54 protein-coding genes and 1 tRNA gene (1 of these 55 cut by a window edge) are annotated in these 57,671 nt (G+C 58.4%); 25 read left to right on the plus strand and 30 right to left on the minus strand.

Going from position 1 to position 57,671, the window contains the following annotated elements:
- Positions 1–135: 135 nt before the first annotated feature.
- A complete protein-coding gene (gene rluD, locus G5221_RS11405) occupies positions 136–1,116 on the minus strand; it encodes a 23S rRNA pseudouridine(1911/1915/1917) synthase RluD (RefSeq protein ID WP_227341786.1) in 981 nt (326 codons plus the stop codon).
- A gap of 117 nt (positions 1,117–1,233) precedes the next feature.
- Here rluD and G5221_RS11410 point away from each other — a divergent pair, with 117 nt between their 5' ends.
- Positions 1,234–1,989, plus strand: coding sequence for an outer membrane protein assembly factor BamD (locus G5221_RS11410; RefSeq protein WP_005339769.1), 756 nt, complete (start codon positions 1,234–1,236; stop codon positions 1,987–1,989).
- A 290-nt stretch (positions 1,990–2,279) separates the two neighbouring features.
- Here G5221_RS11410 and G5221_RS11415 read toward each other — a convergent pair whose 3' ends face one another.
- The gene (locus G5221_RS11415) at positions 2,280–3,962 is read right to left on the minus strand and encodes an ArnT family glycosyltransferase (protein WP_421263260.1); all 1,683 of its coding nucleotides are present in this window, start codon (positions 3,960–3,962) and stop codon (positions 2,280–2,282) included.
- Positions 3,949–5,316: a UDP-glucose dehydrogenase family protein gene (locus G5221_RS11420; protein ID WP_216952253.1), complete on the minus strand. Its 1,368-nt coding sequence runs from the start codon at positions 5,314–5,316 to the stop codon at positions 3,949–3,951. Before G5221_RS11420 ends, G5221_RS11415 begins: the two co-directional genes overlap by 14 nt.
- Before the next feature lie 401 nt (positions 5,317–5,717).
- Here G5221_RS11420 and arnB point away from each other — a divergent pair, with 401 nt between their 5' ends.
- From arnB to arnF, 7 genes are read left to right on the plus strand one after another with little or no spacing between them, the layout of a single operon-like run.
- Positions 5,718–6,854 (plus strand): UDP-4-amino-4-deoxy-L-arabinose aminotransferase, encoded by a 1,137-nt coding sequence (gene arnB, locus G5221_RS11425; protein WP_216952254.1) that lies wholly within the window; start codon positions 5,718–5,720, stop codon positions 6,852–6,854.
- Positions 6,855–6,860: 6 nt separating this feature from the next.
- The gene (arnC, locus tag G5221_RS11430) at positions 6,861–7,841 is read left to right on the plus strand and encodes an undecaprenyl-phosphate 4-deoxy-4-formamido-L-arabinose transferase (protein ID WP_421263261.1); all 981 of its coding nucleotides are present in this window, start codon (positions 6,861–6,863) and stop codon (positions 7,839–7,841) included.
- The gene (arnA, locus tag G5221_RS11435) at positions 7,838–9,829 is read left to right on the plus strand and encodes a bifunctional UDP-4-amino-4-deoxy-L-arabinose formyltransferase/UDP-glucuronic acid oxidase ArnA (RefSeq protein ID WP_421263262.1); all 1,992 of its coding nucleotides are present in this window, start codon (positions 7,838–7,840) and stop codon (positions 9,827–9,829) included. The genes arnC and arnA overlap by 4 nt, the downstream gene beginning before the upstream one ends.
- Positions 9,822–10,721 (plus strand): 4-deoxy-4-formamido-L-arabinose-phosphoundecaprenol deformylase, encoded by a 900-nt coding sequence (arnD, locus tag G5221_RS11440; RefSeq protein ID WP_421263263.1) that lies wholly within the window; start codon positions 9,822–9,824, stop codon positions 10,719–10,721. Before arnA ends, arnD begins: the two co-directional genes overlap by 8 nt.
- 31 nt (positions 10,722–10,752) lie before the next feature.
- Positions 10,753–12,396, plus strand: coding sequence for a lipid IV(A) 4-amino-4-deoxy-L-arabinosyltransferase (gene arnT / locus G5221_RS11445; RefSeq protein WP_421263264.1), 1,644 nt, complete (start codon positions 10,753–10,755; stop codon positions 12,394–12,396).
- Positions 12,396–12,740 carry an EamA family transporter gene (locus G5221_RS11450; RefSeq protein WP_421212405.1) on the plus strand — a complete coding sequence of 115 codons (345 nt, stop codon included), beginning with the start codon at positions 12,396–12,398 and terminating at the stop codon, positions 12,738–12,740. Before arnT ends, G5221_RS11450 begins: the two co-directional genes overlap by 1 nt.
- Entirely contained in the window at positions 12,737–13,144 is a 408-nt protein-coding gene (arnF, locus tag G5221_RS11455) for a 4-amino-4-deoxy-L-arabinose-phosphoundecaprenol flippase subunit ArnF (protein WP_421250904.1), read from the plus strand. Before G5221_RS11450 ends, arnF begins: the two co-directional genes overlap by 4 nt.
- Positions 13,145–13,222: 78 nt before the next feature.
- On the opposite strand, the gene G5221_RS11460 is transcribed toward arnF, so the two are convergent.
- The 7 genes from G5221_RS11460 to yqhD form a co-directional block, all read right to left on the minus strand.
- Positions 13,223–14,551: a CoA-disulfide reductase gene (locus G5221_RS11460; RefSeq protein ID WP_421263265.1), complete on the minus strand. Its 1,329-nt coding sequence runs from the start codon at positions 14,549–14,551 to the stop codon at positions 13,223–13,225.
- A gap of 98 nt (positions 14,552–14,649) precedes the next feature.
- A complete protein-coding gene (locus G5221_RS11465) occupies positions 14,650–16,050 on the minus strand; it encodes an L-cystine transporter (RefSeq protein WP_005341918.1) in 1,401 nt (466 codons plus the stop codon).
- Positions 16,051–16,183: 133 nt separating this feature from the next.
- A complete protein-coding gene (locus G5221_RS11470) occupies positions 16,184–17,470 on the minus strand; it encodes a serine dehydratase subunit alpha family protein (RefSeq protein WP_421263266.1) in 1,287 nt (428 codons plus the stop codon).
- Positions 17,471–17,749: 279 nt separating this feature from the next.
- Complete coding sequence (locus tag G5221_RS11475; RefSeq protein WP_421263267.1) at positions 17,750–18,526, minus strand: substrate-binding periplasmic protein; 777 nt, start codon at positions 18,524–18,526, stop codon at positions 17,750–17,752.
- A gap of 98 nt (positions 18,527–18,624) precedes the next feature.
- A complete protein-coding gene (gene pntB / locus G5221_RS11480; protein ID WP_005339759.1) occupies positions 18,625–20,109 on the minus strand; it encodes a Re/Si-specific NAD(P)(+) transhydrogenase subunit beta in 1,485 nt (494 codons plus the stop codon).
- Between the two features lie 11 nt (positions 20,110–20,120).
- Positions 20,121–21,647 carry a Re/Si-specific NAD(P)(+) transhydrogenase subunit alpha gene (gene pntA, locus G5221_RS11485; RefSeq protein WP_005357557.1) on the minus strand — a complete coding sequence of 509 codons (1,527 nt, stop codon included), beginning with the start codon at positions 21,645–21,647 and terminating at the stop codon, positions 20,121–20,123.
- 507 nt (positions 21,648–22,154) lie between these two features.
- On the minus strand, positions 22,155–23,318 hold the full coding sequence (gene yqhD, locus G5221_RS11490; RefSeq protein ID WP_040070066.1) for an alcohol dehydrogenase: 1,164 nt from the start codon (positions 23,316–23,318) through the stop codon (positions 22,155–22,157).
- A gap of 157 nt (positions 23,319–23,475) precedes the next feature.
- Here yqhD and G5221_RS11495 point away from each other — a divergent pair, with 157 nt between their 5' ends.
- Both G5221_RS11495 and G5221_RS11500 read left to right on the plus strand, forming a co-directional pair.
- Entirely contained in the window at positions 23,476–24,378 is a 903-nt protein-coding gene (locus G5221_RS11495) for an AraC family transcriptional regulator (RefSeq protein ID WP_421263268.1), read from the plus strand.
- Positions 24,379–24,395: 17 nt separating this feature from the next.
- A complete protein-coding gene (locus tag G5221_RS11500) occupies positions 24,396–24,908 on the plus strand; it encodes a lipocalin family protein (protein ID WP_005356301.1) in 513 nt (170 codons plus the stop codon).
- Positions 24,909–24,973: 65 nt separating this feature from the next.
- Here the strand turns inward: G5221_RS11500 and G5221_RS11505 are convergent, their stop codons facing one another.
- Together G5221_RS11505 and G5221_RS11510 are read right to left on the minus strand one after the other, a co-directional pair.
- Positions 24,974–26,866 carry a methyl-accepting chemotaxis protein gene (locus G5221_RS11505; RefSeq protein WP_421249602.1) on the minus strand — a complete coding sequence of 631 codons (1,893 nt, stop codon included), beginning with the start codon at positions 26,864–26,866 and terminating at the stop codon, positions 24,974–24,976.
- Positions 26,867–27,073: 207 nt separating this feature from the next.
- Complete coding sequence (locus G5221_RS11510; protein ID WP_005339743.1) at positions 27,074–27,571, minus strand: lactoylglutathione lyase family protein; 498 nt, start codon at positions 27,569–27,571, stop codon at positions 27,074–27,076.
- A gap of 100 nt (positions 27,572–27,671) precedes the next feature.
- On the opposite strand from G5221_RS11510, the gene G5221_RS11515 reads away from it, so the two are divergent.
- Positions 27,672–28,544 carry a LysR family transcriptional regulator gene (locus G5221_RS11515; protein ID WP_421249603.1) on the plus strand — a complete coding sequence of 291 codons (873 nt, stop codon included), beginning with the start codon at positions 27,672–27,674 and terminating at the stop codon, positions 28,542–28,544.
- Between the two features lie 144 nt (positions 28,545–28,688).
- Here the strand turns inward: G5221_RS11515 and G5221_RS11520 are convergent.
- Positions 28,689–28,765, minus strand: a tRNA-Trp gene (locus G5221_RS11520).
- Positions 28,766–28,966: 201 nt separating this feature from the next.
- Between G5221_RS11520 and G5221_RS11525 the strand changes: the two genes are divergently transcribed.
- From G5221_RS11525 to G5221_RS11545, 5 genes are all read left to right on the plus strand, one after another.
- Positions 28,967–29,509, plus strand: coding sequence for a hypothetical protein (locus G5221_RS11525; protein WP_421172629.1), 543 nt, complete (start codon positions 28,967–28,969; stop codon positions 29,507–29,509).
- A 99-nt stretch (positions 29,510–29,608) separates the two neighbouring features.
- Positions 29,609–29,803 (plus strand): hypothetical protein, encoded by a 195-nt coding sequence (locus G5221_RS11530; RefSeq protein ID WP_013724188.1) that lies wholly within the window; start codon positions 29,609–29,611, stop codon positions 29,801–29,803.
- Complete coding sequence (gene pyrB / locus G5221_RS11535; RefSeq protein WP_005339735.1) at positions 29,784–30,704, plus strand: aspartate carbamoyltransferase; 921 nt, start codon at positions 29,784–29,786, stop codon at positions 30,702–30,704. Before G5221_RS11530 ends, pyrB begins: the two co-directional genes overlap by 20 nt.
- Before the next feature lie 15 nt (positions 30,705–30,719).
- Positions 30,720–31,184 (plus strand): aspartate carbamoyltransferase regulatory subunit, encoded by a 465-nt coding sequence (pyrI, locus tag G5221_RS11540; RefSeq protein ID WP_005339730.1) that lies wholly within the window; start codon positions 30,720–30,722, stop codon positions 31,182–31,184.
- A 200-nt stretch (positions 31,185–31,384) separates the two neighbouring features.
- Positions 31,385–31,876, plus strand: a complete 492-nt coding sequence (locus tag G5221_RS11545; protein WP_005339728.1) for an arginine repressor — start codon at positions 31,385–31,387, stop codon at positions 31,874–31,876.
- A gap of 131 nt (positions 31,877–32,007) precedes the next feature.
- Here G5221_RS11545 and G5221_RS11550 read toward each other — a convergent pair whose 3' ends face one another.
- The 4 genes from G5221_RS11550 to arcA all read right to left on the minus strand — a co-directional run bounded on the left by G5221_RS11550 (position 32,008) and on the right by arcA (position 36,831).
- Positions 32,008–33,414, minus strand: a complete 1,407-nt coding sequence (locus G5221_RS11550) for a YfcC family protein (protein ID WP_005339725.1) — start codon at positions 33,412–33,414, stop codon at positions 32,008–32,010.
- Between the two features lie 123 nt (positions 33,415–33,537).
- Complete coding sequence (gene argF / locus G5221_RS11555) at positions 33,538–34,542, minus strand: ornithine carbamoyltransferase (protein ID WP_005339721.1); 1,005 nt, start codon at positions 34,540–34,542, stop codon at positions 33,538–33,540.
- 79 nt (positions 34,543–34,621) lie between these two features.
- Entirely contained in the window at positions 34,622–35,548 is a 927-nt protein-coding gene (gene arcC, locus G5221_RS11560; RefSeq protein WP_005339719.1) for a carbamate kinase, read from the minus strand.
- Positions 35,549–35,610: 62 nt separating this feature from the next.
- Positions 35,611–36,831, minus strand: a complete 1,221-nt coding sequence (gene arcA, locus G5221_RS11565; RefSeq protein WP_005339718.1) for an arginine deiminase — start codon at positions 36,829–36,831, stop codon at positions 35,611–35,613.
- A 747-nt stretch (positions 36,832–37,578) separates the two neighbouring features.
- On the opposite strand from arcA, the gene G5221_RS11570 reads away from it, so the two are divergent.
- From G5221_RS11570 to G5221_RS11580, 3 genes are all read left to right on the plus strand, one after another.
- Positions 37,579–37,755, plus strand: a complete 177-nt coding sequence (locus G5221_RS11570; protein ID WP_421172631.1) for a hypothetical protein — start codon at positions 37,579–37,581, stop codon at positions 37,753–37,755.
- Between the two features lie 97 nt (positions 37,756–37,852).
- Positions 37,853–38,500: an AAA family ATPase gene (locus G5221_RS11575; protein WP_216952274.1), complete on the plus strand. Its 648-nt coding sequence runs from the start codon at positions 37,853–37,855 to the stop codon at positions 38,498–38,500.
- Between the two features lies 1 nt (position 38,501).
- Positions 38,502–38,870, plus strand: coding sequence for a CopG family transcriptional regulator (locus G5221_RS11580; RefSeq protein ID WP_216952276.1), 369 nt, complete (start codon positions 38,502–38,504; stop codon positions 38,868–38,870).
- Positions 38,871–39,605: 735 nt separating this feature from the next.
- Here the strand turns inward: G5221_RS11580 and hemN are convergent.
- The 4 genes from hemN to G5221_RS11600 form a co-directional block, all read right to left on the minus strand.
- The gene (gene hemN, locus G5221_RS11585; RefSeq protein WP_266135228.1) at positions 39,606–40,979 is read right to left on the minus strand and encodes an oxygen-independent coproporphyrinogen III oxidase; all 1,374 of its coding nucleotides are present in this window, start codon (positions 40,977–40,979) and stop codon (positions 39,606–39,608) included.
- 31 nt (positions 40,980–41,010) lie between these two features.
- Entirely contained in the window at positions 41,011–41,451 is a 441-nt protein-coding gene (locus G5221_RS11590; RefSeq protein ID WP_164537978.1) for a DUF2489 domain-containing protein, read from the minus strand.
- A gap of 11 nt (positions 41,452–41,462) precedes the next feature.
- On the minus strand, positions 41,463–42,050 hold the full coding sequence (gene yihI, locus G5221_RS11595; RefSeq protein WP_421263269.1) for a Der GTPase-activating protein YihI: 588 nt from the start codon (positions 42,048–42,050) through the stop codon (positions 41,463–41,465).
- A gap of 837 nt (positions 42,051–42,887) precedes the next feature.
- Entirely contained in the window at positions 42,888–43,505 is a 618-nt protein-coding gene (locus tag G5221_RS11600; RefSeq protein WP_005339710.1) for a c-type cytochrome, read from the minus strand.
- Between the two features lie 142 nt (positions 43,506–43,647).
- On the opposite strand from G5221_RS11600, the gene yihA reads away from it, so the two are divergent.
- The gene (yihA, locus tag G5221_RS11605) at positions 43,648–44,304 is read left to right on the plus strand and encodes a ribosome biogenesis GTP-binding protein YihA/YsxC (RefSeq protein WP_005339709.1); all 657 of its coding nucleotides are present in this window, start codon (positions 43,648–43,650) and stop codon (positions 44,302–44,304) included.
- 777 nt (positions 44,305–45,081) lie between these two features.
- Here the strand turns inward: yihA and G5221_RS11610 are convergent.
- The 9 genes from G5221_RS11610 to G5221_RS11650 form a co-directional block, all read right to left on the minus strand.
- A complete protein-coding gene (locus G5221_RS11610; protein ID WP_019445781.1) occupies positions 45,082–45,342 on the minus strand; it encodes a DUF1488 domain-containing protein in 261 nt (86 codons plus the stop codon).
- Entirely contained in the window at positions 45,339–46,160 is an 822-nt protein-coding gene (gene aroE / locus G5221_RS11615) for a shikimate dehydrogenase (protein ID WP_407959364.1), read from the minus strand. The genes G5221_RS11610 and aroE overlap by 4 nt, the downstream gene beginning before the upstream one ends.
- Before the next feature lie 103 nt (positions 46,161–46,263).
- Positions 46,264–47,172: an oxygen-dependent coproporphyrinogen oxidase gene (hemF, locus tag G5221_RS11620; protein WP_236368063.1), complete on the minus strand. Its 909-nt coding sequence runs from the start codon at positions 47,170–47,172 to the stop codon at positions 46,264–46,266.
- Positions 47,173–47,284: 112 nt separating this feature from the next.
- Entirely contained in the window at positions 47,285–47,845 is a 561-nt protein-coding gene (locus tag G5221_RS11625; RefSeq protein WP_421263270.1) for a Sua5/YciO/YrdC/YwlC family protein, read from the minus strand.
- Positions 47,846–47,980: 135 nt separating this feature from the next.
- Positions 47,981–48,484 (minus strand): 5-(carboxyamino)imidazole ribonucleotide mutase, encoded by a 504-nt coding sequence (purE, locus tag G5221_RS11630; RefSeq protein WP_005339704.1) that lies wholly within the window; start codon positions 48,482–48,484, stop codon positions 47,981–47,983.
- A gap of 74 nt (positions 48,485–48,558) precedes the next feature.
- On the minus strand, positions 48,559–49,116 hold the full coding sequence (locus G5221_RS11635; RefSeq protein ID WP_005339702.1) for a type I DNA topoisomerase: 558 nt from the start codon (positions 49,114–49,116) through the stop codon (positions 48,559–48,561).
- Between the two features lie 55 nt (positions 49,117–49,171).
- Positions 49,172–49,645 carry a DUF494 family protein gene (locus G5221_RS11640; RefSeq protein ID WP_005339699.1) on the minus strand — a complete coding sequence of 158 codons (474 nt, stop codon included), beginning with the start codon at positions 49,643–49,645 and terminating at the stop codon, positions 49,172–49,174.
- Positions 49,638–50,753 carry a DNA-processing protein DprA gene (gene dprA / locus G5221_RS11645; protein ID WP_421255738.1) on the minus strand — a complete coding sequence of 372 codons (1,116 nt, stop codon included), beginning with the start codon at positions 50,751–50,753 and terminating at the stop codon, positions 49,638–49,640. The genes G5221_RS11640 and dprA overlap by 8 nt, the downstream gene beginning before the upstream one ends.
- Position 50,754: 1 nt before the next feature.
- Positions 50,755–51,849: a LysM peptidoglycan-binding domain-containing protein gene (locus tag G5221_RS11650; RefSeq protein WP_421263271.1), complete on the minus strand. Its 1,095-nt coding sequence runs from the start codon at positions 51,847–51,849 to the stop codon at positions 50,755–50,757.
- A 108-nt stretch (positions 51,850–51,957) separates the two neighbouring features.
- Here G5221_RS11650 and def point away from each other — a divergent pair, with 108 nt between their 5' ends.
- The 5 genes from def to G5221_RS11675 all read left to right on the plus strand — a co-directional run.
- Positions 51,958–52,470, plus strand: coding sequence for a peptide deformylase (gene def, locus G5221_RS11655; protein WP_216952294.1), 513 nt, complete (start codon positions 51,958–51,960; stop codon positions 52,468–52,470).
- Positions 52,471–52,482: 12 nt separating this feature from the next.
- Positions 52,483–53,427 (plus strand): methionyl-tRNA formyltransferase, encoded by a 945-nt coding sequence (gene fmt / locus G5221_RS11660; protein WP_368227063.1) that lies wholly within the window; start codon positions 52,483–52,485, stop codon positions 53,425–53,427.
- 60 nt (positions 53,428–53,487) lie between these two features.
- Positions 53,488–54,780, plus strand: a complete 1,293-nt coding sequence (gene rsmB, locus G5221_RS11665) for a 16S rRNA (cytosine(967)-C(5))-methyltransferase RsmB (protein WP_005341964.1) — start codon at positions 53,488–53,490, stop codon at positions 54,778–54,780.
- Between the two features lie 87 nt (positions 54,781–54,867).
- Entirely contained in the window at positions 54,868–56,244 is a 1,377-nt protein-coding gene (trkA, locus tag G5221_RS11670; RefSeq protein ID WP_005339689.1) for a Trk system potassium transporter TrkA, read from the plus strand.
- Positions 56,245–56,340: 96 nt separating this feature from the next.
- Positions 56,341–57,671, plus strand: partial view of a TrkH family potassium uptake protein gene (locus G5221_RS11675; RefSeq protein WP_216952300.1) — the 5' portion only. Its footprint extends 112 nt past the window's final position; 1,331 of the gene's 1,443 nt are visible here — the first part of the coding sequence; its start codon is at positions 56,341–56,343; its stop codon lies off the right edge, out of view.

Here is a 57,671-nt window from a genome sequence, read left to right on the forward strand (position 1 = left end):
GTTCTGTGTGCTACGCGCTGTATCGGCGGGTTACGGCAGAAGTTGTCGCAATACCGCCAGATTCATCACCCTTTCCAGACCAGCTCGTCCAGGTTGGCGAGGGCTATTCAGGAGTGCAGTGCCTCAATCAAGCCACTATTTCCAGACCAATTCATCCGGATTGGCGAGGGTGTCGGCACGCAGCACCTCCATCAGCGCCACCATGTCTTGCGGCGTGGGGGAGTGCCACTGCATCACTTCACCCGTGATGGGATGAGCCAGCTGCAGCATGGTGGCGTGCAGCGCCTGACGATGGAAGTTGCGCAGCGCCTCGGTCAGCTCGGGGGTCGCGTTGCGCAGCGGGCGCAGACGGCCACCGTAGGCGGGATCCCCCACCAGCGGGTGTTTGATGTGCGCCATGTGGACACGGATCTGGTGGGTACGGCCGGTTTCCAGACGCAGACGCAGACGGGTGTGGCCACGGAACTTCTCGTGCACCCGGTAGTGGGTCACAGAGGGGCGGCCATTGGGCACCACGGCCATATGGGTACGCTGGGTCGGGTGACGGCCTATGGGCGCATCAACCGTACCACCTGCGGTCATGTGACCGATGGCGATCGCTTCGTACTCACGGGTGATCTGGCGCGCCTGCAACGCTTCCACCAGATGGGTCTGGGCGGGTACGGTTTTGGCAACCACCATCAAACCTGTGGTGTCTTTATCCAGACGATGCACGATACCGGCGCGGGGTACCTCGGCAATGCCGGGGTAGCGGTGCAGCAGGGCGTTGAGGATGGTGCCATCCGGCGTGCCTGCGCCCGGGTGAACCACCAGACCGGCTGGTTTGTCGATCACCAGAATGTGTTCATCTTCATAAACGATGTTGAGCTCGATATCCTGGGCATCCCAGCGAGTATCATCTTCCAGCTCGACATTCACATGCACCTGCTGCCCGGCCAAAATCTTCTCGCGCGGGGTGTTGGCAACCTGACCGTCCAGGGTCACTCTGTCCTGTAAAATCCACTCCTTGATGCGGGTGCGGGAGTAGTCTGGAAACAATTCGGCCAGGGCCTGGTCGAGTCGCTGCCCGAATTGGTGATCCTGGAATTCGCCTGTCAGTTCAATATGCTGGCTCATGTATGGTCTCTTGAGCGGGGGGTATCAATTCGAAATAATCCGGGTATTCTAGCTTTTCTTTTAGCCAAGCATAACGGATACTTTGCCAATTTCGTGGAAATGGACCGGATGTTGTTGATGGGAAAGAAGTCTCACCTGCTGATGTCGCTCGCCTTGGTCGCTACCTTGATCACAGGCTGTTCCAGCACCAAACCCAAGGTACCCGACGAACCGCCGGAGACCCTGTACCAGAAAGCACGCCTCAAACTGGACGTTGGCAATTACGTGCAAGCCACTGAATTACTTGAGGCTTTGGACTCTCGCTACCCGTTCGGCGCCTACTCTAACCAGGTACAGCTTGACCTCATCTATGCCTACTACAAGCAGGATGATACCGCTCAGGCGATCGCCAATATCGACCGTTTTATCCGCCTCAATCCGGCGCATAAAAATATCGATTACGTATTCTATATGCGCGGCCTGACCAACATGGCGGCGGATTACAACTTCTTCCAGAGCCTGTTCGGTATCGGTCGTGACGATAAAGACCCGGCTTATGCCCGTCAGGCATTCCAGGATTTCAAGACCCTGCTGCAAAACTACCCCAACAGCGTCTATGCCGCCGATGCCCGCGCTCGCATGATTGGCCTGAAGAATCGTCTGGCCCGATATGACCTGAGCGTGGCCGAGTATTACGTGAAGCGTGATGCACTGGTCGCGGCCGCCAACCGGGCCAAGCTGATTGTCGAGACCTACCCCGACACAGCCGAAACCGAGAAGGCACTGGAGATCATGGTCGAGTCTTACGACGCCCTGAAGATGCCGCAGCTGGCCAAGCATGCCCGCGAAGTGCTGGCCAAGAACTACCCGGAGAACCGCCTCGGCCGTGGCTGAGTGATACGGATAAACCGGTAATAAAAAAACCGATGCCAAGGCATCGGTTTTTTTATCTTTGCAATCCACCAATCCGGCTGGGTGAAGTTCCTGCAACCCATAGCGGTCGCGGCCCCTCACACCCCATCTATCCCATTCATTAGCCACCTGCGAGATGGCCGCATCGTGAAGTTCGCTTATCACCAAGGGTTGCAAACCCGCTGTCAGCCCGACGCTAGGCCGGGAAGAGCGGAACCGTCACCACACGGCCATATTGCCTCATACAGTGCCCCTGAATGGGAATAGATGGCTTAATGGCACCGTAATCCTGTCACCAGAGTCAGTAGTTGCCCCTTGTCCGAGCGCAGAGCGGTCTGGGCCAGCAACTGATAGGGAATCCCCTCCAGCAGCTTGACCCTCTCCCCGGCCGTACCATTGACCAACACGGCATCAAACCGGGCATCACGACAGGCAACCACATCCCTCACTTTCTCCCTGTCCAGATTCATTACCTGCATCTGCTCATAGGCAGAGAGCAGACCAAGCTCCGTCTCCCCCAATTGCCAGCCGGCGATGCGATCCCGCTTCTCGAGCGGTATTCCCTCAAGCAACCGGGCCATCTTTCCCGATACTCCCTTGGCGGCATCGATCAAGGGGTAAACCAGTGTAAAGGTGAGCAGAAACATGATGGCCACCGAGCTGGCAACATGAGTAGCGCCATGCACCTCCTTGCGCCGCAACAACAGCGCCAGCGCAATCACGAAGAGCATACTGGCGGGGATATAACGCCACCCCAGCTTGCTGGCGACCTGTAGCACGTCTGCCGGAACATGACTGGCCACCGGTAGTGAAGGGCCCAGCAGAGGTAGCCCTATGACCACGACACAGAACAGCAGCATGAAACAGAGCCATCCCCGACCATAGCGAGCCGTCCATCCCGGCCAGTTCAGGCTGACCTGACCCAGCATGATGGCAAATACCGGCAACAACGGAAAAAGATAGAGGGTGCGCTTGGTGGATGAGAGGGTTAACAGCAAAAGGGTGCCCACTGCCCAGCACAACAGAAATAACCTCTCACGACTCCAGCGTCGCTGTTTGATGGTTTGCCAACCCCAATAGAAAATGAATGGCAACCAGGGGATGGTATATTCAGCCATCCCCCATAAATAATAAAGATATGCCCCTTTCTTGATGTGGCCGAGTTCGGTCGAGGTGCCTGTCAGGCGGCCTACCTGATTCTGCCAGAACCACTCATTCCATAAAGCATCGCCATCGACATGATTAATTAATTCACGAATCCACGCTGCCACTGGCAATATAAAACAGAGCAGCATCAGCAGATGCTGCCAGATAAATCCTGGCAGTTTTTTGTCGATGGCGGCACATCTTGCAGCGAAGAAGAATAGCGGGGACCAGCCAAAAAAAACTGTCAGTGGCCCAATAGGACCTTTTGCCATAAAACAGCCCGCCAACCCTATTCCGGCCAGTATCGCCATCCACCGACGGCTTACAAGGTAATATTCTGAAAATGCCCAAAGGGTAAATATGACAAAGAAGGCAAGCGCACTGTCCGTTCTAATCCAGTGCGTGTTGATGATAAATCCTTCCATGGTGCCCAGTGCGATCACCGACCAGATCGCGGCCGATCTATTGCCAAGCAGGCGATAGGCCAGCAGGCCGGTAAAGAGCAGCATACCCGCCGCCCAGACCACGCCCGCCAACCGCAGGCTATTGGTCCCCCCCAGCCAGGATTCAAACCCATCAAGAAACGGCAGAGCGGCCATATAGAAGAGCGGCGGCTTCTCGATAAAGCTGTGCCCGCCAAGGGTCGGTACCACCCAATCGCCATTGCGGTACATCTCGAGTGCAATGGCTGCCTCACGCGGCTCGTCAGGGGTCCAGAGCTGATGGTCAAACTGGCCAGACAGCAGCACCAGCGTAACCAGCAGCAACATCCAGCAGAGCGTGCGCTCCGAAATATCAGCACTCTGCATGGCTCATACCTTCTGTAATGGTCTCCCCACGCCCGATGGCATAGTAGGAAAAGCCCAGCCCCTTCATCTTGAGCGGATCGTAGAGATTGCGACCATCGACGATGAGGGGGTGCGCCAGCATCTTCCTGATCTGGGCAAAATCGGGCGCCTTGAACTCGTTCCACTCGGTACAGATGACCAACGCATCCGCCCCCGCCAGCGCTGCCTCCCTGGTCCCCATCAGCGACAGCTCGGGCTGGCAACCATAGATACGCTGTGCCTCCTTCATCGCCACCGGATCGAAGGCCTGCACCCGGGCCCCCTCCTGCCAGAGCGCCTCCATCAACACCCGGCTCGGCGCTTCGCGCATGTCATCCGTATTGGGCTTGAAGGCGAGTCCCCAGATGGCGATGGTCTTGCCCGCCAGCGACTCGCCTCGCTCGTGAAAGTGGCAGGCCAGGGTGTCGAAGAGCTTGAACTTCTGCCGCTCGTTGACCCGCTCCACCGCACGAATAAGCGGCGTGTCGTAGTCGAGGGCCGCTGCAGTCGCCAGAAATGCCCTCACATCCTTGGGGAAACAGGATCCGCCATAACCACAACCGGGATAGATAAACTGGTAGCCGATGCGCTGGTCGGCACCAATCCCCTGCCGCACCAGCTCGATATCGGCACCGACCCGCTCGGCCAGCCCGGCCATCTCGTTGATAAAGCTGATCTTGGTGGCCAGCATGCAGTTGGCGGCGTACTTGGTCAGCTCGGCACTGCGAACATCCATAAACAGAATGCGGTCGTGATTGCGATTAAATGGCTCATACAACTCGCGCATCACGGCTCTGGAACGCTCCTTGCCGGTGCCGATAACAATGCGATCCGGGCGCTGGCAATCCCTGACGGCCGCCCCCTCTTTCAGAAATTCCGGATTGGAGACCACATCGAATTCAAACTGCTTGCCAAGTTCGGCCTGCTGCTCCCTGACCCAGTAAAACACCTTGTCTGCCGTACCAACCGGCACGGTGGATTTGTTGACGATGATCACCTCATCTGCGCGATGCTGGGCAATCGATCTCGCCACCGCCCTGACGGCGCTCAGATCGGCCGAACCATCCTCATCAGGGGGCGTACCGACGGCGATAAATTGCACGTCACCATGGGTAACCGCCATGGGAATATCCGTGGTGAATGTCAGCGAGCCATTTTGCAATGTCTGGTGTAATAACACATCCAGTCCCGGCTCATATATTGGTAATTCGCCATGGGATAATCTATTTATTTTATCTGCATCGAGATCGATACAAACAACCTGGTGCCCTACATCTGCCAATACAATTGCCTGTACCAGTCCGACATAGCCACTGCCAAACACTGTGATATTCATAACGATTTTTCCATAATGCGTAATGATGGAAACTTTACATCCTTTACTCAATTGCACTACGGGCAATTTGTAACAAGCAATGTCAATTCTGAATGACACCCAACCTGTTGAGCAATAGCAGATGATTTAGGTGGCGACAGTCAAAAAAGTGGCTAAACACCAACCTAAAATAAAGCCAAGCGATTTTTTGTTACGAGATATTTCCGTATTAAGCCACGCCATCAAAACGGCAGCAATTGTTACCAAGTGTTGCTGTGCGCTTGAATAAAAACTCGTTATTCAGCTACTTTCAAAATATATCGAGCAATCTCGACACTTTCCCCAAGCATATTTCCAGTGAAAATCAGCAATGCAGATTTTCATCGTCATTTTATTTTTTGCGACATTAAGACCGGAGTCGTATGAAAGACTTTCTGCCATTCTCAAAGCCTGCCATGGGCGAGGCCGAGATCCGTGCCGTCAGCGAGGTGTTGCAATCGGGATGGATCACCACGGGCCCGAAAAATCATGAGCTGGAGCAGCGTTTCTGCGAGACCTTTGGCTGCCAGCATGCTGTTGCGCTCTGCTCCGCGACCGCGGGCATGCATGTCACCCTGATGGCGCTGGGGATTGGCCCGGGTGACGAGGTGATTACCCCCTCCCAGACCTGGGTCTCCACCATCAACATCATCACCCTGCTGGGGGCCACCCCGGTCTTTGTCGATGTGGACAGGGATACTCTGATGGTCAGCGCCGACCAGATAGCGCCGCTCATCACCCCCAACACCCGGGCCATCATCCCGGTCCACTACGCAGGGGCACCGGTCGACCTCGACCCCATCCTCGCCCTGGGTCGCCAGCACGATATTCCAGTCATCGAAGATGCCGCCCATGCAGTCGGCACCCGCTATCGCGCGCGCTGGGTCGGGGAAACCGGCACCGCCATCTTCTCTTTCCACGCCATCAAAAATCTTACCTGTGCCGAGGGAGGAATGCTGGTGACCGATGACCAGGCGCTGGCCGACAAGGCTCGCATGCTGAAATTTCACGGCCTGGGAGTCGATGCCTTCGACCGCATGACGCAGGGACGCAAGCCGCAGGCGGAGGTGATCATGCCGGGCTTCAAATACAACCTGGCCGACATCAACGCCGCCATCGCCCTGGTGCAGCTGGCCCGCCTGCCCGAGCTCAATGCCAAGCGGGTCGAACTGGTGTCTCGCTACCATGAACGTCTGGCCAACCTGCCGCTGGCACCGCTGGCCATCCCCACCTACCCCCATCTGCATGCCTGGCACCTCTTCATGGTGCGGGTCGACCCCGAGCAGTGCGGCCTCGATCGCGATCAGCTGATGCAGGCGCTGCAGGAGCGAGGCATCGGCAGTGGCCTGCATTTTCGCGCCGCCCACACCCAGAAGTACTACCGGGAGCGCTATCCGGATCTTTCGCTACCCAACACAGAGTGGAACTCGTCACGGCTCTGCACCCTGCCCCTCTTCCCCGACATGACGCTCTCCGACGTGGATCGGGTTGTGGCAGCCCTGACCGACATACTGGAGTAACAATACGTGAACCATAACGACATCAAACGGGTCTCAGTCATCATCCCCGTCTACAACGAGGAGGCGAGCCTGCCGGAACTGCTGCAACGGGTGACCGACACCTGCGGGCTGCTGAGCCAGGATTACGAAGTGATCCTGATCGACGACGGCAGCAACGACCGATCCGCCACCATCATCAGCGAAGCCGCCAATCGCGAAGGGAGCAAGCTGGTCGCCGTGCTGCTCAACCGCAACTATGGCCAGCATGCCGCCATCATGGCCGGCTTCGAGACGGCAACAGGGGATCTGGTGATCACCCTGGATGCCGATCTGCAGAACCCGCCGGAAGAGATCCCGCGGCTGGTCGCCACCGCTATGGAAGGGTATGACGTGGTCGGCACCATCCGCCGCAACCGGCAGGATTCATGGTTTCGCAAGACAGCCTCGCGCTTTATCAACAAGTCGGTACAAAAGGCGACCGGCGTCCAGATGAGCGACTACGGCTGCATGCTGCGCGCCTATCGCCGCCACATCATCGACGCCATGCTCTGCTGTCAGGAGCGCAGCACCTTCATCCCCATCCTAGCCAACAGCTTTGCCCGCCGTACCACAGAGCTGGAGGTGGGCCACGCCGAGCGGGCCCACGGCGAATCCAAATACGGCCTGATGCACCTTATCAACCTGATGTACGACCTGGTCACCTGCATGACCACGGCCCCGCTACGCCTGCTCAGCATCGTCGGCAGCGTGGTGGCGGGGATCGGCTTCATCTTCTCGATCCTGCTGCTGCTGCTGCGCCTGTTACTGGGTGCCGACTGGGCAGCAGATGGCGTCTTCACCCTGTTTGCCATTCTCTTCACCTTTGTCGGCGTACAGCTGATCGGGATGGGACTGCTGGGTGAGTACATAGGCCGAATGTATACCGATGTGCGCGCCCGTCCCCGCTACTTCATTCACCAAATCGTTCGCTCCACCCCGGATGCTTCGCAACAGGAAACTCAATCATGAACGTTGTCGTCTTTGCCTATCACGATATCGGCTGCACCGGTATCGAGTCCCTGCTTCAGGCCGGCTACCAGATCCAGGCGGTCTTTACCCATGCCGACGATCCGGGCGAGAACCGCTTCTTCGACTCGGTCGCCCAACTCTGTGCCGATCACGACCTGCCGGTCTTCTCTCCCGAAGATGTGAACCATCCGCTCTGGATTGAGCGCATTCGCGAGCTGGCACCGGAGGCCATCTTCTCCTTCTACTACCGCAACATGCTCAAGCAGGAGATCCTCGATATCCCAACCGTCGGGGCCTTCAACCTGCACGGCTCCCTGCTGCCAGCCTATCGCGGCCGCGCCCCCATCAACTGGTGTCTGGTCAACGGCGAGACCGAGACCGGCATGACCCTGCACCGGATGACGGCCCGTGCCGATGCCGGCGATATCCTTGCCCGGCAGGCAGTAACCATTGCCCACGATGACACCGCACTCACCCTGCATGGCAAGATGCGCCAGGCTGCCCGCGCCCTGCTCGAAGGGGAGCTGGTCAAACTCAAGCGCGGGGACGCCACCTTCACCCCGCAGGACGAGAGCAAGGCGAGCTACTATGGTCGCCGTACCCCGGCCGATGGCGAGCTGCGCTGGGATAAGCCCGCCAGCGATCTCTACAACCTGGTACGCGCCGTCACCCAGCCCTACCCGGGCGCCTTCAGCTTTGCCGGCGATCGCAAGCTGACGGTCTGGAAGGCGCGGCCGCTGGCGCTCCAGAGTAACCAGCAGCCGGGCACCATTCTCTCCCACGACCCGCTGCGCGTGGCCTGTGGTGAAGGAGTGCTGGAGATCCTGGCCGGTCAGGCCGAAGGGGGGCTCTATGTACGCGGTGCCCAACTTGCCCGCGAACTGGGGCTGGTCGAAGGAATGAAGATCGGCGCCAAGGCGAGCAATGCCCTGCGCAAGGCGCGCCTGACCCGGGTGCTGATCCTCGGCGTCAACGGCTTTATCGGCAACCACCTCACCGAGCGTCTGCTCAAGGATGGCGGCTACGAAGTGTATGGCCTCGACATCGGCTCCAGCGCCGTGGATCGCTTCATCGGCCACCCCAACTTCCACTTCGTGGAGGGGGACATCAGCATTCATACCGAGTGGATCGAGTATCACATCAAGAAGTGCGACGTGATCTTGCCGCTGGTGGCCATCGCCACCCCCATCGAGTACACCCGCAACCCGCTGCGGGTGTTCGAGCTCGATTTCGAGGAGAACCTCAAGATCGTCCGCTACTGCGTCAAGTACAACAAGCGCATCATCTTCCCCTCCACCTCCGAGGTATACGGGATGTGTGACGATCACAGCTTCGACGAGGATGAATCCCGCCTCATCGTCGGCCCCATCAACAAGCAGCGCTGGATCTACTCCGTCTCCAAGCAGCTGCTGGATCGGGTCATCTGGGCCTACGGCAAGAAAGAGGGGCTCAACTTCACCCTGTTCCGCCCCTTCAACTGGATGGGGCCGCGCCTCGACAGTCTGGACTCCGCCCGCATCGGCAGCTCTCGCGCCATTACCCAGCTCATTCTCAATCTGGTGGACGGTACCCCGATCCAGCTGGTGGATGGCGGCGCCCAGAAGCGCTGCTTTACCGATATCGAGGATGGCATCGAAGCCCTGTTCCGCATCGTCGAGAACAAGGGCGATCGCTGCAACGGCCAGATCATCAACATCGGCAACCCGGATAACGAGGCGAGCATTCGCGAGATGGCGGAGGTACTGCTCGCCAAGTTCGATGCTCACCCGCTGCGCGACCACTTCCCGCCATTTGCCGGCTTCAATCTGGTGGAGAGCAAGTCCTTCTACGGCGACGGCTATCAGGATGTCTCCCACCGTCGTCCGAGCATCCGCAATGCCCGCAAGCTGATCAATTGGGAACCGACCATCGAGATGGAGGAGACCATCGGCAAGACGCTGGACTTCTTTCTGCAAGGGGCTGTCACAACGGGAGTCGAACATGATTGAGGTGGGTCTGCGGATCGACGTCGATACCTTCAGGGGGACCCGTGACGGGGTGCCCCGCCTGCTGCAGCTGCTCGACCGGCATCAGGTGAAGGGAAGTTTCTTCTTCTCGGTCGGTCCCGACAACATGGGGCGCCACCTGTGGCGCCTGCTAAAACCCCGCTTCCTGCTCAAGATGCTGCGTTCCAACGCCGCATCCCTCTATGGGCTCGATATCCTGCTGGCTGGCACCGCCTGGCCCGGCAAGTCCATCGGCAGAGAGCTGGGTTCCCTGATGCGCGACACCGATAAGGCGCACCATGAGGTGGGGCTGCATGCCTGGGATCACCACGGCTGGCAGGCCAATACCGGTCGCTGGGACGAAGCCGAACTGATCCGCCAGACCCGGCTCGGAGTCGATGCCCTGAGCGAGATCCTGGGGCGCGCGGTGGATTGCTCCGCCGCCGCCGGCTGGCGGGCCGATCCGCTCACCACCCAAGCCAAGGAGCAGTTCGGCTTTCGCTACAACAGCGACTGCCGCGGCTGCGGCCTGTTCCGCCCCATTCTGGAGGATGGACGGCCCGGCACCCCGCAGATCCCGGTCAACCTGCCCACCTTCGACGAGGTGGTGGGGCATCAGGTGACGGTCGACGGTTTCAACCATTTCCTGCTGGAGCAGCTGAGCGCGACACCGCAACCGGGACCCCATGTCTACACCATCCACGCCGAAGTGGAGGGGATCGTCATGGCGGATCAGTTCGATGCCCTGCTCGGCGAGGCCAAAGCGCGCGGCATCCGTTTCGTCCCCCTTGGCGAGCTGCTCCCGTCCGACCCGACTCAACTGCCGACCGGTCATCTGCTGCGCGGCACCCTGCCGGGACGCGAAGGGTGGCTCGGCTGCAAAGCAGCCCCATGAACCCGCTCACCAGATTGCAACCGAGGATCTCATGAAGATGACCCGATGGGCCCTGCCCCTTTTCTTTCTGCTCTTTTACCTGCTGCCGCTCAACCAGCGGATGCTGTGGAGCCCGGACGAAAACCGTTACGCCGAAATCAGCCGGGAGATGGTCACCACGGGTGACTGGGTGGTGCCCCACTTCCTCGGCCTGCGCTACTTCGAGAAACCCATCGCCGGTTACTGGTTCAACAGCCTCAGCCAGCTGATGTTCGGCGAGAGCAACTTTGCCGTCCGCTTCGCCTCGGCCGCCTCGACTGGGCTGAGCGCGTTGCTGGTCTTCTGGTTTACCCTCCAGCTCTGGCAGTGCCGGCGCAAGGCGTGGTTCGCCAGCCTGATCTATCTCTCGACCCTGATTGTCTACGGCATCGGCACCTACAGTGTGCTGGATGCCATGGTGACCCTCTGGCTCAACGCCGCCATGGTGAGCTTCTACCTCATCCGGCAGGAGGGGCCACCCGGTCGCAGGATGGCGGGCTATCTGCTATTTGGTCTCGCCTGCGGCATGGGCTTTCTCACGAAGGGGTTCATCGCGCTGGCGGTACCGGTGATCGTGCTGGTCCCATATATGCTGACCCGGGGACGCCTGCTCGAGCTGGTGCGCTTCGGGCCGCTGGCCATCCTGAGCGCCGCCCTGCTGGCCGCCCCCTGGACCATCGCCATTCATCAGCGGGAGCCGGACTACTGGCACTACTTCTTCTGGATTGAGCACATCCAGCGTTTCGCCTCGGAAGATGCCCAACACAAATCCCCCTTCTGGTACTACCTGCCGATGGGACTGCTCGGCACCCTGCCCTGGCTGGGACTACTGCCGGGAGCATTGCGACAAGGGTGGCAGGAGCGCAAGGTAGGTCCGCAGACTCTCTATTTGCTGGCCTGGCTGGTACTGCCCTTCATCTTCTTCAGCATCGCCAAGGGCAAGCTGCTCACCTATATTCTGCCCTGCTTCGCCCCGCTGGCCATCCTGCTCGCCAACAGCGCGGTCAATGCCCTGAAGGAGGGACGGGATCAGCCATTTCGCCTCAACGCCTGGATCAACGGCCTGTTTGGCCTGATCTGCGTGGGAGTGCTGGCGGTACTGGCCTTCTCGCCGCAACATGCGGTCTACGGCCGCCACGAGATGGGCAAGCTGGCCATCGCCATGGTCATCTTCGTCGGCTGGTCGCTGCTTGGCTTTATCCAGCTGGTAGCCCCCGCCCGTAGCTGGCAGCTGAGTGCATTCTGTCCCATGGTGCTGGCCATCGCCCTGCCGCTGGCGCTGCCGTTATCGCTGGTGGACTCCAAACTGCCGGAGCACTTCATCAAGGCCAACCGGGAGATCCTGATGGAGTCCCACACCCTGCTGGCCAACGAGGTGGGTACCGCCTCCTCCATCGCCTGGGAGACCAAACGCAGCGAGGTCAACCTGCTCGATAGCATGGGTGAGCTGAGATATGGCCTTGACTATCCCGATGGCAAGGGGCGCTACATCACGCAAGAGGAGTTCCCGAACTGGCTGGCACAGGCACGCAAGAAGGGGCAGGTAGCCCTGTTGCTGCGCACCAATGATGACGAGGAGATCGCTGCGCTGCCTCCGGCAGACCAGACTATCCGCAGTCACCGCTTCACTCTGCTCGTCTACCACGGGAGTCGCTGATGGATATCCTGCTCCTCCTGCTGGTCAGCCTCCTCACCAGTGCGGGACAGATGCTGCAAAAGCAGGCGGTCATCAGCTGGCAACGCACACCGCACGACCACTGGCAGAAGCTCGCTTCCCCCTGGTTGCTGGGGAGCGTTGCAGCCCTTGGCAGCGGTATGCTGCTCTGGATCTACCTGCTACAGCGGCTGCCACTGAGCATGGCCTACCCCATGCTCAGCCTCAATCTGGTGCTGGTGATGCTCGGCTCGCGCCTCTTTTTCCGCGAGCCGGTGAGCAACCGCAACTGGCTGGGGGCTGCCGCCATCATCGTCGGCGCCCTGTTGTTGGGAGGTCTGCTATGAAGGGTTATCTCTACGTACTGGGCAGCATAGTGCTGGTGACGGTGGCGCAACTCTGCATGAAGTGGGGGGCAATCAGCCTCCCTGAGTGGCAGGCCGATCCCGCCGTGATGCTGGCTCACCCCCTGCCGCTCCTCACCATCGCCATCGGCATCCTCTGCTACGGGCTGTCGCTGCTCTGCTGGCTGGCGGCGCTGCACTCAACGCCGCTCAATATCGCCTACCCGCTGCTCAGCACCAGTTACGGGCTGGTCTATCTGCTGGCGGTGAGCATGCCGGCCTTTGCCGAACCGCTGGTGGCAAGCAAGGCGGTAGGCGTTGCGCTTATCTTCTTCGGCGCAGTGCTGGTCGGCAGCAAACCTGCGGCAGGAAAGCCGGAGCGGCAGATGCCCCCTGCCGGTTCCTGACAAAGGGCAAGGTTAAGCGAAAAATGAGGCGGCACCCTGTGCCGCCTCTTGCCACTGTCAGGTTGGCCTGCCCCCCCTTTATTTGGCGACGTTACCCGCCACGTTCAGGGCATCCCAGGTGCGGGAGAAGGGGGGCGCGTAGGCAAAGTCCAGCATGCCGAGCTGCTCGGTGGTCACCCCCATGGTGATGGCCACTGCCAGCGCGTCGATGCGGTGGACCGCCCCCTTGCGACCGAGGATCTGGCCGCCCAGCAGCCGCTTGCTGCCCGCCTCATAGACCAGTTTGACGTGAATGTCGGACTGACCCGGGCAGTAGTTGGTGTGGCACTTGTCCTTGATCACCACAGTGCGATAGTCGATGCCCATCGCCTTGGCTTCCTGCTCGGAAAGACCGGTACGGCCCGCCTCCAGCCCCAACACCTTGAGCGCGGCAGAGCCGAGGGTGCCCGGGAACGTCTGCTCGGCCCCGGCCAGGTTTTCACCCACCATACGACCCAGCTTGTTGGCAATGGTGGCGAGCGGTACATAGACCTGCTGCTGCTTCACGCTGTGCCAGACGCTGGCACAGTCACCGGCCGACCAGACGTTGGCCAGCGAGCTGCGCCCCTGACGATCCACCTTGATGGCGCCGTTGCCGAGTCGCTCGATGCCGGTATCGGCCAGAAACTCGGTGTTGGGCTTGACCCCGGTGCAGACCACCACGATATCGGCCTCGTACTCGCCCTGGCTGGTTCGCACGCCGGTCACCCGGCCATCCCCCAGCAGCGCTTCAACCCGCTCGCCAAGATGGAGGGAGACTCCCTGCTCGCGCAGTTCTGTTTCGATATGCTGGGTGATCTCGCCATCAAACGCATCGGGGATGACCCGATCCGCCAGCTCGATGAGACGCACCTCTTTGCCCTGATGCACCAGCGCCTCGACCACCTCCAGCCCGATAAAGCCTGAGCCGATCACCACGGCGCGGCGATTGTTCTTATCTTGTACCGCCGCCTTCAGCGCCACTCCGTCGGCCATCCGGCGCAGACCGAATACCCCTTGCTGCTGCAAGCCGGGGATGGGTGGCATCACTTCGCGGGCGCCGGTGGCGATCATCAGGCGATCGTAGCGATCGGTGAAGGTGTCGCCGTTGTGCTCCACCACCAGAGTCTGGGCCGCCGCATCGACGCTTAGCACCCGATGGCCAATCTTGACCTCGATACCCTTGGCAGCGAACTGCTCCGGGGTGAACTCGGCCATGTAGCCGGGCTCCTGAAACTCGTCACCGACGAAGTAAGGCAGGCCGCAGGCACCGAAAGAGATCACCTCGGAGGCCTCATACACCACGATGTCGGCATCTTTGGCCAGACGGCGCGCCTTGGCCGCCGCACTCATACCGGCGGCTTCACCACCGATGATCAGAATTCTCATAGTTTTTCCTCTCAATGGCGCAGGGAGGGCATGCCCTCCCTGCGGTCTATGACGGGAAAGAGTCGCCCCTTTCCACGGGCAGATCAACCGACAGCAAATCAGACGGTGGACTCTTCGCCGTCCAGACTCACTTCGTGATCGCTGTTGAACACATGCATGTCGGTCTCGCCCATCAGGCGGCTGGTGACCGTCCCTGCGGTGATGGAGCCGGAAACGTTGAGCGCGGTACGGCCCATGTCGATCAGCGGCTCGATGGAGATAAGCAGACCGGCCAGCGCCACCGGGAAGTCCAGCGCGGAGAGCACGATCAGCGCGGCAAAAGTGGCGCCGCCGCCAATCCCGGCCACCCCGAAGGAGCTGACGGTGATGATGGCGATCAGGGTCATGATAAAGCCGGGATCCATCGGGTTAACCCCAACGGTCGGGGCAATCATCACGGCCAGCATGGCCGGATAGATACCAGCACAGCCGTTCTGGCCGATGGTGGAACCGAAGGAGGCGGCGAAGTTGGCGATCCCCTCAGGAATACCCAGCGACTTGGTCTGGGTCTGCACGTTCATCGGGATGGAGCCCGCACTGGTGCGCGAGGTGAAGGCAAACGCCAGCACCGGCGTGATCTTCTTGAGGAAGCGCAGCGGGTTGATGCCGACCATGCTCACCAGCAGCAGGTGCACGACAAACATGATGGCGATGGCGCCGTAAGAGGCCATCACAAAGCTGAGCAGGTTGAGAATATCCGCGTAGTTGGAACCGGAGACCACCTTGGTCATCAGCGCCAGTACGCCGAACGGGGTCAGGCGCAGCACCAGAGTCACCATCCGCATCACAATGGCGTGGGCCACGGCCACGAAGTGGCTGAAGCTGGCGAAAATCTCCGGCTTCTTGCGGGCGATGCCGGTGGCAGAGAGGCCGATGAAGATGGAGAAGATCACCACGGCGATGGTGGAGGTCTTGCGCGCGCCAGTCATGTCGAGGAAGGGGTTGGCCGGAATAAACTCAAGCATCATCTTGGCGAAAGACATGCTCTCGACGCTGCCGAGGGTGGTCTGCAGCGCGGCGCCCCTGGCGCTCTCGGCGGCACCGGAGGTGAGCCCTTCAGCGGTCAGGCCAAACAGGTTGGACATCAGGATGCCCGCCCCGGCGGCGATAGCGGTGGTGAAGATCAGCACGCCTATGGTCATGGCACTGATCTTGCCCAGCGCAGTGCCGCCATTGAGCTTCAAGATAGCGCTGATGATGGAGACCATGATGAGCGGGATGATGATCATCTGCAGCAGCTTCACATAGCCGCTACCCACAATATCCAGATAGTCGATGGTCTGAACAATGACGGGCGAACCTGCACCGTAAAGCAGTTGCAACGCGGCGCCGAACAGAATACCGAGCCCCAGACCGGCAAATACCCGGCGGGTGAAGCTCACATGTTTTTCCTGTAACCGGTAGAGAAAGAACAGCAAGATGGCGGCGATGGCCAGATTGCCGATAACGCTAAATGTCATGGTATGACTCCCCAAAAAGCGGGCTTGCGCCCGAGAAACAAGAGCAAGCGCCATGCTTGCCCTGGCAACCGTGTCAGACGGTCTGCGCCGTCGTGACAAGAACAAGGGGGTCTATCGCCCCCTTGTCACAGATTCACTGATTCTGCTGTTTCGCTCGCATGATGTTGATGATTTCGATGTCGGTATCCAGCATCCCCTCTTTGGAGAGGCGGCCCAGATTGGCGATGGTCTGGTCCACATCATCGGAAACGATCCCCTCGCTCTGGGGGACATGCAGGTTGTTGATGGCCATCAGCGAAGACTTTACCGCCACCGAGGTGGAGGTGGAGACCTTCATGGAGCAGGCGCTGCCCGCGCCGTCGCAGATGATGCCGGAGACATCGCCAATCATGTTGTTGATGCAGTGGCTGATCTGCTGATACTGGCCGCCCAGCAGCCAAGTAATGGCGGCACCGGCACCCATGGCGGCGGTACTGGCGGCGCAGAGGGCCGACAGCTTGTTCTGATAGGTCTTGATGTAGATGGCCACCAGATGGCTCATCACCAGTGCCCGGGTCAGCTGCTCGTCGCTCGCCTTGAGGAAGCGGGCGGCCGCGACCACCGGCATGGTGGCGGCAATGCCCTGATTTCCGGAACCGGAGTTGGACATGGCGGGCAGCATGGCACCATCCATCCGCGCATCGGAGGCGGCGGAGGAGAGGCGCATAGCCAGGGTCATCAGGTCATCGGAGAGCAGCTTGCGCTCCACCTGTTCGGTGAGGATCTTGCCAATCTTCAGGCCGTAACCCTGCAACCCTTCATCTGCCAGCGCCTGATTCATGGTGGCGGCATCGCGGATAAAGTCGATCTCCGCCAGCGGCACTTCCAATGCAAAATCGACGATCTCCCGCAGGGTCATGGCCGGTTTGGCGGATTTGGCCGGCTGGATCTGCACGCCGGGAGCGCTGGCCTGCGCCATCAGCACCTCGCCATCCTTCTCCATCAGGATGATACGGGTGTGGTCGGTGCAGATCACCACCCGGGCACTATGGCCCTCCACTTCGGCCAGAACCTCGGCGTAGAGCACATCCGGTACATCCTTCACATCCACCTTGATCACCGGCAGCAGCGCCTTGGCCGCTTCCACCTGTTCTGGTGTGAGGGTCTTGAGCACCTCCAGCCCGGCATCGGGATTGCCCCCTGTGATGCCGACCGCAGCGGCCACCGGCAGACCGATCATGCCGGTGCCTGGTACTCCGACCCCCATGCCGTTCTTGAACAGATTGCCACTGACCCAGACGCTGATGCGGGTCGGGGTCTCCCCAAGCAGCTTGCGGCAGTTGGCCGCCGCAAGCGCCACCGACATCGGCTCGGTACAGCCCAGGGCCGGCACCACTTCACGCTTGAGCAGGGTAATAAAGTCGGTCCATTGTGGTTTCATCTGTGCATTCTCATCTTGGTGGCGCAATGCCTGTCATCGCCACAGGCAACAGCATGGCAAAAAAGGGTGACACGGGATCAACATCAAGCAGGAGCGCGTCGCCAAGGCGTCGCGAGAGAGGTGGCCGTCTGATGACTGCCCCATGCAAATCAACTTAATTTGATTCTAATATCAATAAAATCAAATTAAGTTGCGCAACATCGCTTTTTTAGCGCCATTATGCCCGTCTTTTAACAAAGCGCGACAATTTGTGATGCAACGCACAGACGATGGAGTCACCTAGAGATGATAGCGGGCCAGCAGCTGCTGGTAGGCCGGGGTCTGCTTGAACTGTTTCAAGGCGGCCGAGAAGCGCCTCGCCAACTGGTCATGGCCGGGCTTGTGGGTAAACGCGAGGAAGTTGCGGTTGTCGTCGGTCAGCAGGCGCGAGCCGTGGTTCACCTGATCCTGCAGCCCCTGGGTATGCAGCAAGTAGCGACCGACCCGCTCGTTGAGCACCACCCCGTCCAGCCGACCGGCCATCATCAAATGCAGCTGTTTGATGGCATTCCCCTCCCCCGTCATCGGCATCCGGATCACCCCGGGATCGGTCAGAAAATCGGGGCTGTAGGCATAATCTTCCTGAATACCTATCCTCAGACCCTTGAGGTCGGAGAGCTGCCTGAAATCCACCGGACGAACCGTCGGATAGAAGAGCACTTCACCGCTGTAAGAGAGCGGCTCTTCGGGGTAGTGGAGCCACTGCTGGCGGGAAGGTTCAAAGAAGACATCGAGCACCGCATCCCCCTGCCTGAGACGAGCCTGCTGCAGAACCCGCTTCCAGGGCAGCACCCTGATTTCGGTGCGATAACCCATCTGGCGCAACACGGTACAGGCCAGATCGAGATCTGCGCCCACCAGCTCCCCCTTGTCGCTGTGCATCACATAGGGGGGCCACAGTTCTGTCAATATGGTCAGGGTCGGCTTGTCATGAGCCATAGCCATACCACCGACGAGAAGAGATGCCAGCAGCCAGCCGTACAACCCGATCCTTCGCCAACCCTGACACCACATCATGGAGATCCCTCATGGTCCGTATGGATTGAGGATATACAAGGGATGAGCAATAAAAAAGGAGGCCGAAGCCTCCTTGATATTCACTCTCTGAATGGCACTTACAGTGCTTTCAGGATTGCCTCGACACTGGCCTTGGCATCGCCAAACAGCATCTGGGTATTTTCCTTGAAGAACAGCGGGTTCTGGACACCGGCGTAGCCAGTGTTCATGGAACGCTTGAAGCCGATGACGTTCTGCGCTTTCCACACTTCCAGCACCGGCATACCGGCAATCGGGCTGCCCGGATCTTCCATCGCGGCCGGGTTGACGGTGTCGTTGGCACCGATCACCAGCACGGTGTCGGTGTCGGCGAAGTCGTCGTTGATCTCGTCCATTTCCAGAACGATGTCATACGGTACTTTCGCTTCCGCCAGCAGCACGTTCATGTGGCCAGGCAGACGACCGGCAACCGGGTGGATACCGAAGCGCACCTTGACGCCGCGATCACGCAGCTTCTGGGTGATTTCAGCCACCGGATACTGGGCCTGCGCCACCGCCATACCGTAGCCCGGGGTGATGATGACGGAGCTGGAGTTCTTCAGCAGGTCAGCCACTTCCTCGGCGCTGGTTTCGCGGTATTCGCCCATCTCCTGATCAGCCGTGGAGGCTACGCCGTCGGAGCCGAAGCCACCGGCGATCACGGAGATGAAGGAGCGGTTCATCGCCTTGCACATGATGTAAGAGAGGATCGCACCGGAGGAACCCACCAGGGCACCGGTGACGATCAGCAGGTCGTTGGAGAGCATGAAGCCCGCCGCCGCTGCTGCCCAACCGGAGTAGGAGTTCAGCATGGAGACCACCACCGGCATGTCGGCGCCACCGATGGAGGCAACCAGATGCCAGCCGAAGGCGAAGGCGATCAGGGTCATCACCAGCAGGGCGAAGGTAGAGCCGCCCGCGTTGACGAAGTAGACCATCAGCGCCAGCGAGGCGACCACGGCCAGCAGGTTCAGCTTGTGGCGGTGCGGCAGCATCAGCGGCTTGGAGGAGATGAGACCGCGCAGTTTGCCGAAGGCAACCACGGAACCGGTGAAGGTTACGGCACCGATGAAGACGCCCAGGAAGATCTCGACCAGATGGATGTTCAGCATGGCGCCGGTCAGGTGCTCGACCTGGGCAACGCTGTTGGCCTGCTCGAACGCCGCACGGGCGGCTGCCAGGGTGGCATCCAGATTGGAACCGACGGAGACGACGACCTCAGCAGGTGCAGAGGGGTGCAGATCGATGAAGCTGTTGAAGCCCACCAGCACTGCCGCCATACCCACGAAGCTGTGCAGCACGGCCACCAGCTCGGGCATCTCGGTCATTTCGACCTTGAGCGCCAGACGCACGCCGATGGCACCGCCGATCACCATGGCCAGAATGATCCAGTGAACGCCACTGGTCTCCGGGTTGAATACGGTGGCGAGCAGGGCGATAGCCATACCCGCGATACCGAACAGGTTGCCATGCTTGGCCGTTTCTTGCTTCGACAGTCCCGCGAGACTGAGGATGAAGAGCACGGCGGCAACGATATAGGATGCTGTTACCAGTCCTTGAGACACGTTAAACCCCCTTAATCCTTACGGAACATCTTCAGCATGCGCTGAGTGACGGTGAAGCCGCCGAAGATGTTGATACTGGCAATCAGCACGGCGACGAACGCCAGCGCGGTGACCAAGGTCGACCCTTGCCCGATCTGCAGCAGGGCACCGACCACGATAATGCCGGAGATGGCATTGGTGACCGACATCAGCGGCGTATGCAGGGCGTGAGAGACGTTCCACACCACGTAGTAACCGACCACACAGGCCAGGATGAATACGGTGAAGTGGGAGAGGAAGGCTGCCGGGGCAACAGAGGCGATCCAGCCGAAGGCGGCGATGCCGAGGGCACCGAACACGAACTTCTTGTTGGAGGGCTTGGCCTCTTCCTTCTTGGCTGCCGGTTTGGCGGCGGCCGGTTTCTGTGGGGCGGCAGAGACGGAGATAGCGGGCGGCGGGAAGGTCACTTCACCGGCCTGGATCACCGTCATGTTGCGCTGAACCACATCTTCGAAGTCGATGGCAACGTTGCCGTCCTTCTCCTTGCACATCAGCTTCATCAGGTTGACCAGGTTGGTACCGTAGAGCTGGGAGGATTGGGCAGGCAGACGACCCGGCAGATCGGTGTAACCAATCACCTTGACGCCGTTGTCGGTGACATGCAGTTCACCCGGCACTGTGTATTCACAGTTGCCGCCAGCCTGAGCGGCCATGTCCACGATGACGGAGCCCGGCTTCATGCTGTCGACCATCTCTTTGGTGATCAGCTTGGGAGCCGGCTTGCCCGGGATCAGGGCGGTGGTGATGATGATGTCCACCTCTTTGGCCTGCTGGGCGAACAGCTCCATCTCGGCCTTGATGAACTCATCGGACATGACTTTGGCGTAACCATCGCTGGATGCACCGTCTTCGCCACCGAAGTCCAGCTTGAGGAATTCCCCACCCATGGATTCGATCTGCTCGGCCACTTCCAGACGGGTATCGAACGCACGCACGATGGCACCGAGGGAACCGGCAGTACCGATGGCAGCCAGACCGGCCACACCGGCACCGATCACCAGTACCTTGGCGGGCGGCACTTTACCGGCTGCGGTGATTTGACCGGTGAAGAAGCGACCGAACTGGTGCGCAGCTTCAACCACGGCGCGATAGCCACCGATGTTGGCCATGGAGGAGAGGGCATCTAGGGACTGGGCACGGGAGATCCGCGGCACCATATCCATCGCCATCACATTGATGTTGCGCTCGGACAGCTTCTTGACCAGCTCAGGGTTCTGGGCAGGCCAGATGAAGCTCACCAGAGTGGCGCCATCTTTAATTTGTGCGATCTCGGCATCGGTCGGCGCATTGACCTTGAAGATAAGGTCGGCTTGCCAGACATTCGGCACCACGCTGGCACCGGCAGCCTCGAAGGCGGCATCATCGAAGCTGGCCGACAGGCCTGCGCCGGTCTCGATGGCGACCTCGAAGCCGAGCTTTTTCAGCTGCTCGACGGTAGCCGGGGTCGCTGCGACCCGGGTCTCACCGGCGAGACTCTCTCTCGGTATTCCAATCTGCATGACTATTCCCTGATGGTTAATAAACAATCGCTGCCCAGTGTCTCACTTCTGACGAAACAAGACATGACCAAAGTGCAGGTCCAGGGCTCTTTGTTATGAAAATCAGTAGGCTTTACCTCAACCTCCTGTCATGGTCAGGCCCCCGCTTTTCAGGCGCGAAGGTGATTAGTATCAAATTTTGGAGTTTTATTACAACCGCAGTCCCGACGGCACTCGTACAGAATTCAGCCCATCCCTGGCTACGATTAAAAAAAACAAACCAAATTAGAGGCTTATACCAGTAAAAACGGCTGAAAAAAGTGATCCAACCAGTCAAAAAAAATGTTTTACCGGCCCTCTATCTTAGCGTTTTTTGTTCTTACGAAATCCGCTTTCGTCTCACTTCTCGCAGCGAAACGCCGAAAAGTAACATTTTCCCAACAAAAGCGGGGCCACTCAGCCGCCAGATGGCGGGAGAGGGCCCCGGCAATTCAATCGTTTCGCCCGTTTGACACCGATTGGCGGCCCTTACCAGGCCGCTTCATAAATATGCTGGCTCTGCACCAGATCGATATCGCCGTGCTCGCCCAGACGGGTCATACCGTGCTCACCCAGCTTGCCGATCAGGGTGTCGATACCCAGATCTTTCAGACCGTAGTCGCGCAGTCGGGTCTTGACCCCCATCCGCTCGAAGAAGTCGCGGGTCGCGGCGATGGCATCATCGATGCGTTCCGCTTCGCTACCACTATTCAGACCCCACACCCGCTCTGCGTATTGCAGCAGCTTGGCATGCTTCTGTTTGCGCTTGGCCTGCAACAGGGCGGGCAGCACCACCGCCAGAGTCTGGGCGTGGTCGAGGCCGTGCAGGGCAGTCAGCTCGTGACCCAGCATGTGGGTGGCCCAGTCCTGTGGTACACCGGCACCGATCAGGCCGTTCAACGCCATGGTGGCGCTCCACATGATGTTGGCGCGAACCTCGTAGTTGTGGGGTTCAGCCAGCGCCTTGGGGCCCTCTTCGATCAAGGTCAGCAGCAAGCCTTCAGCGAAGCGATCCTGCACCTTGGCATTGACCGGATAGGTGAGGTACTGCTCCACGATGTGGACGAAAGCATCCACCACCCCGTTCGCCACCTGACGCTCGGGCAGGGTGTAGGTGAGCACCGGATCCAGCACGGCGAAACGCGGCATCACGAACGGCGAGAAGAAGTGCACCTTGTCGCCACTGCTGCGACGGGTGATGACGGCGCCCATGTTCATTTCGGAACCGGTCGCCGGCAGGGTCAGCACTGAGCCGAGCGGGATGGCGGAGCGCACTTCGCTGCCGACGGTCTCGAGAATGTGCCAGGGATCCTTGGCCAGATCGTAGTGCGCGGCAGCGGCGATAAACTTGGTGCCATCGAGCACGGAGCCACCGCCAACGGCGAGCAGGAAGTCGACACGCTCGGCACGGGCTAGCTCCACGGCGCCCATCAGGGTCTCATAGGCCGGATTCGGTTCGATGCCGCCAAATTCAAACAGGGTCATGCCAGCCAGCTCGTTACGGATCTGCTCCAGCAGGCCGCTGCGTACCACGCTGCCGCCGCCATAGGTGATCATGACGCGGGCATCGCTCGGGAGCTGCTCGCGCAGCTGGGCGATCTGCCCTTGGCCGAACAGGATTTTGGTCGGGGTATGGAGAGTAAAGTTGTTCATCGACATTGCCTTCTTCTGATAGTCAGGGCGGCCTGGCCGCGAAATCGTGATTGCATTTTTCTCCAGAACCACACTACCATCAAGACAACATCCTGCTTGATTCTTGCCTATTTCTACAAAGCAGCAAAAACCGGAACTGTCGAATCAAAGAGCGCACATGCAAAACCGTTACAGCGAGCTCGCCGCCAGATTGACCCGCCACGTCACCGCCCCCGGCATCACCCCATCACCGGTGAAACAGGTCAACCTCATCTATACCACCGAGCACCATGGCCGCACCCCGGTGCTCTACCAACCGCGGATGATCGTTATCCTGCAGGGACACAAGGTGGGTTATCTGGCGGATCAGGTGTTTCGCTACGACCCCAACCACTATCTGCTGATGACCCTGCCGCTGCCCTGCGAGTGCGAGTGCTTCGCCTCCCCCGAGCAGCCGCTTATCGGTTTTACCATCGAGATCGACCTGGTCACCCTGCAAGAGCTGCTGCTGGAGCTGGGCGATGCCCTGCCCGCCCCCGCGCCGCAAAAGAGCGGCGTCCACTCGGTTCCCCTGTCGGAAACCATGTTCTGCGCCGCCGAGCGACTGATCGAGCTGATGGACAACCCGTTGCACGCCAAGGTACTGGGGCCGCAGACGGTGCGGGAGATGCTGTTCCACGCTCTCACCGAGGGGGGCGGCCCGGCGCTGCAGGCGCTCGCCAATCGCCACAATCATGTGGGCCAGATTGCCCGGGTGCTGCGTATGATAGAGTCCCGTTATGCCGACAACCTCACCATGGAGGAGCTGGCGCGGGAGGTGAACATGAGCGTCTCCGCCTTTCACCACCACTTCAAGGCGGTCACTGCCACCTCGCCGCTGCAGTACATCAAGTCGTTTCGCCTGCACAAGGCGCGGATGATGATGCTGCACGATGGCATCAAGGCGGGCACCGCGGCGGCCAGAGTCGGTTACGAGAGCAACTCCCAGTTCAGTCGGGAGTACAAGCGCTTCTTCGGCAGCACGCCGACGGATCAGGCCTCCCGCTTCCGGGATGGCCAGCTGCGCATCATCGAGGGATAACAAGAGAGGGATTACTTATGCGTTCACTGCTTTGCCTGTTCACCGCTTTGCTACTGACGGCCTGTACCGGGATTGCCGACGGCATTCGCCCCGTTACCGGCTTCCAGCTCGACCGTTATCTTGGCACCTGGTACGAAATCGCCCGCCTCGACCACAGCTTCGAGCGGGGGCTGGAGCAGGTAAGCGCCACCTACAGCCTGCGGGACGATGGAGGCGTCAAGGTGCTCAACCGCGGCAAGCAGAGCGATGGCAGCTGGCGCGAAGCCGAGGGCAAGGCCTACTTCGTCGGCAACCCGGACGAGGCGCGGCTCAAGGTGAGCTTCTTCGGCCCCTTCTACGGCGGCTACAACGTCATCGACCTCGACCCCGATTATCAGCTCTCGCTGGTGACCAGCTACAACCACGACTACCTCTGGATCCTCTCCCGCTCACCCAACCCGCCCAAGGCGAAGGTGGATGCGCTGGTCGCCAAGGCGAAGTCGCTGGGCTTTGCCACCGACCAGCTGATTTGGGTCAAGCAGACCCCTTAAGCCAGTCGTGAAATAACAAAGGGCAGCCCGCGGGCTGCCCTTTCTGTTGCTGGTATGGCGGGATGTCAGAGCCGGAAGCGACCGATCTCCTGCTCCAGCCGCTCGGTCAGCGCCTTCAGCTCTGCCGCCTGCGCCGCCTCCTGATTGGCCTGCTCGGCCAGCTCCTGCGAGACGTGGCGGATATTCTCGGTATTGCGGCTGATCTCGCTGGTCACCGAGGTCTGCTCTTCGGCCGCCGCCGCGATCTGGGTCGCCATGTCGCTGATGGAGCCGATCGCCTCGTTGATCCGCGCCAGACTCTGGTTGGCGGACTCCGCATCCTCGACGCTGGTGCCCGCCAGCTGGCGGCTGGTCTCCATACCACCCACGGCGCGGCGGGTGGTCTGCTGCAGGGTCTCGATCATCTGCTGGATCTCGTCGGTGGAGTCATGGGTGCGGCGCGACAGCACCCGCACCTCGTCCGCCACCACCGCGAAGCCACGGCCCTGCTCACCGGCCCGCGCCGCCTCGATGGCGGCGTTGAGCGCCAGCAGGTTGGTCTGCTCGGCAATGCCGCTGATGGTGGCCAGAATGCCGCTGATCTTCTGGGCATGGGCATCCAGCTCGTTGATGATCTGGCTGGCATCAGCCACCTCATCCGCGAGCCCGGTAATGCTGCGCTGGCTCTGACCGACCTGCGACTGACCCGCGACCGCCAGCTTGACCGCCTCGCCGGAGGTGGTAGCGGCAAACTCGGCGTTGCCGGCGATCTCCTGGGTAGCGGAGGCCATCTCGGTCACCGCGGTCGCCACCATCACGATCTCGTCCTGCTGCTGACGCACCCGCTGGCTGCGGGAGTGGGCGCCGGCCGCCTGAGCACGGGACTGGGCCGCCAGCTCGACGGTGACATCGCGCAACCGGCTGACAATCCCGTGCAACCGGGCCACGAACTGGTTGAAGTTGCGTGCCAGCTGACCCACCTCATCCTGACTGCGGGTGTCGATATGGACGGTGAGATCCCCCTCGCCGTGAGCGATGTCGTGCAGCGCACCGGCCACCCGGCCCAGATCGGCAAACAGATACTTGAACATGGCGGTGAGCAGGGCGCTGAACACCAGCATCAGCAGCAGCGTCAGCCCCACCAGCTGCCACAGCAGGGAGGCGAGCGGCGCCTCCAGCACGTCGCGGTACATCACCATGGCCAGCAGCCAGTCGGTGCCCGGCACCGGCTGTACCGCCAGCAGCACGTCGCGCCCGTCGAGGGTAGCTGCGTGCAGTTCGTTGTTCTCGCGGCCCCACTGCTGGAAGGTGGCCGCCGACAGATCGGGGGAGAGCTCACCAATCTGCTTGAGCGCCAGCTCCTTGTTGGGGTGACCGACGATGAGGCCGCTGCTGTCGAGCAGCATGGCGTAGCCCTCACCCTGCACCTTCATCGCCAGTACTTCATCGATCAGCTTGTCGAGCGCCAGGTTGGCCCCCACGGCGCCGACCAGCTCGCCCTGATGGCGCACCGGCTCGGAGAGAGTAACCACCAGCTTCTGCATGGTGACGCTGACATAGGGGGCAGTGACGATCAGCTGCCCCGCCTTCACCGCATCCTGATACCAGGGGCGCTCGCGCGGGTCATAGTTGCCGGTGTTGAGGGAGGGATCCTGCCGGGTCATCACCCCCTGCGCGGAGCCAAAATAGGTGAGGCCGAAGCCGCCGGAGGTGTAGGCCTGCTTCAGGTGCGGCACCAGCTCGGCTTGGGGGTTATCGCTGATCAGGTTGACCAGCGCATGGACGGTGTTCTTGCGATCCGTCATCCATTCGCCGATGGCGACCGAGTAGGCGTGGCCATAGTTGACCGCCTCGCTCTGGATGGCGCTCATGGTGCGGGATTTTAGGGTGTGAAAGGCAACGATGCCGAGCAGTGATGCCATCAGCAGCACTACGCCAAGACTGGTGGCCAGCAGCTTGCCGCGCAGAGAGAGGGTCATGACGACGAATCCTTGTTGTTGTGTCAGGCAGGGAAAACCCTGATGTATCAAAGGCTATCGGCCGCAATATGAACAGACTTTAGTGAATCTGTATATTTTCCCATCTATCAACAACAGAACGCGCTATTCGTGTGAACCAGATCGCTATTCCATGCTACTGACTCTTGTAACAACAAAGCAGCAGGCCGCCCTAAGGCGGCCTGTTACTTACCCCTGATATGCACCGGCGGAGTAGGTCAGCTCATAGCTGTGGCTGTAGATCTCGACGATATTGCCGAAGGGATCTTCCATGTAGACCATGCGGTAGGGCTTCTCGCCCGGGTAGTACTCGCGCACCGGCATCCGCTGCTTGCCGCCCGCCGCGACGATGCGCGCCGCCAGCCCCTCGACATCCGGATCCTGCACGCTGAAGTGGAACACTCCGGTCTTCCAGAATTCGAAGTTGTTCTCACGGCGCTCGCTGTTGGGAAACTCGAACAGCTCGATGCCGATCTTGTCGCCGGTGGAGAGGTGGGCGATGCGGAAGGAGCCCCAACCCGGGCCAAACACGTCGTTGCACATCACGCCGATGGCGGAGTCATCCTCGGTGATGGTGGTCGCCGGCATGATGAGATACCAGCCCATCACCTTGGTATAAAACTCGACCGCTTTGTCGAGGTCAGTCACCGTGATGCCGATGTGGGAGAAGTTGCGTGGGTAAGTCATAAGTCACCTTGAAATTGTGTGTGGGAAACAGGTGACATGATAGGAAGGAGAGCCATAATGAAAAATAAGGTCAAACTAATGGAAGGCATAAATTAAATTTATGGTTAATCCACTCTGGCTCCACACCCTGGTGGTGGTGCATGAAACCGGCAGTTTTACCCGTGCCGCCGATCGGCTGGATCTCACTCAGGCCGCCGTCAGTCAGCATATCTCGCGCCTCGAGGCCGAATTTGGCCCCCTGCTGCTGCGCAAGCCCCGTCAGCTGGAGCTCACCCCGCGCGGGCTGGTGCTGCTCGACTTCGCCCGCCAGCAGGAGCAGGCCGCCGAACAGCTGCGGGCACGCCTCTCGGACGACGACCCTCACCACGGCGCCATCACCCTGTCCACCCCGGGTAGCATTGGTCTGCTGCTCTATCCCCTGCTGCTCGACCAGCAACAAGAGCACCCCGGACTCACCATCCAGCACCGCTTTGCCCCCACCCCCGACATAGTGCAGGCGGTACTGGCGGGGCGCAGCGATCTGGGACTGGTGGATCAGCCGCCTGAACACCTCAGCATCGCCGCCGAGCCCTTCGCCCGCGAACCCCTCTGTCTGGTGGTGCCCAACGATGGCAAGGAGCCGAGCTGGCAGTACCTCTGTCAGCTCGGCTTTATCGACCACCCGGATGGCCGCAGCATGGCACAACGCCTGTTGGGACGACGCTACCCCGGCCAGCGCGTTGACGAGATCCCGCAGCGCGGCTTTACCAACCAGATCGGCCTGATCCTGGAGCCGGTCGCCCGCGGCCTCGGCTTTACCGTGCTGCCCCGCTTCGCCGTCACCGCCTTTGCCCAACAGGAGAAAATCCGGGTGATCCAGAGCAGTATTGAGGTGATCGACACCCTCTGGCTGATCTACCGCGCCGAGTGGCCGCTCCCCGCCCGCCACCAGCGGCTGGTCACCGTCCTGAAACAGCGGGTTGCTGCACATTGAACGCTCTTGCGGCAGACATAGAGATCAATGTGGCCACAGTCACCGAGAGCTAGCGGCAAGAAGGAGAAGAGAAAGGAGAGAGGGATAAATTGGCGAACGCCGGAAATGCGAAAGACCAGCTCAATGAGCTGGCCTTTCTGAAAATGGCAGGGGCGGCAGGACTCGAACCCGCAACCATCGGTTTTGGAGACCGCTGTTCTACCAATTGGAACTACGCCCCTGCAACAAACGAGGCGTAGTATACAAAGCGGGTTTCAAAGGTAAAGGCTTTTTTCACACTTTTAATGCGATTGCACAAATCCCGAACAAGTCGCGCCGATTTGTGCAGCAACGAGGGGTAACTTGCTGTATTTCCAGACTCAGCGGGGTAGGAATGGGGCATAAATGGGGGTAGGGTGAAATCAGGTACCGGGAGGCCACTTATGCTCAATTACCGACTGCTCCAACAACTGGCGCCCCTCAACTTCAGGGATGAACGCAAAACAGAGTCCCTGCCCGCCTATCTTGAACGGGTCGCACCACTGGTGCCCTTTATTCCTGAAAATGTGCTCTCCCAGTGGATTTACCGCCATTGGCGCGGTTTTGAGTCCAACTGGAGCTTTATCGATCTCGCCAGCCATCAGTTCACCTGTGAAAGCTGGCCCACCGCCCAACTGGTGGATCAGGTGGACTCCCGCCATATGGAGGTGATCGAGCGCTGGGGCGAGATGCTGCGCAGCAACCGCTATGTGCGTCGCTCCTGGCTCGGCGAGAAGATGCTGAGCGAAGGCACCTGGCCGGAACCTGTCATCGTGCTGGCGCCGGAGGAGGGAGCCAGCTACCCGAACGGTCATCCCCTACCCCGCCCCTACTGCCTGCTGGAAGGACACCACAGACTCGGTTATTTGCGCGCCATGGCCCGCGATGGGGAATCGCTGCAAGAGACGCACAAGGTGTGGATTTGTCGTCATGTTTCCGTCACTTAAACGTTTTTCATGCTGAAATTGGCATCGTAAATAAAATTTTGACAATTAAAAAAGCGGCCCTATAATCTGTCCGGTTTTGAAAAAGGTCGGGACGAAACGATGCAGTTTTTGATTCAGAAAACAGCCTTGCAGACGGGTGGTGCGCACCAGAGCGGCCCCGTTGTTTCCGGTTCCCACCCCAACGATCCCCAGTTATTTTTAAAAAAAGCCCCTGTTTCAGGGGCTTTTTTTTGTGCCCGAAAAACCTCCAATGATGTCAAAGGGAATGCAGACGATGACCAATCCACTCTATAAGAAACATGTCATCTCCATTTCGGACCTGACCCGGTCAGAAATGGAACTGGTAGTCTCAACCGCACAACGGTTGAAGGCTGAACCTGACACCAGCCTGTTGAAAGACAAGCTGGTTGCCAGCTGCTTCTTCGAAGCCTCCACCCGCACCCGCCTCTCGTTCGAGACCGCGGTACAGCGCCTTGGCGGCAACATCATCGGCTTCGCCGACGGTGGCAACACCAGCGCCAAGAAGGGCGAGACGCTGGCTGACTCCATCAAGATCATCGGCTCCTACTCGGATGCGGTGGTGATGCGCCACCCGAAAGAGGGCGCGGCCCGTCTGGCCTCCGAATTCTCCCGCGTGCCGGTCATCAACGGCGGCGACGGCTCCAACCAGCATCCGAGCCAGACCCTGCTCGACCTGTTCACCATCCATGAGACCCAGGGCCGTCTGGACAACCTCAACGTCGCTTTCGTCGGTGACCTGAAATATGGCCGCACCGTACACTCGCTGGCCCAGGCCCTCAGCCTGTTCAACTGCCGCTTCTTCTTCATCTCCCCGGAAGCGCTCGCGATGCCGGATTACATCTGCGAAGAGCTGGAAGAGAAGGGCATCCAGTTCAGCGTCCACCAGACCATGGAAGAGGTGATGCCGGAACTGGACATTCTCTACATGACCCGCGTCCAGAAAGAGCGCTTCGACGAGACCGAATACAAGCACATGGCCGCCAAGTTCATTCTGGAGCTGGCGACCCTGGAAGGGGCCAAGCCCACCATGAAGATCCTGCATCCCCTGCCCCGCGTCGACGAGATCGATGTGGCGGTCGACAAGACCCCCCACGCTTGCTACTTCCAGCAGGCGGAGAACGGGGTCTATGCACGCCAGGCGCTGCTGGCACTGGTACTGAACGAAACTGTCTGAGCTTAGGGGAATATCATGTCTGACAAGAACCAACTGCAAGTCGAAGCCATCCGTCACGGCTCCGTCATCGATCACATCCCCGCTGGCCAGGGCATCAAGATCCTCAAGCTGTTCCAGCTGGTCGAAACCCAGGAGCGGATCACCGTCGGCTTCAACCTGAAATCCGGCGCGCTGGGCAAGAAGGATCTCATCAAGATTGAGAACACCCGTCTGACCGAGCAACAAGCCAACCAGTTGGCGCTGTTCGCCCCGAAAGCGACCGTCAACATCATTGAAGACTTCAATGTGGTGAAGAAGCACCAGCTGGAGTTGCCGGAGTTCATTGCCGGGGTGTTCCACTGTCCCAACTCCAACTGCATCTCCCACAACGAGCCGGTGGACAGCTACTTCCGGGTGCGCGAAGTGAAAGGCGTGGTGCGGATGAAGTGCAAATATTGCGAGAAGTCCTTCACTCAGGACATCGTCAGCGAGCGTTACTGATATCTGATTGGGCCCCACGGGGCCCATTTTTGAACCCTGTCACATCACCGAATTTCCAGTCAGCTATAATTTGCCATCGCAAGATGGTAATGCCCGCTCATTCCCTCCATATAGGTTGATTATCAGTGTTTTTACCTGATAACTGACTGCTATGGCAGATATCGCGCGTTTACCTCCGGTCATCATCAAAGGAATTCGCCGTGGTCAAAACCCTCAGTCGTCCCGTTGCCCAAGAGCCCGATCTGGCCCAGCTGGATGCCTGTCGCCAGATCATCGGTCAGCACTGTTACAGCACACAGGAAGAGATCCGCCGCGAGCTGTCGGAGCGCGGCTTTGCCGACATCAGCCAGTCCACCATCTCCCGTCTGTTGCGCCGCCTCGGCGTGGCCAAGGCGCAGAATGCCAACGGCAAGAAGGTCTACACCCTGGTCGATGAGCAGCTGGAACCCGCCGGCAGTACCCGCTCGATCCACGACATGGTACGCGAAGTGGTACACAACCAGCAGATGGTGCTGATCCACACCACTCCGGGGGCCGCCACCGTGGTGGCTCGCCTGCTGGATCGCAACGCCAATCCCGAGATCATGGGCGCCGTCGCGGGCAATGACGTGGTGCTGGTCGCGCCGCGCCATATCAGCCGCACCCGTCAGGCCCATGCCGCCGTGGTGCGCACCCTGGCGCAGGCCCGCTAAGCTCTCTCCCCAAATACATCGAGGCGACCTGCGGGTCGCCTTTTTGTTGCCTGCTACTTTGTGCCCATCACTTCTTGCGCCCATAAAAAACGGGAGCCCGCAGGCTCCCGTTTCATCTTGCTTGTTATCCCTCAGGAGAGCACGGCGCCCAGGCTCAGGCAGACCACGATCAGCACGGTCAGGATACCGAGCAGCGGAGCCACCCACTTCAGCCAGCGCACATAAGGCACCTTGGCGATGGCCAGACCGCCCATGACCACGGCGGAGGTCGGGGTCACCAGGTTCACCAGACCGGAGGCAGACTGGTAAGCAGTCACCACCAGATCGCGGCCCACGTTGGCGAAGTCGGCCAGCGGCGCCATGATCGGCATGGTCAGTACGGCCAGACCGGAGGAGGACGGCACCAGGAAGGAGAGCACCACTTCCAGCACGAACATCACGTTGATAAAGACGATGGTGGAGAGGCCGGTCACGATCCCTTCTGCACTGTGCAAAATGGTGTGAGTGATCATGCCGTTATCCATCACTACCACGATACCACGGGCGATACCGATGATCAGCGCCACACCCAGCAGGTCGCGGGCACCGTCGATAAAGTTGGAGGTCAGCTCCTCCTCGCTCATGCGGGATATAAGACCAACGATGATGGCGGCAGCCAAGAACACGCCGGAGATCTGCGCCATCCACCAGCCCAGCACGGCCACACCGTAGATCATCACGGCAAAGGCGGCGACGAAGATACCCAGCACGATTTTACGGGTCAGGGTGAACTCCAGCATCTGGTCGCTCTTGTTGCCAAGGAAGTGGGCACGGTTCTCTTCCCACTTGTCAGCCACCAGAGATTTGCTCGGATCGCTGCGCACCATCTTGGCGTAACGCATGACGTAGGCAACGCAGAGCAACCAACCGGCGACCAGCATGGCGACGCGCAGCCAGATACCGTCGGTGAAGGAGATACCGGCGGCGTTGGCGGCGATAACAGTCGCAAACGGGTTGATGGTGGAGCCGAGAGTACCGATACCGGCACCCAGCAATACGGTTGCAGCCGCCACCACAGGGTCGAAGCGTGCGGCCATCATCACCGGTACCAGCAGGGTGTAGAAAGGCAGCGACTCTTCGGCCATCCCGTAGATGGTGCCGCCTGCGGCGAACAGCGCCATCAGGATCGGGATCATCCACTCTTCACGGCCACGCAGACGGTCGGTCACACGTTCAATACCGGCATCGATGGCACCTGTCTTGGTCACAATGCCAAGAAAACCACCGATGATCAGGATAAAGAGGGAGACGTCGATGGCGCCTGCCTCATAGGTGTCGTGGTTGTAGAGGCCATCGATAGGTGCCAGCAGCACGTCGACGATCCCCTGGGGATTCCCCTCCACCAGTTTGTAGGTACCCGCCACCGGCACTTCTTTGCCGAGGGCTTCGTTCATGGTCATCTCATATTTGCCGGCCGGCACTATCCAGCTCAGGGCGGCCACCAGGGCGATCAGCACAAACAGTATCGTGTAGGCTGACGGGAACTTGAATTTGGTCATGGTCCAGCTTCCTTCTGTGGGTGTGGTATCCATGCAGGCTGCGGGTTGTAGGGTTAGAGGTATTATGCCGCTGTCACATGGTCGAAAAGCCGGGGGTCGCCCCCCGGCACCACTACTGCGACCTTAGTCGCCCAGCGTAGCAACCATCACTGCCTTGATGGTGTGCATCCGGTTTTCGGCCTCGTCGAACACGATGCTGTGCTCGGATTCGAACACATCCTCGGTCACTTCCAGGCCTTTCATGCCATATTTGTCAGCCACTTCCTTGCCCATGGTGGTCTCGTCGTTGTGGAATGCGGGCAGGCAGTGCATGAACTTCACATCCGGGTTCTTGGTGGCGTTGATGACATCCATGTTGACCTGATACGGGGTCATCAGTTTGACGCGCTGATCCCAAGCTTCTTTTGCTTCACCCATGGATACCCAGACGTCGGTGTAGAGGAAGTCCGCACCCAGCACGCCCTCTTTCACATCTTCGGTCAGGGTGATGCGTGCGCCGGTCTCTTCGGCGATCAGGCGGCACTTGGCAACCAGCTCCTCTTCCGGCCAGAAGGCTTTCGGCGCGACCAGACGGATGTCCATGCCCATTTTGGCGGCGCCGACCATCAGGGAGTTACCCATGTTGTTGCGAGCATCACCCAGATAGGCGAACTTGATTTGATCCAGACGTTTGCCCTTGCCGTGCTCCAGCATGGTCATGAAGTCGGCCAGGATCTGGGTCGGGTGGAATTCGTTGGTCAGGCCGTTCCAGACCGGGACTCCGGCGTAGGCGCCCAGCTCTTCCACGATCTCCTGACCGTAGCCACGGTATTCGATACCGTCATACATGCGACCCAGTACACGGGCGGTGTCCTTCATGGACTCCTTGTGACCGATTTGGGAACCGCTCGGGCCAAGGTAGGAGACTTGCGCGCCCTGGTCGAAGGCCGCCACTTCAAACGCACAGCGGGTACGGGTGGAGGTCTTCTCGAAAATCAGGGCGATGTTCTTGCCGACCAGATGCTTGCGCTCGTAGCCACCGTATTTGGCTTTTTTCAGGTCGATGGCCAGGTCGATCATGTATTGGATTTCGCGCGGGGTGAAGTCCAGCAGTTTCAGGAAGTTACGGTTACGCAGATTAAAAGCCATGATGAGTTCTCTCTATATATGTTTCAGACCAGTTCGGGCAGTAGTGTTGACTACGCATTCTCAGTACAGATATCGGTAATTACGCATGTACGGTGCGGGTGGCGACGATATTGGTGCCGGCTTCACCCTTGAGGATGGCGAGGCCATCTTCCAGCGAGCCGATGCCAACCATGCCGCCGGTCGCTTTGACAAATTCACAGGAGGCTTCGACTTTCGGCCCCATGGAACCTGCGTCGAACTTGACCCCGGCCAGCTCGTCCGGGCTGGTGACTCGCAGCGGACGCTGGGTCGGCTTGCCCCAATCCAGATAGACGGCATCGGCATCGGTCAGGATCAGCAGGGCGTCGGCCTTGATCTGCTTGGCCAGGTAGGCGGCAGACATGTCTTTGTCGATGACGGCTTCGATACCGGTCAGGCTCTGGCCATCCCAAGTCACCGGGATACCGCCACCACCGGTACAGATGATGAGATGGCCCTGGGCAATCAGAGTCTCGATAGCGTCGCCTTCGACGATGCGCTGGGGCAGCGGGGATGGCACTACGCGGCGGAAGAACTTGCCGTCAGCCTTGACCACCCAGTGCTTCTCTTCTGCCAGGGTGCGGGCTTCAGCCTCTTCGTAGACGGGGCCGATAAATTTGGTCGGATTGGCAAACGCCGGATCCTTGGGATCGACCTGCACCTGAGTCAGCAGCGCGGTGACGTTGCGGCTCGGCATCAGGTTTTTCAGTTCCTGGATCAGCATGTAGCCGATCATGCCCTGGGACTCGGCACCCAGCACATCCAGCGGATAGGGGGATACCTTGGTGTAGGCGCTGTTTTGCAGGGCCAGCAGGCCGACTTGCGGGCCGTTGCCATGCACCAGCACCACGTTGTACTCCTGAGCGATCAGGGCGATGGTCTTGGCGGCAGTTGCGATGTTCTTGCGCTGGATATCCGCTTCCAGTGGCTCACCACGACGGAGCAGTGCATTGCCACCCAGAGCGACGACGACAGTTGGTTTTTTCATAGTGGTTAATCTCGAGTTTGGTTCTGTGTGGCGCCAGCTTCTGCCGGCGCCACGCCGTCTCATCAGATGCTGTCGCGTTCCATCGGGCAGCTCATGCAGCGGGCGCCGCCGCGGCCACGGCCCAGTTCATCACCCGGAATGGAGAGAACTGTGATACCGGCCTTGTCATATTTCTCATTGGTGTAGGTATTGCGCTCGTAACCCACCACCACGCCGGGACGTACGGTCAGTACGTTGTTGGCGTCGTTCCACTGCTCGCGTTCGGCTTCGAAGCTGTCACCGCCAGTGGTGATGATCTTCAGCTGATCGACGCCCAGTGCTTTCTCGATAGCGGTGACGAAGTAGCCCTCTTCCTTGATGTTCATGCCGGTAGCGCCGCCCGGAGTCAGGCTCCAGCACTGCACGTCCTTGCGGATCACTTCCGGATAGACGGAGAAGGTGTCGATATCCATGTGGGTCATGACGGTATCCAGGTGCATGCAGCTGCGGTGTTTCGGCAGCTCCATAGCGATGACCTGCTTGGCCTGACCATGTTTGAACAGGCTGCGGGCCAAGTGCTCGACACCTTGCGGGGTGGTGCGCTCGGACATGCCGATCAGCACGGCGCCGCGGCCGATAACCAGTACGTCGCCACCCTCGATGGTGGAGTTGTCGTAGTCACGCTCCTCGTCACCGAAGTACTTGATGAAGTCCTGACCGGCAAACATCGGGTGCCAGCGGTAGATGGCCTTCACATGGTTGGTCTCGCGGCGACGAGCCGGCTTGGCCATCGGGTTGATGGAGACGCCACCGTAAACCCAGCAGGAGGTGTCACGGGTAAAGAGGTGGTTGGGCAGCGGCTCGATGATGAAATCGGTCGGAGCGTGCATGCCCACTACCATGTTGACGCCGCTGTAGGGCATCTCGGAGTAAGTCAGGCCGCCGGAGAGAATGCGGGCCAGTTCGCGGTGCGGCATGTCAGCCAGGAAGCAGCGCACGTCGTTGGCAAAAGAAGAGCCGAGGCGATAGTCGGAGACCTGATGTTGCAGCAGCCAGGTTTTGGCTTCCGGCACATCCAGGGTTTCCGCCAGCAGATTGGTCAGCAGGAAAACTTCGACATTCTGATCGCGCAGTACCTGAGCGAATTTGTCGTGCTCCTGACCGGCACGTTCAACAGACAGGACGTCATCGAACAGCAGATCCTGGCAGTTGGAAGGAGTCAGACGCTTCAGACTGAGGTTGGGGCGGTGCAACATGACACGGCGCAATTGGCCAACTTCAGAACCTACATAAAATTTGCTCATGATTATATTCCGTCTAGCAGTGGTCCCTGCGAGTGATTGAATAGATTCCTTCTATTCATGCTCGTGGCTAAGGCGGGATATTCTTTATGTAGGGTAATCGGCTTATGTTCTATCCTGCCCTTGCCTTTCGAAGCCGAGGTTAGACCTGCCAATAGCAATAAACTTAGACATTGATCACATTCACTTTGAACTGAATATATTCACCTTTCAATCTATGACTCCAGTAGCAATTTACGCATTTTCCTCCCAGCAAACCCTGAATCTTCATGCAAAACCACCCCGATATATTTCAGGTTGATTCAACTTTTATTCATGCCAACTCACTGGAAAGATTAAAAGAAAAAACAAAAACCCATTAAAAAACAATGAAATGGGTGGCAACTAAAATAATATCTGAATATTACTACCTGTGTATTGAATACATCGCCGTAACGAGAGGAACGCGGGAGAAATAAATACTCACATCGACCACATTCACTGCATAAATCTTTTCTTGTTCCAGATCATGGCATTGACGCCAACCCCATCAGGCCCAGCCTCATAAGTCACCGCCTCTTTTTGCGGTTCAACTTAATATGCACAAAGTCCGCATCAAGGTGGGCAGCCATCCTCGTCGGTCACCACAACGCCTTTTGATACTTTTTTCATTAATTGAATTTATTCACCTCACCTTGCGCTGGCGCCAACCTCGACTTAACTCAGAAAGTGATCCGGATCACACAGGAATGACACTACCAAGGAGTTGTTATGAAGATGAAACCCATGCTGTTGCTCGCGACTTTGCTGCTCTCTGCGCTCCCCACCCTCAGTCAGGCTGAAGGAGCCCCTGCCATACCCATGGTGGTCTGCCATGTCGACAAGGCTCCCCAGATGCTGGTGCCCGACTATGTCTGCCGCTGGCATGGCGGCAGTGTTCACTATTAACCTGCAGAACGAGAGGAGCATCACTCCTCTCGCCTTGTGATGAGCCAACCCCCTCCTATACTGAAATCAGCGGTTTTCTCATGGATAGGGGAACGTCATGATCTTGTTGGTCGGTGGGGAGAAGGGTGGCAGTGGCAAGAGCTGCCTGGCGCAAAATCTGGCGGTCTACCTCAGATCCCAATTTCAGGGAGAGGTGTTACTGGTCGACTGCGACCCGCAACGCACTACCTCGGACTGGATTCAGGAACGCAATGACAACCCGGATCTGCCACAAATCAACTGCGTTCAGCTCTATGGCAATATTCGCAACGATCTGCTTAGCCTGAAAAATCGCTATGACTACGTCATCGTCGATTGCGGCGGGCAAGACAACCGGGCACTGCGCTCCACCATGGCTGTCGCCACCCACGCCCTGATCCCCTTGCGCCCGAAACGCCGCGACCTCAAGACCCTGCCCCATATGGAAGATCTGATCACCACCTGCAAGATGGTCAATCCGACCCTCAATGCAGCCGTTGTGTTGACCCAATGTCCATCTTTGCCCAATCAGGTAAAGCGGATTCTCGAGGCCAAAGAGGTATGTGCCTCGTTCGGAGTCGATGTACTGAATTCCATCACCTATGGCCGCAACGTCTACGACGATAGTGAGGAAAAGGGATTATCGGTGATGGAGATAGAACCGGATGGCAAATCTGCCGAAGAGATCCGGGCCATCGCCAAAGAGTTCCTGAAAGTGGGGGTATGAGATGGGCTTGGCGGATCTGAAGAAAAAGCATCAGCTGCATCACCAGAAGAAGTTCACTGTCGATGAATTTATCGAAGATGCTGAGTTCTACGCCAAGGGTAAACCCAAGGTTGTCAGCCTTGAGTTGAGTCTGCATAGGGATGAAGCCTTGTCGGCACTGGCCTTTATCGAGAGTGGTGAGCATCTGAAGCCCAGTTTTAAAAAAGCGACCTTCTCCATGAGTACAGTGGCCATCGATGAGCTGGGTAATCTGACCCAACAAGACGGCATGAACAAGTCCCTGCTACTGCGCCTCTTTACCCACTACTTCTCTTCGCTCACCCCTGAAGAGCGCCAAACCATCTATGAGCGCCTCAACCAGCACCTATAAATACCCCATTCACTGCTCTTTTCCTGCCGTCACACCCACATTGGGTGATCACCATCAGAGCACAGAATCTGTTTCCAAAGTAACCAAAATCCCGTGTAAGAGATCTGCCATTCCACATGTAAGTAAACAGCCTAAAAGATCCTCGAGATAATCGGAAGATAGGATCTTAAAACGTGAAGGCGATTAACTTAAGTATCTGTTTATAAATGAATAAATCGAAACACACCACTTTCGAAACAGCTAATAGAAAAAACGTTTTCCATTCTGACGTTGTAGCCGGTTAGAAAATCCTTATAGTTACTCATGCACGGACGCAATGAAGTCGGTCAGGAAGACTGGCTGCCAGGGTTGGGCAAATGGACTCACCACAGGATGTGGTAAAGGACACCTCCCGGGACGGAGAAAGTGCGACGGGACAGGATGACTCGTCAGGCCAAGATGGCTAAAGGACACCCCAAAGGATTGGGAAGGGGAAACCTAAAGGAAGAGGTAAACAGTCAGGGATTGCAGGGAGCAACTTCGTTCAAGGATCTGAGCGATACGACTACCGGGGGCGACGCAAGTCGCCCCCATCTTTTTATCTGCATTTCACCGTCCCCTTGCTTGGCTCTCAATTGCTTGCCTCAGCGCAGAGACTTCTTACCAGAACCTTTCCGACCCGCTGCTTAAGCAAAAATACATATGAAAAGGGCGCCACGATGGCGCCCTTTTCTGTTTTCTAATCGGCAAACAAGCTTATATCACGCGAGAGAACTGTTGCTGGCGCGCCTTGTTGCGCAAGTACACGTCGAAACACATGCAGATATTGCGGATCAGCAGCTGCCCCGTGGAGGAGACCTCCAGACCATCCTCCGTCATACGCACCAATCCATCGTTGATGAAGGTCTGCAGCAGCTTGAGATCGTCGGCAAAATACTCTCTGAAATTGAGACCGTGCGCCTGCTCGACAGACGCAAAGTTCAGACGGAAATCACAGATAAGCCGCTTGATCACCTCACGGCGGATCAGGTCATCCTGATTGAGCGAGCAGCCTTTCCACTGGGCATGACCCAGCTCTGCAACCTGTGCGTAATAAGCCTTGAGCTCTTTCTGGTTCTGGGAATAGGCATCACCGATCATGCTGATGGAGGAGACCCCCAGCCCCAGCAGATCACAATCTCCCTGGGTGGTATAGCCCTGGAAGTTGCGGTGCAGCTTGCCCTCGCGCTGCGCCACTGCCAGCTCGTCATCGGGTTTGGCAAAATGGTCCATACCGATGAACTGGTAACCCTGACCGGTCAGGAAGGCGATGGTGTCCTGCAGCATGGCCAGTTTCTCCTGCGGCGCAGGCATATCCACCTCTTTCAACTTGCGCTGGGCGGCAAAGCGGCTCGGCAGATGGGCATAGTTGAAGATGGAGAGGCGCGCCGGATCCGTCTTGAGCACCTCTTCCAGCGTATGGTGGAAGCTGGCACGATCCTGATGCGGCAGGCCATAGATAAGGTCGAGGTTGGTCGAGCGGAAGCCAAGTTCACGGGCCCGTTCCAGCATCGCTTTAATAAAGTCGTTGTCCTGCTCGCGGTTGACTGCGACCTGCACATCCTTGTTAAAGTCCTGCACCCCGAGGCTGATGCGGTTGAAGCCGACATCTCGCAGCACATCCAGCATGGTAATGGCAATCTCGCGCGGATCGACCTCGATGCTGAACTCCCCCTCTTCGGCGAAATGGAAGTGCTCACGCAGCATGGCCATCAGACGGCGCGTTTGCGCTTCATCCAGATAGGTGGGTGTACCGCCACCCCAGTGCAGTTGGGTGACCAGACGATGCTTGAAGAGCGGGGCTTGCGCCTTGATCTCCTGCTCCAGGTAGTCGAGGTACTCGTCAGCCTTGTGCTGATGGCGGGTAATGACCTTGTTGCAGCCGCAGTAGTAACAGAGCTTGTGACAGAAAGGGATATGCACGTAGAGCGACAGATTGCGCTCGGGATACTGGCCGGCAGCGCGGACAAAATCCGGATAGCCGAAGCTCTCGTTGAACTCCAGCGCAGTGGGATAAGAGGTGTATCGCGGGCCACTGTAGTTATATTTTTCGATCAGGGCCTGATCCCACACAATCTGTTCTGCTTGCACGCTCGCTTCCTCTCTTGTTGTTATTGTTGGCTCACCGACCTAACTGAAAATCCTTCAGCTGGGCCACATCCTTGAGGATCTGAGCCTCCAGCTCGGCCTCGTAGCCGCTGCGTTCGAGATCCATCTTCATCACTTCATTGCGCTTGAGGGCGCGTCTGGCCTCATGGGTCGGCATATCTTTCACCTTCTCATACAGCCCGTACAGACCCGGGAACTCGGCAACGAACGCTCGTCCCCCCTTGATCTGCAACGCATCCAGCAGATTGGTCAGCCGAATGGCGCCTTCGGAGTAATCGCACTGCCCCTCCTGCACCGCATGAGCAATGACCCGTACGCTCTCCAGAATTCGTTCATTGCGAGCAGTAATAGCCCGCCACTGCATCGCTTGCTGCCGTCTCAGCCTGGCCAGCAGCATGCCTGCATAGATGGCCAACCCTGACAAAATCAGGCCGCCCAACAGGGCGGCCAGCATCCATCCACTCATCACTTTTTCTTCGGCTCAGGCTTGGGTTCCGGCTTGAAATCGACCTGGTTGAAACGGTCCCACAACTCCTCTTCGGAGGCCGGTTTCTGCTCGTCGAACTCGGCGTCATCGCCATCATCAAACGGCAGCTCATCATCTTCATCATCGTCGTTGTCGATGATGCCCAGCTCATCCATCAGCTCCTGATAACGGTCGACACGCTGATCAACCCAGGCCTGCTCGGCCGCTTCCAGGGTTTCACCGGCATCAAGACGATCCAGCAGATCATTCAAGCGGTCATCGTTTTCGATGGAAGCCAGCTCCTGCTCGGGCGTCATCACCAGCGTCTTCTCTTTCACCGCCTTGGGTGCTGCCGGCTTCTTCTGTTTGTCATCCACCACCAGAACTACCGGCTTGCGGGAACCGATACGCGGATCTGTGGACTGGCTGTTGCCAGACTTGTTCTTCGGCTGTTCAACTTGCTGACGAGAACCAGCCTTCAGGCCTTTGCGCTTGGCAGCCCGTTTACGCTCACGGCCTTCCTGAGCACTGACATCAGATTCTTTGCGCTTGCCAGTAGGCTTGCGAGTGGGTTGTTTGGCAGACATGAATGGCTAACTCCGAAAAATAACTGGTTTGACCCGTACCCGGGATGATTTCACCCGGTGGGATACGATGCGAGGAACAGTAAGGCTGGAACAAGAGCAGGATCCCGCACCAATCCGGCCCAATCAGGCCACTGAACACCGCAGGATCGGTATCCTCTGGGCATGTTGCTGGTATTTTGACACAGAATGGCTAATCGGGTTAATGACCCAAAAGAAAAAAGGCAGCCGAAGCTGCCTTGATATGTTCATGCGTGCGCCATCCTGAATGGCAAAACAATCTGTTTCGTCCTCTCCGTGACAACTTGTCGCCGCATCATATCATTGTGTGGTCATCCTGACCTTATATTGGTCGTTCCTGAATGTGCGTATGCCTGTTTGACCCGTCTCGACCGCATCCTGCCATCGTGCCGGGGAGTCTGCATCCCGCAACCCCATCCCGCTCCGGAGATGGTCACCATCCTGATCCTTCAATCCTTTGCCAGCTCATCCGAGCCCATGGCATCCCGCCACGCTAGCCATCCTCTGCTCACAACACCCTGTCGTGAAACCGCCACCCAATCCGTGGGTGAATCCATTAAGCCTACTGTACCAACTCTATAAAGAGGCTCAATCCACTCAAAACATTCTCAACATGTCGAAAAATATCAATATTTATATAATCTGTTGATAAGTAATGATTATTTAATATTTTATGCAATTTTATGAGCCTTGGCCTGCCTTGAGAATGGGAGATCTCTTACAGAACGGGGGGATTAAACCGAGAATTATCTGAAAGCCATAAAAACAACGGGGAGCCCAGGCTCCCCGTTTCAACTCAAATCGACCGTATCGACTATATCAGTGCAGACCCGCCACATATTTGGAGAGGGCTTCGATATCCTGATCAGTCAGTTTCTTGGCAACGTCCCGCATCATGCCATTCGGATCGTTGTCACGCGTCCCGGCACGGAATGCGGTGAGCTGAGCCTTGATATAGGCAGGATGCTGGCCGGACAGGTTTGGATACTTCGCCTGTTCGACACCCGAGCCACGGGGACCATGGCAAGCCGTACAAGCTGCCAGACCGCGACTCATGTCACCACCCATATAGAGTGCCTTGCCCGCTTCGACCACGTCGTCAGGGACAGCGATAGGGGTAACCTTCAGGCTGGAGAAATAAGCCGCCAGGTCATCCATGTCCTGTTCCGACAAAGGTAACGCCATCGGCCCCATCACTGGCGCAACCCGGCCAATTTGACCAGAAGCGGCAGCCTTCAGTTCAACTAACTGCTTTTTGATATATGATGCGTGCTGACCAGCAATTTTGGGGTACATATCAACCAGGCTGTTTCCGTCCGGTCCATGACAAGCCGCACAAACGGCAGCCTTGGTCTGTCCCGCAGCGGCATCGCCCTTGGCTTGTGCCATCCCCGTTACGCCAACCATCAGAGCAAGAGTAATGACTAGGTTCTTCATGGCGTTCCAACTTTTCGTTATTAGGCTTCCAGATCCCATGCCGCTGAAGGCATGTTAAAATAAACGCGTTTAAGCGACGCTATTTTACACCATTTTACAAAAAAGTAACTCTATAACCCTCTATCTCCATGGGGAATTTACGTTGGATACACAAACTCTGAATTTCAATAAGGTGCATTTTGTGACCAGCGCACCCGACATCCGTCACCTGCCAAATGATGGGGGTGTCGAGATCGCGTTTGCCGGCCGTTCCAACGCCGGTAAGTCATCTGCATTGAACACCTTAACCAAACACAAGAACCTGGCGCGCACCAGTAAGACACCTGGTCGTACCCAGCTGATCAACCTGTTTGAGCTGGAACCGGGCAAGCGTCTGGTCGACTTGCCGGGTTATGGTTATGCGCAAGTTCCGCTGGAAATGAAGCTCAAGTGGCAAAAGTCACTGGCAGAGTATCTGCAGCGCCGTGAGTCATTGAAAGGTCTGGTGATCCTGATGGACATCCGCCACCCGCTCAAAGATACCGACATGAACATGCTGGAGTGGAGCTCGCACCGTCAGTTGCCCGTTATGCTGTTGCTGACCAAGGCCGACAAACTGAGCCCGGGTCCGCGCAACAACCAGGTGATCAAGGTGCGCCAGGCCGTTGCCAACCTCGGCTCCCAGATCCAGGTCGAAGCGTTCTCCTCCCTCACCAATATCGGTGTGGAGAAGCTGGCGCAAACCCTGACCGAATGGTACGTCAGTGGTGACGATACCGACCTGCTGAACGCTGACGAACAGCAACCTGCCGAGGAGTAATCTACTCCTCGCTCTCCTTGCAATTGGCGGAGCACTCCTCCGCTGATTGAAAGGGTTTCAGATTACTGCTTTCACCTGCCTCACGACAAATACCCCGCATTCGCCTCCCCCTGCTATATCCAATACTGCTTAAAGTTCATATAGATAGGCAGTTAATTCACAAAAATAATTAACTTAAGTAGGCGTTGATAGCGTTTTCAAATTCGTTCTTTCAAAACGAACAAGAATTACACAAAGAGACAAAAATGAAATTTAATTACAAGTTCTAACCGAAAGGGATAAAAATGAGGCCGGACGACAGTGATGCCATCCAGCCTGAAATAATAAGTTCAAAAAATTGGGAAGAAGCTGAATCTTGAGTACCAGACGACAGGTATTCCTCAAGAAGCAGCCTCATTCTATCAAATGCATCGCCAATTTAAAGCATTTACTCTAAATGATGCGCATAAAAAAACACCCCGACGAGAACCTCATCGGGGCAGCTATTCAGCCACATTCAATTACGTGAAATAAAAGGTCTGAAAGATAGAACATCTTACCTCTGTACCCTACGCAGACAACTGTACAGCAAAGCAGCAGAAAGTGAAAGTAATTTATGTAATTTAGTTTCACAACTTACAGATTAAGAAAAAATCTTTTATTTTCATAAAGATAAAAAAATCCCCAGTACGAAGACCGGGGAGTTATAAAGGTGACTAGCTAGCACTTCCTCAACTATCTAGTTAGTCAGTGCCATTTCAAAGTAGTTCCGCTACAAAACAAAAAAACTTTTAAAAATCAGAGATAGATAGCGCCATCTTCAGCAAACTCTTGTTCTTCAATGAGTTTTTCAGCCATGTCTTCAATATCAAAACGTACACTTTCGAAGGCTCTGACGATGTCATCCTCTCTCGTCAGCGCCAGACCTGTCATTCTCTCCAGTCGCCGCTGGCTAATGTAACAATCTATCAGCGCCCCCATCTGCTGGGCAGGAAACCGCACCCGCTGTTCGTCAGCCTGCCACTCCATCAGGTCGGGAAACAGAATCCCCTGGTTCATATCACCCCCAAGTTACGCTTCAACTCTCTCAATACCTGTTTAGTCCCGGGACGAATTCCGCGCCACACGGTAAACGCTTCGGCGGCCTGCTCCACCAGCATACCGAGTCCATCCATGGTTTGACGGGCCCCATGCTGTTTGGCCCAACTGATAAAGGCCGTATCCGAGGCGCCATACATCATGTCGTAGATGGCAATATCGGTGTGGATCAGGGCGGGAGCCAGCGGCGGTAGCTCCCCTTGCAGGCTGGCAGAAGTCGAATTGATGACGAGATCGAATGGCCCTGCCAACTGCTCATAGGTCTGGGCAGTCACAGGCCCCAGATCGCAGAATTCGGCAGCCAACTGTTGCGCTTTTGTGTGGGTGCGGTTGGCGATCACCAGCTCGCTCGGCAGCTCTGCCAGCAGTGGCGCCAATGCACCGCGCGCTGCTCCACCGGCACCCAGCAGCAGGATCCGGCTATCCGCCAGCGTCACACCATGGGACTTGAGATCGGCGACCAGACCGGCGCCATCGGTATTATCCCCCAGCAACACGCCATCATCGGTCAGCTTGATGGTATTGACCGCGCCCGCCCGCTTGGCCCTCGGGCTCAAGCGATCGACCAGAGTGAATGCCTGCTCCTTGAAGGGAACGGTGACATTGCATCCCTTGCCCCCTTGGTCAAAGAAGGTGCGCAGGGCTTGGGCAAACTCGTCGACGGCGGGTTCAGCCAGCCCATACTCCAGCTCTTGCTGGGTTTGTCTGGCAAACAGGGTGTGAATGAAGGGGGACTTGCTGTGGCGCACCGGGTGGCCAAAAACCAGATAACGATCCATCAAAGAGTTCCATCAGAGGGCAATATTCCGATTTAACGGGTTTTCACTCTCGGGAACAAGCCGAATAACGGCCAGTAAAAAGGGACCATCATGGTCCCTCGGGTCACAGCCACTCTCGCGGCGTGAGGTAATCGTTGTAGAGCAAGGCTTCAGGAGTGCCCGCCTCCGGCTGCCAGTCATACTCCCAACGTGCCAGCGGTGGCATCGACATCAGGATTGACTCGGTACGTCCGCCGGTCTGCAGCCCGAACAGGGTGCCACGGTCATACACCAGATTGAACTCCACATAACGACCGCGACGATAGAGCTGGAACTCCCGCTCCCGCTCGCCATAGGGCAGCGCCTTGCGTCGCTCGATGATCGGCAGGTAGGCATCGAGATAACCCCGACCTACCGCCTGCATAAAGGCAAAGCAGTCGGCAAAAGGCCAGCGATTCAGATCGTCGAAGAAGAGACCGCCCACCCCTCGCGTCTCGTTGCGGTGCTTGAGGAAGAAGTAGCGATCGCACCAGGATTTGAACTCGGGGTAGATCTCATCACCAAAGGGCTGGCAGAGATCACGGGAGACCTGATGCCAGTGCTGCACATCCTCGGCAAACGGATAGAAGGGCGTCAAATCGAAGCCACCGCCAAACCACCAAATGGGCTCTTCGCCTTCCTTCTCGGCGATGAAGAAACGGACGTTGGCGTGGCTGGTCGGCACATAGGGGTTGTGCGGATGGATCACCAGCGACACACCCATCGCCTCGAACTTGCGACCGGCCAACTCTGGCCGATGGGCTGTAGCAGAGGCAGGCATGGCATCGCCATAGACATGGGAGAAGTTGACGCCCCCCTGCTCGATCACCGCGCCGTGGCGCAGCACACGGGTGCGACCACCGCCACCGCCTGCACGGCTCCAGGCATCTTCCACAAAGTGTCCACTGCCATCGGCCTGCTCCAGACCCCGGCAGATCTCGTCCTGCAACTGCAACAGGAAGGCCTTGACCTGGGCCACATCCGGTTTGCTCATCTTGTCTCCAGTCAGGCAGGATCGTGAACGCCCTGTCCATTTTTATAGTTGAATCAATCCGATGAGCTCACCGCTCAGCGGATTGATAGCAAATCATGACGTATCCGCCTGCTCAGGAGGGGCGAATAATGGCGCCGGTTCGGGCGTCCTTGATCTCTGATGGGTTGGCTTGACCACCCACTTCCCCGGGCAGGATATAGGCTAACTTGCTTGCCAGCCGCTCACCAATATCGGCCACCCGACGGGCAGGCTCCTCACCGGTCAAGTTGGCACTGGTAGAGACCAGCGGCTTACCAAAGGCACGGCACAACGCCTGCACCTGAGGATGAGCCGTCACGCGTACCGCCAGGGTCTCGAACTGCCCGGTCAGCCAGACCGGCGTCGTCGCACGGGCAGGCATGATCCAGGTAAAAGGACCGGGCCAGCTGGCTTCAACCCGAGCCAGTTGTTCACCGCTAAGTTGGCTCAGATCGATGTAATCCTGCAATTGCGCCACGTCGGCAGCAATCAGGATCAACCCTTTCTCTACCGGACGCTGTTTGATGGCCAGCAGTCGCTGCACCGCCACTTCGGAGTCGGGATCACATCCCAGACCAAACACGGCCTCGGTCGCATAGGCAATCACCCCTTCCTGCTGGAGGGCGGCAACTGCCTGTTCAAATTCATTTGGCATAGGAAAAATGCGGCAGCCACGCTGCCGCCTCGTCACTTAGTAGCAAGTTGAATCCGTATGGCGGCGACCATGGCAAAGTGACGTGTTGCTGTTGCACAGGAAAAATACGACACATCCGGATCGCCACCTATTCACTTACTTGAGTTGAGCCTGCAGGGCGGCATCCTTAGCCATCACCTCTTCGGCATTCTTCTGGCGTTCGGCCCGAACCTTGGCCGCCAGTTCATCATCGGCTACTGCCAGCATCTGGGCTGCCAGATAACCTGCGTTCTTGGCACCGGCTTTGCCGATCGCCACGGTCGCTACCGGTACACCACCCGGCATCTGCACGGTGGAGAGCAGCGCATCCAGCCCCTTGAGCGGACCACCGTCGATGGGCACCCCGATCACGGGACGAGTCGTGATGCCGGCTACGGCACCCGCCAGATGCGCAGCCAGACCGGCAGCACAGATAAAGACCTTGCAGCCACGGGCCTCGGCATCGGTCACATACTGATGGGTCGCAGCTGGCGTGCGGTGCGCGGAGGTGACTTTGACTTCCACTGCGATATCAAATGACTTGAGCACCTCGAGGGTGGTCTGCATCACGGGGAAATCAGAATCAGAGCCCATCAATACGGCAACAAAGGGTTTATTCATGGTGGGAATTTCCTTACTCCAAGTGGGGGGTTGAAGTTCACCGAAAACGTTTCAATCCGGTTGCGGCGGCGGGATTATACCTGCTCACTTTGGTGGCCGCATTTCTTTTGCGGACAGACCCAACGCAGAGTTCCCCTCACTTTTTTCTCTACCATGATGCCCCAACCACACGCGGGACAAGGCATGGGGATCGGTTTGTCGTTCACCACATATTTGCAGTGTGGATAGCCATCACAAGAGTAAAACTGCTTGCCGTAGCGGGAGGTGCGGCTCACCAGATGACCCTTGCCGCACTCGGGGCAGAGTATCTGGGTATCGTCACTCTCCTGCAGGGATTCGATGTGCTGACAGGCCGGATACTGGGTACAACCGACAAAGAGACCGTAACGCCCCTTCTTGATCGCCAGCGGCTCTCCGCAATCGGGACAGGCAGAGCCTTCGAGCACCTTTTCGATGTCGCGGCCGGATGGCGTCAGGGAGCGGATGTAATCACAGGCAGGATAGGCAGAACAGCCGAGAAAGGGGCCATGTTTGCCCTGGCGGATCACCAGCTCGGCCCCGCACTGCGGGCACGGCTCGCGCTCGAAGGCATGTTCGTGGGCTGAAAAGAGGTGATGATCGATTTTTGACATGGGCCGCGCCTTGAAAACCAGATGGCCTGAATTCTACCAGCGCGGCACCGGACTGTCAGTGAATGACGCCGTCTGACTCATCAAACACCAGCTCTTCCATCTGCTGGTAGGCATTTTCACTGCCCGGCACGTTGAACAGCACCATCATGACGACCCACTTGAGGTCATCCAGCTCGATATCCGGCTTGTCCAGTTCGAGCAGGCGCTCGATACAGATCTCGCGGGTTTCGGCATTCAGCACCTGGGCCTGTTCCAGAAAGAGCAGGAAGCCGCGGCACTCGGTGCTGAGGCGTGCTAGCTCTTGCGGAGCATAGATACGCATCGAGCCTTGCGCGCTGGCGGTGACATAGACCTCCCGCTCGCTGTCGTGCAGATTGGCCAGCCGCTCCAGCCAGTCGAGCGCCTTGTCGATCTCTTCTTTATCGAAACCGGCCCGGCTCAACTCGTCGGTGAGCTCATCCTGCTCGACCATCACATCTGCATCGCTGTGGATGTAGGTCTCGAAAAGGTACATCAATACATCAAACATGATTCGCCCTCCTCGCTCTGACGTATCCACCGGCTACCGCCATCACTGCACCGGCCAGCTCCAGCTCTACCAACCTGCCCAATACCACTTCGACAGGAAGCTGGGCCCGCTCGGCAACGGTATCCACGCTCGTGGTCTCATAATCTACGTTATCCAACAAATCGGCATAAGGCAATTCGCTATTATGCGGTTGCTCAGATGGTATGACCGACGGATGTGGCCGTGCGATCCACTCTGGCAGCTCTTCCACTATATCGGCCGCACTCAGCACAAGTTTGGCCCCCTGCTGAATTAATCTGTTGCACCCTATCGCCTGGGCGTTTTGCAGGGCACCGGGTACCGCAAACACTTCGCGCCCCTGCTCAAGCGCATAACGGGCGGTGATCAGCGAACCGCTCTGCTCGGTCGCCTCCACCACCAGAGTTCCCAGCGACAGACCACTGATAATACGGTTGCGACGAGGAAAATGTTCAGCCAGCGGTCCTTTATCCGGTGCCAGCTCGGAGATAAGCAAGCCACCGCTCTCCAGAATCTGGCCTGCCAGCCCCTGGTGGCGTTTGGGGTAGAGGCAATCCAGCCCGGAACCCAACACGGCAAGGGTGATACCGCCACAAGCCAGCGCTTGGTGATGGCAAACACCATCGATACCGAGCGCAAGACCCGAGGTGATGGCTAACCCGCATCCAACCAGCTCGCTACAGAGGCGGGACGCATTATCTTTACCTGCATAGGTAGGATGGCGTGTCCCCACCATTGCCAGCTGGGGTAGCGACAGCGCAGCAAGATCGCCACGACAGTAGAGCAACAGGGGAGCTGCGGGAATTTCCCGCAACAAGGGTGGATAAATCGGGTGATCTTGCGGAATAAGGATATTGTCAGGCAAAGCGGCCCAAGCCAGGCTCTGCTCAACCACCGGCGAGGGCCAGCGCAGTTGCCTGACCTGCTCTGACGACAGCCCCATACCATACAGTTGCGCTTCATCGCTCTGAAACAGGGCATCAATCGAACCACCGCTCTGCTCCAGCAGTCGAACTGCGGTTACAGGGCCGATTCCGGTAACCGCATTGAGGGTTAACCAGAGCGCCAAGCGCTCATCGGGGTAGTTCACGTCAGAAGTGAGTGACCTGATAACCCGAGCTCACCATGTCCTTGCTCTGCATGATGAGGCCATAACTCAGCTTGTCATACACCTTGAACAACATGACGCGGGCAATAGCTTCAGAGGGCAGTGGTGCCTTCTGGTTGCCACTACTGTAGAACACCTTGTCGTAGACAGAGGAGAACTCCTTGTATTGCACTGCACCATTCTTGGTGACCAGCGCAACCCCCGGACGCCGAACATCGAGCACATCGCCCGCGGAGAGTTGATCCCTAGCGCCTTTGTTAATCAAGACCACATCAAACTTGCCCCCTCCCCTGGCTTTGCTCGGCAAGTCGATGATGTAGCCAGGGGCAATCGCCGGGGCAGCCTTGGGCATGAAAACCGCAGGCATGTTCTCCTGAGGGGGCAGCTCCATAATCTTGTCACCTTGCAATACTTCACGCTGGTTGTGGGTGAGAGTCACTTCGGTCCGATCACCATCCAGCAGCGCTACCGCACGCACCACGCCTGCAAAGATGGCCTCCTGACCCAAAAGCTCACCTGTCTCGCGATCCTTGTAGACCACCCCGGGATGATAGATGCCATACATCTTGCCCGGTATCAGAGCTCCCTGCACATAGAGGGTGTCCCCCTCAAGCATTCCAATGTGCTTTTCGTCGGAACCCAGCAAATAGGGCAGCATTTTCTGCTGCTGACTGTCGGCCAAGATATGGTCCGTCTGCAAAAAGGGGCCTATCTCGCTGAAGGGCAGAGTAGGGATAGGATTTGCCTTGCTCTCATAACGGGTTTTCGGGCCGAGACGGATGACCTGTTTGCCCCCCTGCATCGCTTTGCCCAGCCGGGGCTCACCATTGACCCAGCTCAGGTGCAGCACGTCCCCTGGGTAGATCCAGTGCGGATTGGAAATCTGTGGATTGATGTTCCAGAGCCGGGGCCACAGCCATGGCTCAGAGAGATATTTGCCGGAGATATCCCACAGGGTATCGCCTTTTTGCACTACATAGCTTTCGGGATAACCCGCTTTCAACCTCAGCTGATCGGCCAGAGCGGCTTGGCTCATGGTCACCAGCAGGCAGGTGAGGATGGTTTGCTTCAGATACATAACACTCCCTGTTACCTCTGCGCGCAAAGTGTTGCTGTTTTTTGTCGGCGTAAATGACTAGAATTACGCCAATATTGACTGCATTTATACGAAACTAAAGAAAAAACTATGGCCATTCTAGATGTATTGCGTTTTCCCGATGAGCGTCTGCGTACTATCGCAGCCCCTGTCGAGACCTTTACACCCGAGTTACAACAAATTGTAGATGATATGTTCGAAACCATGTATGCGGAGGAAGGCATTGGCCTGGCCGCAACGCAGGTGGATATTCATCAACGCATCATAGTGATCGATGTCTCTGAAAACCGTGAAGATCCTCTGGTATTGATCAATCCGGAAGTGATCTCCCAGTGTGGCAGCACCGGCATTGAAGAGGGTTGTCTCTCCGTGCCTGGCAGCCGCGCTCTGGTGCCTCGCGCTGAGCAGATCAAGATCCGCGCCCTGGATCGCCACGGCAAACCGTTCGAGCTGGAAGCGGACGACCTGCTCGCCATCTGTATCCAGCATGAGATGGACCACCTGATGGGCAAGTTGTTCGTGGATTACCTGTCCCCGCTCAAGCGCCAGCGCATTCGCCAGAAGCTGGAAAAGATGGCCCGTGAAGATCGCAAAGTCCTCTGAGGATCTGCCCCGTTGAATAAGCTGAAACTGATTTTTGCCGGTACTCCCGACTTCGCCGCCCGTCACCTGGCGGCGTTGTTGTCTTCCGACCACGAGGTCGTTGCCGTTTATACCCAACCCGACAAGCCCGCCGGCCGTGGCCAGAAGCTCACCGCCAGCCCGGTCAAAGAGCTGGCACTGGCCCACAACCTGCCGGTTTACCAGCCCGCTACCCTGCGCAAGGAAGAGGCGCAAGCCGAACTGGCCGCCCTTGGCGCAGACCTGATGGTCGTGGTGGCCTATGGCTTGATCCTGCCCAAGGCGGTACTCGATACCCCGCGTCTGGGCTGCATCAACGTCCATGGCTCCCTGCTGCCCCGCTGGCGTGGCGCGGCACCGATCCAGCGCTCCATCTGGGCGGGCGATGCCGAAACAGGTGTCACCATCATGCAGATGGATGTGGGGCTGGATACCGGCGCCATGATCCGCAAGGTAAGCTGCCCCATCGCCGCCGACGAGACCTCCGCCAGCCTCTATGACAAGCTGGCAGAGCTGGGTCCGCAGGCGCTGGTCGACACCATCGGTGCCATGGCTGCCGGTGAAACCGCTGCCGAGGCGCAAGATGATGCGCTGGCCAACTACGCCGAAAAGCTCTCCAAGGAAGAGGCCCGCATAGACTGGTCGATGGAAGCTGTTGCCATCGAACGCTGTATTCGCTCGTTCAACCCCTGGCCCATCAGCTGGTTTGAAGTAGCTGACCAGACCGTCAAGGTATGGCAAGCCGCCGTCATCGACATCGACCACGGCCAACCCGCCGGCACCCTGCTCAAGGCCGACAAGCAGGGGATCGATATCGCGACCGGCAAAGGGGTACTGCGCCTGCTGACCCTGCAACCGCCCGGCAAGAAGGCGATGTCCGTTTCGGATCTGCTCAACTCTCGCCGCGACTGGTTTGAACCCGGCACGCAATTGAATTGAACTGGATTGAATTGACACAAGCGGGGCCCAGGCCCCGACTTGCGCATCTAAGGTAACTCTATGAAAACACGTGCACAGGCCGCTCTCGTTATTCAACAGGTGCTGGATCAGGGTCAATCCCTCTCCGCTGTTCTGCCTGCTGCCCAGGAGAAGGTCGCGCCTCGCGATCGCGCTCTCCTGCAAGAACTCTGCTACGGCACCCTGCGCTGGCTGCCCCGCCTCGATGCGGCAGTCAACGAGATGATGGACAAGCCGCTCAAGAACAAGAGCCGCATTTTCCACTACCTCATTCTGGTCGGTCTCTATCAGCTCATCTACACCCGCATTCCGGCTCACGCCGCGGTGGCCGAGACCGTCAACGCCGTCAAACTGCTCAAAGGCACCTCACTGCGTGGCCTCATCAACGGCGTACTGCGCAACTTCCAGCGCAGCGCCGAAGTCATTCTGCTGCGCATCGACCGCGTTCCCAGCATTCGCCTCGGTCATCCGGAGTGGCTCACCAAGCGCCTGCGTCAGGCCTATCACGATGAGTGGGAATTCATCATGGAGGCGAACAACCAGCGCCCCCCCATGTGGATCCGCAACAACAGCCAGCGCCAGAGCCGCGATGCCATGCTGGCTCGCATGGCCGAAGCTGGCATCAATGCAGTGGCCGGTGAAGAGGGCGAGGATTGCATCCTGCTGGAGCGTCCTTGCGATGTGACCAAACTGCCCGGCTTTGAAGTGGGTGACTGCTCGGTACAGGATGGAGCAGCACAACAGGCTGCGGCACTGCTCGACCCGCAACCGGGCGAGTGGGTGCTGGATGCCTGCGCGGCCCCCGGTGGCAAGACTGCCCACCTGCTGGAGCGGCAACCCAAACTGGCTGGCGTGGTTGCCGTCGATGCCGATGAAAACCGCCTCAAGCGGGTGCAGGAGAACCTGGATCGCATCGGCCTGACCGCCAAAGTGATCCACGGCGATGCCGCGGCACCGGAACAGTGGTGGCCGGAGGGCCAGTTCGACCGCATTCTGCTGGATGCCCCCTGCTCTGCCACCGGCGTGATCCGCCGCCATCCCGACATCAAGTGGCTACGCCGTGATCAGGACATTCGCGAGCTGGCCGAGTTGCAACGCCGCATTCTCAATGCCCTCTGGGGCAAGCTGAAAAGCGGCGGCACCCTGCTCTACGCTACCTGCTCCGTCCTGCCGGAAGAGAACCGCGACCAGATCCGCGCCTTCCTTGCCGCGACCAAAGATGCCAAATTGGTACCGTTGCACGAACAGGATACCCCGGACTGCCCGGGTCGCCAGTTCCTGCCGGGTGAAGCCGAGATGGATGGCTTCTACTACGCCAAACTGGTCAAGCTCTGAACCTGGCATGACAAACCTCATTCGGGAGAGCTGCCAGCTCCGTTCTGGCGCTCCCCTTTACAGCATCAACGTGAGTAGACGTTCCCTATGAAGATCATCATTTTGGGAGCCGGCCAAGTCGGCGGCACCCTGGCCGAGAACCTGGCCGGGGAGAACAACGACATCACCATCGTCGATACCGACAGTGAGCGCCTGCGCGAACTGCAGGACAAGTTTGACCTGCGGGTGGTCAACGGGCACGGCGCTCACCCCAAGGTGCTGCGCGAAGCGGGGGCTCAGGATGCCGACATGCTGGTCGCCGTCACCAACAGTGACGAGACCAACATGATCGCCTGTCAGGTGGCCTACTCCCTGTTCAACACCCCGAACAAGGTGGCACGGATCCGCTCGCCAGCCTATCTGACCGAGCGGGATCGCCTGTTCCTGCCGGAATCGGTACCGGTTGATCACCTGATCGCGCCGGAGCAGCTGGTGACCGACTATGTGCGTCGCCTGATCGAATACCCGGGCGCCCTGCAAGTGGTTGATTTTGCAGGTGGCCGCGTTGGTCTGGTGGCGGTCAAGGCCTACTACGGTGGCCCGCTGGTGGGTAATGCCCTCTCCACCCTGCGTGAGCACATGCCCAACATCGAGACCCGGGTAGCGGCCATCTTCCGTCAGGGCCGCCCGATCCGTCCGCAAGGCACCACCATCATCGAAGCGGATGACGAGGTCTTCTTCGTCGCCGCCGCGGGCCATATCCGTGCCGTGATGTCTGAGCTGCAGCGCCTCGAGAGCCCCTACCGCCGCATCATGATCGTCGGTGGTGGCAACATCGGCGCAGGCCTCGCCCGTCAGCTGGAGAAGCGCTACAGCGTCAAGCTTATCGAGCGCAACCAGAAGCGGGCGGAGCAGCTCTCCGAACTGCTGGAGAACACCATCGTCTTCTGCGGCGATGCGGCGGATCAGGAGCTGCTGGCCGAGGAGCATATCGATCAAATTGACGTCTTCATCGCCGTGACTAACGAGGATGAGGCCAACATCATGTCGGCGCTGCTCGCCAAGAAGATGGGCGCCAAGAAGACCATGGTGCTGATCCAGCGCGGCGCCTACGTCGATCTGGTGCAGGGTGGCTCCATCGATATCGCCATCTCGCCCCAACAGGCCACCATCTCGGCCCTGCTGACCCATGTGCGCCGGGCCGATATCGCCAACGTCTACAGCCTGCGCCGCGGCGCTGCCGAGGCGATCGAAGCGATTGCCCACGGTGACGAGAACACCTCCAAGGTGGTCGGCAAGACGGTGGGCGAGCTCAAGCTGCCGCCGGGTACCACTATCGGTGCCGTAGTGCGCGGGGATGAGGTGCTGATCGCCCACGATCGTACCAAGATCCAGCAGGATGACCACGTGGTCATGTTCCTGGTGGACAAGAAGTACATCCCGGAAGTGGAGCGGCTGTTCCAGCCAAGCCCCTTCTTCCTGTAACGTCTTCATGCGCACAGGCTGTCAAACCAGACCCGGCTCAGCTCCTCCAAGGGGATGGTCCGGGTCTTTTGTTAATCAACGACCAGGTTATCGAACATGATCAAACTGCGTCCCATTATCTTCACCCTCGGGCTGGTGCTCTCCAAGCTGGCGCTCTTCATGTGGCTGCCCACCTTGCTGGCACTGCTCACCGGGTCAGAGGGATTTGTCGAGTTTCTCAAGTCCGTGCTGATCACCCACGGCGCCGCCCTGCTCTGCCTCCATTACGGCCGCAAGGCGGAGTTTCATCTGGGGGTGCGGGAGATGTTCCTGCTCACCACCTCGGTTTGGGTGGTTGCCTGTATCTTCGGGGCGCTGCCCTTTGTCTTCATCACCCACATCAACTTTACCGACGCCTACTTCGAGACCATGTCGGGGGTGACCACCACGGGCTCTACCGTGCTCTCCGGCCTCGACAACATGGCCCACAGCATCCTGTTGTGGCGATCCATCCTACAGTGGCTGGGGGGGGTCGGCTTTATCGTGATGGCGGTTGCCGTACTGCCCTATCTCAACGTCGGCGGCATGAAGCTGTTCCAGACCGAGAGCTCGGACTGGTCAGACAAAAGCGCCCCGCGTGCCAAGACGGTCGCCAACAACATCGTTGTGGTCTATCTGGTGCTCTCCATGCTCTGCTTCATGGCCTACTGGGCCAGCGGCATGAATATGTTCGAGGCGATCAACCACGCCATGACCACCCTCAGTACCGGCGGCTACTCCACCTCCGATCAATCCATGTCCCACTTCTCCAACTCGGCACACTGGATTGGCACCCTGTTCATGTTCCTCGGCGGCCTGCCCTTTCTACTCTATGTGCAGAGCCTGAACCACAGGGACTACAGCCTGCTCAAGGATGCCCAGGTGCGCGGCTTCTTCTGGCTGGTGGTGTGGGTCACAGTCATCATGACCTTCTATCTGTGGGAGAGAGATCTGTTCGGCTTCTGGGATGCCCTGCGCATCAGCTGCTTCAACATCGTCTCGGTACTCACCACCACCGGCTATGGTCTTGGTGACTTCGGCACCTGGGGGCCGCTCGCCAGCATCGTCTTCATCGTGCTGCTGGCTCTTGGGGCCTGCTCTGGCTCCACTGCGGGCGGCCTCAAGATCTTCCGGGTACAAGTGGCCTTTGCCCTGTTCAAGAAGCAGATGCGCCAACTGATGCACCCTTCCGGCGTATTTCCCCAGAAGTACAACGGCCGGACAGTCAATGACGCCATCATCCGCTCAATGATCTCCTTCGTGCTGGCCTACTTCGCCATCATTCTGATGATAGCCGCACTGCTGGGCGCCATCGGGCTTGACCCCCTGACAGCCATATCCAGCTCCATCACCGCCGTTGCCAACGTCGGCCCGGGCATGGGCCCGGTGGTCGGCCCCAGCACCAACTT

Origin of the sequence: Aeromonas sp. 602200 (genome assembly GCF_049173895.1) — a bacterium.
Taxonomy (GTDB): Bacteria; Pseudomonadota; Gammaproteobacteria; order Enterobacterales; family Aeromonadaceae; genus Aeromonas; species Aeromonas veronii_A.

Excerpts from the sequence above, each read along its gene's own strand:
- G5221_RS11450 (WP_421212405.1), top strand. The coding sequence starts at position 12,396 with ATGGATATCCTGCTCCTCCTGCTGGTCAGCCTCCTCACCAGTGCGGGA.
- argF (WP_005339721.1), bottom strand. The coding sequence starts at position 34,542 with ATGGCTTTTAATCTGCGTAACCGTAACTTCCTGAAACTGCTGGACTTC.
- arcA (WP_005339718.1), bottom strand. The coding sequence starts at position 36,831 with ATGAGCAAATTTTATGTAGGTTCTGAAGTTGGCCAATTGCGCCGTGTC.
- arnF (WP_421250904.1), top strand. The coding sequence starts at position 12,737 with ATGAAGGGTTATCTCTACGTACTGGGCAGCATAGTGCTGGTGACGGTG.
- G5221_RS11640 (WP_005339699.1), bottom strand. The coding sequence starts at position 49,645 with ATGTTTGATGTATTGATGTACCTTTTCGAGACCTACATCCACAGCGAT.
- yihI (WP_421263269.1), bottom strand. The coding sequence starts at position 42,050 with ATGTCTGCCAAACAACCCACTCGCAAGCCTACTGGCAAGCGCAAAGAA.
- G5221_RS11460 (WP_421263265.1), bottom strand. The coding sequence starts at position 14,551 with ATGAGAATTCTGATCATCGGTGGTGAAGCCGCCGGTATGAGTGCGGCG.
- G5221_RS11525 (WP_421172629.1), top strand. The coding sequence starts at position 28,967 with ATGCTCAATTACCGACTGCTCCAACAACTGGCGCCCCTCAACTTCAGG.
- arcC (WP_005339719.1), bottom strand. The coding sequence starts at position 35,548 with ATGAAAAAACCAACTGTCGTCGTCGCTCTGGGTGGCAATGCACTGCTC.
- pntA (WP_005357557.1), bottom strand. The coding sequence starts at position 21,647 with ATGCAGATTGGAATACCGAGAGAGAGTCTCGCCGGTGAGACCCGGGTC.
- aroE (WP_407959364.1), bottom strand. The coding sequence starts at position 46,160 with ATGGATCGTTATCTGGTTTTTGGCCACCCGGTGCGCCACAGCAAGTCC.
- G5221_RS11465 (WP_005341918.1), bottom strand. The coding sequence starts at position 16,050 with ATGACATTTAGCGTTATCGGCAATCTGGCCATCGCCGCCATCTTGCTG.
- G5221_RS11475 (WP_421263267.1), bottom strand. The coding sequence starts at position 18,526 with ATGATGTGGTGTCAGGGTTGGCGAAGGATCGGGTTGTACGGCTGGCTG.
- hemF (WP_236368063.1), bottom strand. The coding sequence starts at position 47,172 with ATGAGCAAACCGGATGTGGCCCAGGTCAAGGCCTTCCTGTTGCAGTTG.
- G5221_RS11470 (WP_421263266.1), bottom strand. The coding sequence starts at position 17,470 with ATGAAACCACAATGGACCGACTTTATTACCCTGCTCAAGCGTGAAGTG.
- G5221_RS11550 (WP_005339725.1), bottom strand. The coding sequence starts at position 33,414 with ATGACCAAATTCAAGTTCCCGTCAGCCTACACGATACTGTTTGTGCTG.
- G5221_RS11610 (WP_019445781.1), bottom strand. The coding sequence starts at position 45,342 with ATGAACCAGGGGATTCTGTTTCCCGACCTGATGGAGTGGCAGGCTGAC.
- G5221_RS11570 (WP_421172631.1), top strand. The coding sequence starts at position 37,579 with ATGAAGATGAAACCCATGCTGTTGCTCGCGACTTTGCTGCTCTCTGCG.
- pyrI (WP_005339730.1), top strand. The coding sequence starts at position 30,720 with ATGTCTGACAAGAACCAACTGCAAGTCGAAGCCATCCGTCACGGCTCC.
- rluD (WP_227341786.1), bottom strand. The coding sequence starts at position 1,116 with ATGAGCCAGCATATTGAACTGACAGGCGAATTCCAGGATCACCAATTC.
- G5221_RS11530 (WP_013724188.1), top strand. The coding sequence starts at position 29,609 with ATGCAGTTTTTGATTCAGAAAACAGCCTTGCAGACGGGTGGTGCGCAC.
- G5221_RS11600 (WP_005339710.1), bottom strand. The coding sequence starts at position 43,505 with ATGAAGAACCTAGTCATTACTCTTGCTCTGATGGTTGGCGTAACGGGG.
- G5221_RS11515 (WP_421249603.1), top strand. The coding sequence starts at position 27,672 with ATGGTTAATCCACTCTGGCTCCACACCCTGGTGGTGGTGCATGAAACC.
- G5221_RS11650 (WP_421263271.1), bottom strand. The coding sequence starts at position 51,849 with ATGTATCTGAAGCAAACCATCCTCACCTGCCTGCTGGTGACCATGAGC.
- def (WP_216952294.1), top strand. The coding sequence starts at position 51,958 with ATGGCCATTCTAGATGTATTGCGTTTTCCCGATGAGCGTCTGCGTACT.
- G5221_RS11420 (WP_216952253.1), bottom strand. The coding sequence starts at position 5,316 with ATGAATATCACAGTGTTTGGCAGTGGCTATGTCGGACTGGTACAGGCA.
- G5221_RS11625 (WP_421263270.1), bottom strand. The coding sequence starts at position 47,845 with ATGCCAAATGAATTTGAACAGGCAGTTGCCGCCCTCCAGCAGGAAGGG.
- G5221_RS11635 (WP_005339702.1), bottom strand. The coding sequence starts at position 49,116 with ATGTCAAAAATCGATCATCACCTCTTTTCAGCCCACGAACATGCCTTC.
- G5221_RS11575 (WP_216952274.1), top strand. The coding sequence starts at position 37,853 with ATGATCTTGTTGGTCGGTGGGGAGAAGGGTGGCAGTGGCAAGAGCTGC.
- yqhD (WP_040070066.1), bottom strand. The coding sequence starts at position 23,318 with ATGAACAACTTTACTCTCCATACCCCGACCAAAATCCTGTTCGGCCAA.
- purE (WP_005339704.1), bottom strand. The coding sequence starts at position 48,484 with ATGAATAAACCCTTTGTTGCCGTATTGATGGGCTCTGATTCTGATTTC.
- arnD (WP_421263263.1), top strand. The coding sequence starts at position 9,822 with ATGATTGAGGTGGGTCTGCGGATCGACGTCGATACCTTCAGGGGGACC.
- G5221_RS11510 (WP_005339743.1), bottom strand. The coding sequence starts at position 27,571 with ATGACTTACCCACGCAACTTCTCCCACATCGGCATCACGGTGACTGAC.
- G5221_RS11415 (WP_421263260.1), bottom strand. The coding sequence starts at position 3,962 with ATGCAGAGTGCTGATATTTCGGAGCGCACGCTCTGCTGGATGTTGCTG.
- G5221_RS11410 (WP_005339769.1), top strand. The coding sequence starts at position 1,234 with ATGGGAAAGAAGTCTCACCTGCTGATGTCGCTCGCCTTGGTCGCTACC.
- pyrB (WP_005339735.1), top strand. The coding sequence starts at position 29,784 with ATGACCAATCCACTCTATAAGAAACATGTCATCTCCATTTCGGACCTG.
- G5221_RS11580 (WP_216952276.1), top strand. The coding sequence starts at position 38,502 with ATGGGCTTGGCGGATCTGAAGAAAAAGCATCAGCTGCATCACCAGAAG.
- arnB (WP_216952254.1), top strand. The coding sequence starts at position 5,718 with ATGAAAGACTTTCTGCCATTCTCAAAGCCTGCCATGGGCGAGGCCGAG.
- arnT (WP_421263264.1), top strand. The coding sequence starts at position 10,753 with ATGAAGATGACCCGATGGGCCCTGCCCCTTTTCTTTCTGCTCTTTTAC.
- arnA (WP_421263262.1), top strand. The coding sequence starts at position 7,838 with ATGAACGTTGTCGTCTTTGCCTATCACGATATCGGCTGCACCGGTATC.
- G5221_RS11495 (WP_421263268.1), top strand. The coding sequence starts at position 23,476 with ATGCAAAACCGTTACAGCGAGCTCGCCGCCAGATTGACCCGCCACGTC.
- trkA (WP_005339689.1), top strand. The coding sequence starts at position 54,868 with ATGAAGATCATCATTTTGGGAGCCGGCCAAGTCGGCGGCACCCTGGCC.
- G5221_RS11590 (WP_164537978.1), bottom strand. The coding sequence starts at position 41,451 with ATGCTGGCCGCCCTGTTGGGCGGCCTGATTTTGTCAGGGTTGGCCATC.
- G5221_RS11505 (WP_421249602.1), bottom strand. The coding sequence starts at position 26,866 with ATGACCCTCTCTCTGCGCGGCAAGCTGCTGGCCACCAGTCTTGGCGTA.
- rsmB (WP_005341964.1), top strand. The coding sequence starts at position 53,488 with ATGAAAACACGTGCACAGGCCGCTCTCGTTATTCAACAGGTGCTGGAT.
- G5221_RS11500 (WP_005356301.1), top strand. The coding sequence starts at position 24,396 with ATGCGTTCACTGCTTTGCCTGTTCACCGCTTTGCTACTGACGGCCTGT.